The 57,671-nt window shown below is 44.7% G+C and carries 37 protein-coding genes and 1 pseudogene (1 of these 38 running past the window's edge); 22 read left to right on the top strand and 16 right to left on the bottom strand.

The features are described 5' to 3' along the window. On the bottom strand, nt 1-906 hold the 5' portion of the coding sequence (locus H6F66_RS23040) for an NADP-dependent isocitrate dehydrogenase (protein ID WP_190426045.1). The gene continues 519 nt to the left of window position 1, outside the view; the window shows 906 of its 1,425 coding nt (coding positions 1-906); its start codon is at nt 904-906; its stop codon lies beyond the left edge, outside the window. Nucleotides 907-1,006: 100 nt separating this feature from the next. After that, entirely contained in the window at nt 1,007-1,744 is a 738-nt protein-coding gene (locus H6F66_RS23035; protein WP_190426042.1) for a PEP-CTERM sorting domain-containing protein, read from the bottom strand. A gap of 874 nt (nt 1,745-2,618) precedes the next feature. Here H6F66_RS23035 and H6F66_RS23030 point away from each other — a divergent pair. The 5 genes from H6F66_RS23030 (at nt 2,619) to H6F66_RS23010 (ending at nt 8,140) form a co-directional block, all read left to right on the top strand. After that, nucleotides 2,619-3,305: a response regulator transcription factor gene (locus tag H6F66_RS23030; RefSeq protein WP_190426039.1), complete on the top strand. Its 687-nt coding sequence runs from the start codon at nt 2,619-2,621 to the stop codon at nt 3,303-3,305. An 84-nt stretch (nt 3,306-3,389) separates the two neighbouring features. Continuing rightward, complete coding sequence (locus tag H6F66_RS23025) at nt 3,390-3,884, top strand: adenylyltransferase/cytidyltransferase family protein (RefSeq protein WP_190426036.1); 495 nt, start codon at nt 3,390-3,392, stop codon at nt 3,882-3,884. Between the two features lie 124 nt (nt 3,885-4,008). After that, complete coding sequence (locus H6F66_RS23020; RefSeq protein WP_190426033.1) at nt 4,009-4,749, top strand: GUN4 domain-containing protein; 741 nt, start codon at nt 4,009-4,011, stop codon at nt 4,747-4,749. A 270-nt stretch (nt 4,750-5,019) separates the two neighbouring features. Further along, nucleotides 5,020-6,624: a GAF domain-containing sensor histidine kinase gene (locus tag H6F66_RS23015; protein WP_190426112.1), complete on the top strand. Its 1,605-nt coding sequence runs from the start codon at nt 5,020-5,022 to the stop codon at nt 6,622-6,624. A 103-nt stretch (nt 6,625-6,727) separates the two neighbouring features. Further along, the gene (locus H6F66_RS23010; protein WP_190426030.1) at nt 6,728-8,140 is read left to right on the top strand and encodes an IctB family putative bicarbonate transporter; all 1,413 of its coding nucleotides are present in this window, start codon (nt 6,728-6,730) and stop codon (nt 8,138-8,140) included. 99 nt (nt 8,141-8,239) lie between these two features. Here the strand turns inward: H6F66_RS23010 and H6F66_RS23005 are convergent, their stop codons facing one another. From H6F66_RS23005 to H6F66_RS22990, 4 genes are all read right to left on the bottom strand, one after another. After that, nucleotides 8,240-8,545 (bottom strand): WGxxGxxG family protein, encoded by a 306-nt coding sequence (locus H6F66_RS23005; protein WP_190426026.1) that lies wholly within the window; start codon nt 8,543-8,545, stop codon nt 8,240-8,242. 151 nt (nt 8,546-8,696) lie between these two features. After that, on the bottom strand, nt 8,697-9,164 hold the full coding sequence (gene smpB / locus H6F66_RS23000) for an SsrA-binding protein SmpB (protein WP_190426023.1): 468 nt from the start codon (nt 9,162-9,164) through the stop codon (nt 8,697-8,699). Between the two features lie 165 nt (nt 9,165-9,329). Then, nucleotides 9,330-11,282 (bottom strand): serine/threonine-protein kinase, encoded by a 1,953-nt coding sequence (locus H6F66_RS22995; RefSeq protein ID WP_190426012.1) that lies wholly within the window; start codon nt 11,280-11,282, stop codon nt 9,330-9,332. Nucleotides 11,283-11,437: 155 nt separating this feature from the next. Continuing rightward, nucleotides 11,438-11,620: a hypothetical protein gene (locus H6F66_RS22990; protein ID WP_190426009.1), complete on the bottom strand. Its 183-nt coding sequence runs from the start codon at nt 11,618-11,620 to the stop codon at nt 11,438-11,440. Between the two features lie 104 nt (nt 11,621-11,724). Between H6F66_RS22990 and H6F66_RS22985 the strand changes: the two genes are divergently transcribed. The 5 genes from H6F66_RS22985 to H6F66_RS22965 all read left to right on the top strand — a co-directional run bounded on the left by H6F66_RS22985 (nt 11,725) and on the right by H6F66_RS22965 (nt 20,312). Continuing rightward, nucleotides 11,725-13,857: a serine/threonine-protein kinase gene (locus H6F66_RS22985; protein ID WP_190426006.1), complete on the top strand. Its 2,133-nt coding sequence runs from the start codon at nt 11,725-11,727 to the stop codon at nt 13,855-13,857. A gap of 138 nt (nt 13,858-13,995) precedes the next feature. Continuing rightward, nucleotides 13,996-15,447 (top strand): serine/threonine-protein kinase, encoded by a 1,452-nt coding sequence (locus tag H6F66_RS22980; protein ID WP_190425988.1) that lies wholly within the window; start codon nt 13,996-13,998, stop codon nt 15,445-15,447. A gap of 94 nt (nt 15,448-15,541) precedes the next feature. Beyond that, a complete protein-coding gene (locus H6F66_RS22975) occupies nt 15,542-16,111 on the top strand; it encodes a Uma2 family endonuclease (protein WP_190425965.1) in 570 nt (189 codons plus the stop codon). 109 nt (nt 16,112-16,220) lie between these two features. Next, complete coding sequence (gene uvrA, locus H6F66_RS22970) at nt 16,221-19,223, top strand: excinuclease ABC subunit UvrA (RefSeq protein ID WP_190425962.1); 3,003 nt, start codon at nt 16,221-16,223, stop codon at nt 19,221-19,223. A gap of 501 nt (nt 19,224-19,724) precedes the next feature. Beyond that, nucleotides 19,725-20,312, top strand: a complete 588-nt coding sequence (locus H6F66_RS22965) for a peptidoglycan-binding protein (protein WP_190425959.1) — start codon at nt 19,725-19,727, stop codon at nt 20,310-20,312. A gap of 377 nt (nt 20,313-20,689) precedes the next feature. Here the strand turns inward: H6F66_RS22965 and H6F66_RS22960 are convergent, their stop codons facing one another. Further along, nucleotides 20,690-21,520: a DUF2927 domain-containing protein gene (locus H6F66_RS22960; RefSeq protein ID WP_199295486.1), complete on the bottom strand. Its 831-nt coding sequence runs from the start codon at nt 21,518-21,520 to the stop codon at nt 20,690-20,692. Nucleotides 21,521-22,154: 634 nt separating this feature from the next. On the opposite strand from H6F66_RS22960, the gene H6F66_RS22955 reads away from it, so the two are divergent. Beyond that, nucleotides 22,155-23,477: a hypothetical protein gene (locus tag H6F66_RS22955; protein ID WP_190425954.1), complete on the top strand. Its 1,323-nt coding sequence runs from the start codon at nt 22,155-22,157 to the stop codon at nt 23,475-23,477. 83 nt (nt 23,478-23,560) lie between these two features. On the opposite strand, the gene H6F66_RS22950 is transcribed toward H6F66_RS22955, so the two are convergent. Beyond that, nucleotides 23,561-23,977 carry a DUF2358 domain-containing protein gene (locus tag H6F66_RS22950; protein WP_190425950.1) on the bottom strand — a complete coding sequence of 139 codons (417 nt, stop codon included), beginning with the start codon at nt 23,975-23,977 and terminating at the stop codon, nt 23,561-23,563. 388 nt (nt 23,978-24,365) lie between these two features. On the opposite strand from H6F66_RS22950, the gene H6F66_RS22940 reads away from it, so the two are divergent. From H6F66_RS22940 to H6F66_RS22930, 3 genes are all read left to right on the top strand, one after another. Next, complete coding sequence (locus H6F66_RS22940) at nt 24,366-27,179, top strand: EAL domain-containing protein (protein WP_199295485.1); 2,814 nt, start codon at nt 24,366-24,368, stop codon at nt 27,177-27,179. A gap of 141 nt (nt 27,180-27,320) precedes the next feature. Next, nucleotides 27,321-27,950, top strand: coding sequence for a cytochrome b N-terminal domain-containing protein (locus H6F66_RS22935; protein WP_190425948.1), 630 nt, complete (start codon nt 27,321-27,323; stop codon nt 27,948-27,950). Nucleotides 27,951-28,062: 112 nt separating this feature from the next. Then, nucleotides 28,063-28,932 (top strand): alpha/beta hydrolase, encoded by an 870-nt coding sequence (locus H6F66_RS22930; RefSeq protein WP_190425944.1) that lies wholly within the window; start codon nt 28,063-28,065, stop codon nt 28,930-28,932. Nucleotides 28,933-29,065: 133 nt separating this feature from the next. On the opposite strand, the gene H6F66_RS22925 is transcribed toward H6F66_RS22930, so the two are convergent. Then, nucleotides 29,066-29,731, bottom strand: coding sequence for a Uma2 family endonuclease (locus H6F66_RS22925; RefSeq protein ID WP_190425941.1), 666 nt, complete (start codon nt 29,729-29,731; stop codon nt 29,066-29,068). A gap of 231 nt (nt 29,732-29,962) precedes the next feature. Between H6F66_RS22925 and H6F66_RS27860 the strand changes: the two genes are divergently transcribed. The 3 genes from H6F66_RS27860 to H6F66_RS22900 all read left to right on the top strand — a co-directional run bounded on the left by H6F66_RS27860 (nt 29,963) and on the right by H6F66_RS22900 (nt 40,751). Then, the gene (locus H6F66_RS27860; protein ID WP_199295484.1) at nt 29,963-36,415 is read left to right on the top strand and encodes a CHAT domain-containing protein; all 6,453 of its coding nucleotides are present in this window, start codon (nt 29,963-29,965) and stop codon (nt 36,413-36,415) included. Nucleotides 36,416-36,840: 425 nt separating this feature from the next. Continuing rightward, nucleotides 36,841-37,824 (top strand): Hpt domain-containing protein, encoded by a 984-nt coding sequence (locus H6F66_RS22905; RefSeq protein ID WP_190425938.1) that lies wholly within the window; start codon nt 36,841-36,843, stop codon nt 37,822-37,824. 686 nt (nt 37,825-38,510) lie between these two features. Beyond that, the gene (locus tag H6F66_RS22900) at nt 38,511-40,751 is read left to right on the top strand and encodes a PAS domain S-box protein (protein WP_190425935.1); all 2,241 of its coding nucleotides are present in this window, start codon (nt 38,511-38,513) and stop codon (nt 40,749-40,751) included. Nucleotides 40,752-40,925: 174 nt separating this feature from the next. On the opposite strand, the gene hisA is transcribed toward H6F66_RS22900, so the two are convergent. The 3 genes from hisA to H6F66_RS22885 form a co-directional block, all read right to left on the bottom strand. After that, the gene (gene hisA, locus H6F66_RS22895; RefSeq protein ID WP_190425932.1) at nt 40,926-41,699 is read right to left on the bottom strand and encodes a 1-(5-phosphoribosyl)-5-[(5-phosphoribosylamino)methylideneamino]imidazole-4-carboxamide isomerase; all 774 of its coding nucleotides are present in this window, start codon (nt 41,697-41,699) and stop codon (nt 40,926-40,928) included. 79 nt (nt 41,700-41,778) lie between these two features. Then, a complete protein-coding gene (locus H6F66_RS22890) occupies nt 41,779-42,726 on the bottom strand; it encodes a hypothetical protein (protein ID WP_190425929.1) in 948 nt (315 codons plus the stop codon). A gap of 465 nt (nt 42,727-43,191) precedes the next feature. Then, complete coding sequence (locus H6F66_RS22885) at nt 43,192-44,886, bottom strand: transglutaminase domain-containing protein (RefSeq protein ID WP_190425927.1); 1,695 nt, start codon at nt 44,884-44,886, stop codon at nt 43,192-43,194. A gap of 381 nt (nt 44,887-45,267) precedes the next feature. On the opposite strand from H6F66_RS22885, the gene H6F66_RS22880 reads away from it, so the two are divergent. The 3 genes from H6F66_RS22880 to H6F66_RS22870 all read left to right on the top strand — a co-directional run bounded on the left by H6F66_RS22880 (nt 45,268) and on the right by H6F66_RS22870 (nt 50,162). Beyond that, nucleotides 45,268-46,422 carry a DUF928 domain-containing protein gene (locus H6F66_RS22880; protein WP_190425923.1) on the top strand — a complete coding sequence of 385 codons (1,155 nt, stop codon included), beginning with the start codon at nt 45,268-45,270 and terminating at the stop codon, nt 46,420-46,422. A 427-nt stretch (nt 46,423-46,849) separates the two neighbouring features. Continuing rightward, nucleotides 46,850-47,623, top strand: a complete 774-nt coding sequence (locus tag H6F66_RS22875; protein ID WP_190425920.1) for a DUF928 domain-containing protein — start codon at nt 46,850-46,852, stop codon at nt 47,621-47,623. Between the two features lie 610 nt (nt 47,624-48,233). Further along, on the top strand, nt 48,234-50,162 hold the full coding sequence (locus H6F66_RS22870) for a ShlB/FhaC/HecB family hemolysin secretion/activation protein (RefSeq protein WP_242019335.1): 1,929 nt from the start codon (nt 48,234-48,236) through the stop codon (nt 50,160-50,162). A 68-nt stretch (nt 50,163-50,230) separates the two neighbouring features. On the opposite strand, the gene tgt is transcribed toward H6F66_RS22870, so the two are convergent. Next, nucleotides 50,231-51,328, bottom strand: a complete 1,098-nt coding sequence (gene tgt / locus H6F66_RS22865; protein ID WP_190425917.1) for a tRNA guanosine(34) transglycosylase Tgt — start codon at nt 51,326-51,328, stop codon at nt 50,231-50,233. Between the two features lie 231 nt (nt 51,329-51,559). Next, a complete protein-coding gene (locus H6F66_RS22860; protein WP_190426097.1) occupies nt 51,560-52,009 on the bottom strand; it encodes a hypothetical protein in 450 nt (149 codons plus the stop codon). Nucleotides 52,010-52,211: 202 nt separating this feature from the next. Between H6F66_RS22860 and cobS the strand changes: the two genes are divergently transcribed. Continuing rightward, the gene (gene cobS, locus H6F66_RS22855; protein ID WP_347269421.1) at nt 52,212-52,991 is read left to right on the top strand and encodes an adenosylcobinamide-GDP ribazoletransferase; all 780 of its coding nucleotides are present in this window, start codon (nt 52,212-52,214) and stop codon (nt 52,989-52,991) included. A gap of 78 nt (nt 52,992-53,069) precedes the next feature. On the opposite strand, the gene H6F66_RS22850 is transcribed toward cobS, so the two are convergent. After that, entirely contained in the window at nt 53,070-53,513 is a 444-nt protein-coding gene (locus tag H6F66_RS22850) for a PPC domain-containing protein (protein ID WP_190425914.1), read from the bottom strand. 602 nt (nt 53,514-54,115) lie between these two features. Between H6F66_RS22850 and H6F66_RS22845 the strand changes: the two genes are divergently transcribed. Beyond that, complete coding sequence (locus H6F66_RS22845; RefSeq protein WP_190425909.1) at nt 54,116-57,403, top strand: CHAT domain-containing protein; 3,288 nt, start codon at nt 54,116-54,118, stop codon at nt 57,401-57,403. Nucleotides 57,404-57,566: 163 nt separating this feature from the next. Here the strand turns inward: H6F66_RS22845 and H6F66_RS29525 are convergent. Next, nucleotides 57,567-57,671: pseudogene (locus H6F66_RS29525) on the bottom strand (IS701 family transposase); the annotation flags it as partial.

Here is a 57,671-nt window from a genome sequence, read left to right as displayed (position 1 = left end):
TTTCTCCTCAGTAAGGGCATCGTACCCAGGATCGATCTGACGGGCGTTTTCTTCTAAACTAATATCTGGGTTACGCTCTTTGTTGCTCAGAATCCAAGATTCACGTTCAGTGACGCACTCGCCTCGAAACTCTGTAGTTACCAGTTCATAGCCCCAGTCGCGGAAAGCGCCCTCAGTGTACTTCATGATATTGCCCTTATGCACCAGCGTCACCTGCTGCTTGTTCTTGGGGAGTCTCAGGGCATTTTTCATGGCACGGCGCACCAAACGTTGGGAACCCGTTTTGCTAATTGGTTTGATGCCGATGCCAGAGTCGAGGGGAATTTGCTTTTTCCCGTGTTCGGGTGTCGCGGGAATTAACTCAGTATTGAGCAGTTTAATCAGTTTATCGCCAATTTCGCTGCCCTGTCGCCACTCAATTCCTAGATAGATATCTTCTGTGTTTTCTCGGTAGATGATGACATCTAGTTTTTCTGGAGTTTTGTGGGGAGAGGGCGTACCTGCGTAATACTTGCAGGGGCGAACGCAGGAGTAGAGGTCGAAAATTTGACGCAATGCCACATTCAGCGACCGAATGCCTCCTCCAATTGGCGTTGTCAATGGCCCTTTGATGGCAATCCCATACTCTTTAATCGCGTCGAGGGTGTCTTGGGGCAAATACTGGTAGGTGCCGTACTTTTCGCAGGCTTCATCACCTGCGTAGACTTTAAACCAGTTAATTTGCCGTTTACCGCCGTAGGCTTCTTTGACGGCGGCATCAAAGACTTTTTGAGATGCGGGCCAGAGGTCTATTCCCGTGCCGTCGCCGCGAATGAAGGGGATAATTGGGTTATCTGGGACAATGGGTTCCCCATTTTTAAAGGTAATCTTAGAGCCTGTTTCGGGAGGAGCGATCTTTTCGTACATATTACACACTTGTTGAGTCTAGTCTGAGCCAGACAATGCTTTTTTGAAGGCTACCAGATCATCAAAGCTTGCGATCGCTCAAGTCAAGCTTTTTTGAATTTTAAGCTTTTTGTTTGCTACGCCGCCCGCTCCTCATCCAGGCAATGCCACCGACAATCAAGGAAAATAGAGACATAGAGGCTGGCTCTGGAACTGACTCTGATTCTGACAATGGCCCCTCTACTGTCGTGCCAACTTTGATTTGATAGGCAAGCTGGGATTGAGAGGGGGTTGCTCCTAACCAACTCATAATTGATTGTCCAGTGAGGAGAAAATCTGTTTTATCAGATAGACCTCTAATTCGCAGATAGTCTAAGCTGTCTCCATTTGCATCCGCAACAGAAGAATTATTCAGGGCAAGTCCGTTTAGGAATAAATTGTCAACTTCAATTTTGGAGTTGGGCTTGGTAGCTCTGGTGCGGATTAAAATGTCTGTAAAGGGGCCGGTGGCGGTCGAGGTTAAGGTTTTACCTCCTACGGTGTAGCTGACATTTTGGGTAGCTGCTTGGTACGCAAGGGTAAAAGGTGTTGCTGTGCCATTTGACCAGACAAATTCATCCCGATCTAAAATGACAAAATTATTATTAACAATGTCATGGATATCGAGTTCGTAAGTCGTTCCACCGATTGAGTTAGACCCTATTCGACCTTCGGGAACAAAGGAAAGTTTATCGATCAGCGCATTATAGTCTGTATCTGTGTCCAAATGGCTGAGGCTGTAAGCACTAGCTGCATGAGGCGATGCCATTAGTCCCAGCGCGGCAAGGGACAGGGTGACAAATGTATGGCAGGTTTTCATATACTTTGTTAACTTGATTTTTTTGTAGTCTTTGCTACAAAAATTATGCCACTTTTTAGGCGCATTTTACAAGTGCATTTGGGCATTTTTCTCCCAAAAAATATGTTTTATTTATTTATTTTAACTATTTAGTAAATCAGAGTAGAAATCAGCTATGTGGCAAAGGGCAATAAAGTAAAACAAGGTTACTCTAAAAAAACTAAGTAATTCTGCGGAAGTTATAAATACTTAAAGTAAGTATTTATTGGGAAGTTCTAGGGCAAGCATATTCGAGCGAATTTGGAGAGGTAATCTAAGACATATTTGATAATTTCCGCCATTTTGGTGAAGTGGGGAAAGTTTAAATGTTAAAAAATATGGGGTTAATGCTGCAATATCAGCATTAGTTTTAGAGAAAAATTTGGTATTGGTTGCTTAAGCTACTGCGCTCTCAACCAATTGCTTAAGCAAAAATACTTAATAGTTTTCTGCGAGTATTTCAGCTAGAACATCGCGCCTGCTTCATTTTCATCAACTGAAAGCCAGGAAGCGCTGACATGACAAAGTTAGGAAAAATATTATAGCTCATAACAGCCATTTTTTGCTGTCAAATGGTTTTCGATGCAGCATTGAGCGCAGTCAGACATCAGCCATTATGCTGAAGTAGGGTAGATCGAGCGCGATCGCCCCCGTGCGATACCTCTTTATACCCCAGTTTCACTACCACTGGTTGAGACACTGCTAACGCTGCCGATTATTTACAAGCTGATATAAAAAAGATATATGCTGCACAACCAGCCTCTGTACTTTCCAATAACACAACTCACGATAAAGCGGGATAATCCAGTTTGCAGAGCATGACTGATATGGATGGTAAGGGCCCTCTAGAATAACGATGAAAAAAATATTAGTCGTTGATGATGACAGAACCCTGCGAACCGTCTTGACACGCTACCTGCAAACCCAAGGGTATCAGGTTCAGGATGTAAGTTCTGGTATGGAGGCATTAACTGTTTTTGAACAAGATGCACCGGATGTAGTGGTTAGTGATGTCATGATGCCAGAAATGGACGGTCTGGAATTTTGCCGCCGTCTGCGAGGAATACCTTCAGGACAGTTAGTGCCATTTATATTTTTATCAGGAAAAGGAGAATTAGAAGACCGAATTCAAGGACACACAATAGGAGCAGATGATTATCTGACAAAACCTTTCGATCCACGGGAATTAGTTGCAAAAATTGAGGCACAGCTAGAGCGATCGCGCCGCATCAATGCAGAAATGGTACGGTTAATGCAGCAGCTGGCTACCGGCGCTGCCCCTGCTGAAGAGAAATCACAACACTCAGATGTTCCCCCAGTAATGTCACTGCCCTTAACCCCAGCAGAGCAAAGAGTTTTTTGGGAGGTAATTCAAGGTTTTACCAACAAACAAATTAGCGATCGCTTGTTCATCAGTCCCCGCACAGTTCAAACCCATCTGAGTAACATCCTCGGTAAGCTGGAGCTAGACAATCGCTCTCAACTGGTTCGCTTTGCCTTTGAACGCGGATACCGCCGTCCCAGCAATGAGGAGCAATTATAGAGGAAATGCTAGTTGCTTGTTCATTGCTAATTGTTAAAAGCCATGAGCCATTACCCATTAGCTATTAGCCATTAACTATTAGGCATGATTACCAGCGTCTACACATTGAGTGAAATAAGTCAAGCGATCGCGAACGATCAGTCGCAATGGAGACCGTTAGTATTTACTAACGGGTGCTTTGATATACTCCATGCAGGTCATGTGAGATATTTACAAATAGCAAAGTCCTTCGGGCGATCGCTTGTGGTGGGGTTAAATAGCGATCGCTCAGTCAGTGCCATCAAACCGCACAAACAGGGATTGCCTCCTCGACCTATAGTTCCCCAACAGCAGCGCGCAGAAGTTCTCGCCGCCCTAAAGTCCGTCGATGGGGTAGTGATTTTCGACACCTTAACCGCCACTAGCTTAATTGAAGCACTCAAACCTGATATTTATGTCAAAGGAGGCGACTACAGCACACAAACCCTGCCAGAAGCACCAGCTGTTTTGGCATACGGGGGGCGGATAGAATTAGTCAAAGTGGAAATTCCTACCTCGACCACAGCACTTATTGACCGCATCCTGCACTCAAGTCAATAGTTATAAGTCATTGAAACTTTGAAACGTTGGGTAGGGATTCTCGTTCTCACAACGCCTCCAGCGTCTCCAATCTTCAAACGTTCAAACGCTTACGGAAAAAAGACAACAGACTGAAACTTGCTTCATGATTGACCCAAAGACTGCCGATCTACCAGACACCACCTCTAACGACATCGCCGCCCTCCGCTTCAAGTTTGAGTCGGGTTCTCCAGCAGGGCAACTACAACTCATTCCGGAACTCATACAAGCTGGAGAATCCGGTTTAGAGGTACTGATGGAATTTTTACTTCAAAGCAAGTCAAACCCTGCCACTTTGGTTGCTTTCAAAGCCTACCAGACCCTTGAGAGCGCCAACTCAAAAGTCGCAGATGAATTTCTGCAAACCCATTTCCCTAACGGGATCGTACCGCTAAACTCAGAACGCGGCATCGACTACACACCCCTGCAACAGCTGCTCAAAAAACAGGACTTTCTTTCAGCTGACCGGATGACCCTGCAAAAAATGTGTGAATTAGCAGGCGTTGATGCCGTGCAGAGAAAATGGTTGTACTTTACTGAAGTAGAAAACTTCCCCATTAAGGATTTGCAAACCATCAATAACCTGTGGTTCGTCTACTCAGAAGGGAAATTTGGCTTTGGAGTGCAGCACGAAATTTGGTTGGGTGTCGGCAAAAACTTCTTAAAATTCTGGCCGAAAATCGGCTGGAAGAACGGAAACAACTGGACTCGATACCCCAACGGGTTTACCTGGGATCTGTCCGCTCCTAAAGGTCATCTGCCTCTGTCCAATCAGCTGCGAGGTGTCCGGGTAATTGCCTCATTGCTATCTCATCCCGCCTGGTCGAATAAAAGTCCTGAATCTTGAGTGTTAAAGAGCGATCGCATTGGGTCAGCGTTAACGCTATTATGTGGTTCGCGTCAACCGATAGCAGCGCTCTCGAAGACCGACTAAGTTAGCAATGTTGCGATCGCTCTTTAACCTAACGCATCCTACCTATCTTCATCCTTGCTTGTTCAGCTTTTTAGGCAATCTTTCCTGAACGTGTTGATTATTGGCTTGATTCGGGAACGCTAAATATAGCTGGAAATTATTAATGATGTCATACAAGCAACGTGTATGGGGGTAGGGATAGTAATGGTAGGCCCAGAAAGTAGACTTTTTTGCCGTTTGGATGGTTTGACACCACAAGTTAGAGAACAACAAAGACTCAAGGCTTTGCGAGAGTTGGGGCTACTGGAAACAGAAATAATTCCCGTTTTTGAGGAAGCTACACAAACAGCAGCCCGCTTTTTGGAAGCGCCAATCTGCTTTTTGGGTTTAATAGCACAAGAAACCCAGTGGCTCAAGTCAGCTGTGGGTTTATCGCGAGTGGGACTGATGAACGAGCTAGCGACTTCGCGGCAAATCCCACGCAATGAAACCTTCTGCGCTTATGTAGTAGATAGTCATCAGGTATTGGCAATTTACGATACTAATGACAAGCTTTGCCAGCCAATATTTGCTGAGAGTTTGCTGGTGCAGCACTACGGCATCCGTTCCTACTTAGGCACCCCCCTGTTGACATCTGATGGAATTTGTCTGGGTACGCTGGCAGTAATGGATTTAGTGCCTCGTAGTTTTACCAGCAAAGATATTGAATTTTTGGCACTCATGGCACGCTGGAGCCTCAGCGAATATGAGCGAAACCTTCTGCTTCTGGGAACACGGCAAGTGGATTCGCCACAGCGTATCAGCTCCAGCAGTCAATGGTTTGCTAAATCGTCGCTACACGCGCCACCAGACTCTTACGAGCACTTAGGACACAACGCCGCTACTCCCCTGAATTCGAGCGATTTGCTTTCCCTGACCCGTTCAGCCCCCAACCCATCTGCAACTACCTCTGTTAAAGCTAAACTGCTATCTCAGCTGTCGCAGGAACTGCGAACCCCACTAACTTCGGTGATGGGGATGGCGAGTGTTTTGGGTCGCGAAGTTTACGGGCCATTAACAACTAAGCAGAAGGAGTATCTGGAAATTATCCACCACAGTGGACGCCACTTAGTTTCGCTAGTGGATGAAATTTTGTCTTTGGGAGGGCTAGATGAAGGTAGCCAAAAACTCGATTTTACGTCTGTAGACATTGAAATGCTCTGTCAACAGGCAATTAATAGCTTGGAACAGTTTGCGTCTGGGCGGCAGCAACAGATTCGTTTATCAATAGAACCTGGTAAGCGCATCTGGTTGCTGGATAAGGAGAAGGTGCGGCAAATTCTCTACTACCTGATTTTTAATTTAATTAACTCAGGCAGTGCGGGTGGTGTGGTTCGCATTCATGTCTCTCGCAAAGGCGAAAGGCTGAACATTTCTGTCTGGGTTTCTCACCCTTGGTTAGGAGATGGTCTGCCTCAGATTGAGTTTTACTCGCATTCAGAAGTTTCGACGCTCTCGGAGCGATCAGAAGTGGCGCTGCAAGCCAGCATCACCCACACTCAGCAATCGCAATCATCTATGTCGTGCCTCCAAGCAGCTAATCCAATGCTGCTGAATGGTTCTGCTACCGCTAATCCTCCCAGTCCGGAACCAGTATCTGGGCAGCAACAGAGCAATAGCAACTCTCGCGAAAATCTTGGACTTTTACTCAGCTGTCTGTTGGCGGAAATTCATGGCGGACAAATTTCTGTTCAAGGCTCTCCAGACGCAGGTTATCGCTATGTTGTCAGCTTGCCGCCAATGGAGAGTGAAGAAACATTTGACGATTGACTGACAATGGGCTATAGACTATGTACTTGGGAATAGGTAATGGCTAATTGCTAACGGCTAATGGCTAATGGCAATTAGCACTTGAACAATTAGCAATTAGCAAATGACCAATTACATAACTCTTTGGCAACGATTTACCATGTCCAATTTGCCGCTGTATCAGTGGCAAAGCACCAGCTATTTACATCGGTTGGTTGGTATCCTGCGATCTTGGCGGCAAAGTAGCTGGCTGATGCAGTGGGAGCAAGCGATAGGAGCTGTGTTGGTAGCTTTAGTGTTTGTTTTAGCTCCTTTCGTGTCAAATGTCCTGATCGGCGTGTTAATGGCTGCTGGCGCTGGTTTTTGGGCGCTGCTGACACTCTCGGATGATCGGGGGTACGTCCAAGGCTCCCCAAAGGTGACACCTATTCACTGGCTGGTTTTGCTGTACTGGGGTATTGCTACGATAGCAACGGCTTTGTCTCCGGAGAAGGAAGCAGCTTTTAAGGGATGGTCGAAGCTAACGCTATATTTGCTGTTTTTTGCGCTGATGGCGCGGGTGTTGCGATCGCCTCGTCTGCGCTCAATACTTATTACCGTCTACTTGCACGTGGCGTTGATTGTCAGTGTATATGGGTTGCGGCAGTGGTTTTTTGGGGCAGAAGCTTTGGCAACTTGGACAGATCCCACGTCTCCCATGTCTAAAACTACGCGAGTTTACAGTTACCTGGGTAATCCTAATTTACTGGCAGCTTATCTGTTGCCTGCGATCGCTTTATCTTTGGCAGCTGTTTTCGTTTGGCGCGGTTGGGTTCCCAAAGCCTTAGCGTTGACGATGTTTGTGGTAAATTCTGCCTGTCTGGTTTTAACTTTTAGCCGCGGCGGTTGGATCGCCTTGATATTTTTGCTGGGCGCGTTTGCGATGATGCTGGTTTTCTGGTGGAGTATCCAGATGCCTCCTTTCTGGCGAACTTGGTCGCTACCGTTGTTATTGGGAAGTTCGGCGGTTGTACTATTGTTAGCTTTACTATTTGTGGAACCATTACGCGATCGCGTTTTAAGTATGTTTAGTGGTCGCAAAGATAGCAGCAATAATTTTCGGATCAATGTCTGGATTGCGGTGAGAGAAATGATCCGCGATCGCCCGATTCTGGGTATTGGCCCTGGTAATGTTGTTTTCAATAAAATCTATCCGGTGTATCAGCTTCCTCGTTATAACGCTTTGAGTGCCTATTCTATCTTTCTGGAATTGCTTGTAGAAACTGGTTTTATCGGGTTTACCAGTTTTATGTGGCTGCTAATTGTCACCTTTAACCAGGGATGGTTACAACTCACTCGGTTGCGGAAAGTACAAAGACGCGACGGGTTTTGGCTGATGGCGGCGATTGCGGCTATGTTGGGTTTGCTGGGACACGGGTTGGTAGATACAGTCTGGTACCGACCGGAAGTTAATACTCTCTGGTGGATGATGGTGGCGTTGATTGCTAGTTATTACATTGTCTCCCCTGCAAGTGATCGCACTTTGCCCACGAGCTAGAGATATAGCGATCGTGGTTGATAATTTTCTCCTTCTCTTATGAAAAAAAAGCAGAAAGATTTTTTCGTCTTTCTGCTTTTTTTTTAAATTTTAGTCTTTTTACTCTCTATATCCAGTACTACCAGTACGACTTGCTGGATCGGGGTCGCGGTATGCTGTCGGCTCATTGTTCTTGCGGCCAGCCAGCCCAGCTAAACCAGCCAGACCAAGCAAGCCCAGCCAGCCCCAATCGAAACCATCATCTTCGTTCTCAACAACAACATCTTGGCCTGAAGTAGCGGGGTCTACAGTAGTTGTATTATCGGGATTTGTTTGAGCAGAGGCGGGCATAGTTAAGGGGAGAAGTGCCATACTCACGGTGAGAACGCCAGCTCCAACAACTTTCGACAAATTAGAACGCTTCATAAGTTAAATTAAGTAAAGTGCTTTGTGAGTTCCTAACTTATAAAGGTAGACTTCTTCCCCAAAAATAGAATCAATCTGTGGCTATAAAGTTAGCTGGTTGTTCCCTCTAACTATAGAGATAGAAGATGCACTTTTTCCCCACTTTCTGAGTTTAGTAATTTTTCATGGCTCGTTCCATATCGCGTTTATCTTCACGTTTCTTGATGTCTTCGCGCTTATCGTGCAGCTTTTTCCCTTTGCCAAGCCCAATTGTTAGCTTCACCCAACCCCGCTTTAAATACATTTTCAAAGGCACTAAAGTTAAGCCCTGCTGTTCCACCTTGCCAATCAGTTTGCGGATTTCCTGTCGGTGCAGCAGCAGTTTGCGCGTGCGCCTGGGGTCGTGGTTGAAAAATTCGCCGATACCCTTGTACGGCGAAATGTGGACGTTTATCAGCCATACTTCACTATTGCGAATCAAAGCATAGCCATCTCGCAGATTAACCTGACCTTGGCGAATCGATTTAACTTCCGTACCAGTTAACTCAATTCCAGCCTCATAGGTTTCCAAAATTTCATAGAGGAAACGGGCTTGTCGGTTATCGCTAATAATTTTAATACCTTCGTTCTTTTCACTCATCGCAACCCAGCTGTGGAAAACCTTGTCTTAACGTAGCCTTAAAATGCAAGCGATCGCAACAACCCAGAAGAGGGAGACAGGCAAATTCTCCTCATTATTTTGGGCCTCAGTCTATAACTAGGAACGAGAATAATTTCCCCAGTCGCCAGCCCCTGCTTTGGATAACTATCGGGAACGGACTTTAATAGTAACTTCTTGGAGGCGGCTACCAGGGTTAATATCTTGATACTTCGCCTCGGTGTTGCTGCTGGATGACACTTTGTTGGCTGAAGAAGACTTGGCGGTTGACATTGCAGCCTTTTGAGCCTCAGTCTGGATGTGCTGCTTTTTGGTGTACTCAGCAATTTTGGCTTGAGCTTGAGCGTAGGTGGGAGTGTCTTGAGGAATCTGTTGGAGATAGTTTAAGGCACCAGCAAAATTTGTTTGAGCTGCTCTCTCGTATGCTTGTTGTAACAAATATTCAGATTTAATCCGCTCTTTCTCAGTATATTCTACCAGTTTTTGTTGAATTGTTACATCTACCGTATCTTTAGGAATTAATTTCAGATAGTTAACAGCGCTGGTAAAGTCTTTTTCTGAAGCTTTTTCATAGGCTTTTTGAATTAATTGTTTTGCTTCTGCTTCTATTTTGGGTTGTGCTTTTTGGAGGATTGGCTCGGCTTTCTTTTCCCAAAAAGGAACATCAGGAATCTTACGAGCGGCAACTACGACATCTAACCATCGGCTTTCCTTAAATGCTTGTTCAGCCGCTTTAAATTGAGTAGCGGCGGTATGCCAATCTTTGCTCCACTCTTGGATGGCGGCTTGAGCTTCTGGATAGACGGTACTTTTTGAAGGAATGGACTTAGCCAGCGCGATCGCGCCTTTGAAATCTCCATTTTGATATTTTTCCTGCGCCGTTACCAAAATTCCTGATGTTGATTCTGAGGGAAACGCTTGCAGCAGAGAATATATCCCACCCGCAATTACTAAACTATTAGCTGCAATACCTATGGTAACTCCAGTAAGAATAGGAGAAGTAGGAACTTTATAGGAGCGATTTTCTACACTTGGGTTAAATGAACTTTGCCTAATAATTCCTTCAGAGTTCTCTACAGGCGTGTTTATTAACACTTCTTGTATACTCGCCGTTTCCCCACCCCATACTTTCGAGAAGGGTAAGAGGCGGCGTAAACCCGCTTCTACAATTACGGCTCGGCTCAACACTTCTTGCCTACCAGCCGACATTCGGATACAGTCCGCCTCTAGGACTTCTGGCTCCGAAATCTCTACGGTTAACGGTTGCAGCGCCTGTAATGTTTCAAATGCTGATTGGTAGCGGGTGCGAAAGTGATAGCGTACCATTTTTTTTAGCACCGAAATTAACTCATTTAGAGGTGATTCATACATCGCTTCTAGCGGCAAATGATGCTCCCAAATCACCTCCCCCGTAACCGGATCTTCTGTTAGTTGGGCTGGTTCCACACCTATCAGTGCTTGGATGGCAATCATTCCCAGAGCATAAATATCGCTATTTGGGTGGGGATGTCCTATCAGTTGCTCGGCGGGAATATACCCCAACCCACTAATAGCCAGGGTAGTGTTACTCTGGGCTTTATCTATAGTAAAATGCTGCGATTGAACTGCGCTAAAATCGGTTAGAAATAACTTGCCATCTCCGGAGCGTCTAATGATATTGTTCGGTTTAATATCGCAATAAATGATACCTTGAGAGTGAACAAAGTCAAGAATGCACAAGATATCTTGCAGCATTTGTACAACTTGACTTTGAGTCCACCGTTTGACACAGCCTTTGCTGATTGGCAGTTCCGCACTCAGCGGATGGCCTTGAATGAATTCTTGCACTAAGAAAAATTCTTGGTTTTCTTCAAAGTAGTCTAATAGTTGGGGAATATGCTCGTTATCTTTTAGTTTCTTTAAAGTTTCGGTTTCACAGATAAACCTACGCTTTGTAATTGAAGAGAGGTTGGGGGCTGGAGAGGCAAAATTGAAGTGTTTGAGAACACATCTGGGGTTGCCTGTTTGGTGAAGGTCTTCAGCAATATAGGTTTGCCCAAAAACCCCAGAGATCAGGAGCTGGACAATTTGGTAACGACTTTTTACTATTTTGCCGATCATTGGGTGGATTGCCAGCTCCTTATACAGTGGCTTTTAAACGCACATCTAGATATATATATATTTTTTCGGGAATCTCCCTGTCTTTCCGGATCTTGTGGAAAGCGATCGCTTGCAGGTTGCATACCCTGAACCCTAGCAACGGCAAGGAAATCGCCCTAAACGCCGTACAATGCCCTCATAAGCTGGGATAGTATTTTTTCCGGAAGACGCGATCGCTTGCGTAAACCTTCTCTCACGTCCTCCCACTCAGCACTTTTTTCCAATAAGCTGTAACATCCAATAATTAGGGCGGATGAAAGCGCAAAGCTTACTTGCGGTGTCTGATTAATTGTTTTCACCCGTGTAGGTGGAGTTAGGCGCGTTGTTCTGTGCCAAAATCGTTTTCAGCCGTTGCGCGATTTTTTGCAAGACCCTTCCCTAACGCCAACTGTCACGAAACTGCATGAACTTAACTTTAGGACAAATACTAGGAGGACACTACCAAATCATCAACTCCTTGGGAGGAGGTGGGTTTGGTAAAACTTACCTTGCTAAAGATATGTATCTCCCTGGCAATCCTCCGTGCGTTGTTAAGCAACTTAAGCCTCAGTCAACCAATCCGCAGACTTTAGAAATAGCAAGGCGTTTATTCGATACTGAAGCTAAAGTTTTGTATCAATTAGGAAATCACGCTCAAATTCCCCGCCTTTTTGCTTACTTTGAGGAAAATCAAGAGTTTTATCTGATTCAAGAATTTATTGAAGGCTATAACCTCAGCGAGGAACTCACTCCCGGTAAACAGTTGAGTGAAGATGAAGTTGTTTCCCTTTTACAAGATATTTTAGAAATTTTAGAATTTGTCCATCAACAAAATGTAATTCACCGTGATATTAATCCCCGTAACTTAATCCGTCGTCAGGAAGACAATAAGTTAGTTTTAATTGATTTTGGTGCAGTAAAACAAATCAGCACTCAGATAATTAATGGTATACAGAGTAACTTGACTGTAGCTATTGGTACGCAAGGGTATCTACCCAGCGAACAAGCTAACGGACACCCTAAATTAACTAGCGATATTTACGCTGTGGGCATGATTGGGATTCAAGCTCTCACTGGGATATTTCCTAATCAGTTAAAAACCGACCTCGATACTGGGGAAATCATCTGGCGTAATCATTCATCAGTTAGCAATGGTCTGGGGAATGTTTTAGACAAGATGGTGCGTTATGATTTTCGGCAGCGCTACCAATCAGCATCTGAAGGATTGCAAGCACTTAAAGATTTGAAGATTCCTACGGGTGTCACGATGATGGTTTCGCCAGTTGCTAAAACCCCAGTTCGTCCAACAACTCACAAGAAAGCTAAAAAATCAGTCTCGATTTGGAGAAATGTTTTAATATTAACTGTTCTGTTTGGATTAGGGACAGTGGGCGGACTTTATTTGGTAAATTTTGTTAATTCTTCTAATGCAACTGATTTATATAATCGAGGCAAGACGCTATCTGAGTTAAACCGGAATGAGGAAGCGATCGCGCTTTACAACAAAGCTCTTAAAATTAGTCCAGATTACTTTGAGGCTTGGAATGGCTGCGGTAAATCTCTGTTAGATTTAAAGAAGTACAAAGAGGCACTTGATGCCTATGATAAAGCAATTCAACTGAATCCAGTTTCTTTTGAAGCTTGGGCTGGTAGAGGTTATGTCTTGGATAACTTGCAGCGATACAAAGAAGCAATTTATTCTTTTGACAAGGCTTTGAAAGTCAAGCAGAACTCGCCTGAAGTCTGGAATGGTAAAGGAGAAGCACAGACTAATTTACAACAATACGAAGAAGCAATAGACTCTTTTGATAAAGCAGTTAAATTTAAGCAAGATTATTATCAAGCTTGGTATAGTAAGGGATGGGCAGAGCATAATTTGCAGAAGTATGAGGATGCGATCACCTCTTACAACAAAGCGATTGATTTCAAATCCGACTACGCGCAAGCTTGGCACAATCGCGGGAATTCGCTCATCAGCTTGCAACGTTACCAAGATGCTGTTGAGTCTTATGAGAAAGCTGTTAAATTTCAGCCGAATAATTATAATGCTTGGTACAGTCGTGGCAATGCTTTAGTTAATTTGCAGCAATATAAAGAAGCGATTGATTCATATAAACAAGTGAATAAAATTCAACCAAGCTACTACAAAGGCTGGTACGCGAGAGGTTGGGCGCTGCATCAATTGGAACGTTACGAAGAAGCATTAGGCTTTTATCAAAAAGCGCTTAGATTAAATAATAATGATTATATAATTTGGTACAATCTAGGGAATCTATTGTATAATTTGAAAAAATACGAGGATGCGATCGCGTCTTATAACCGAGCTGTTAGTATTAGATCAGAACACTACGAAAGCTGGTTCAGTCGCGGCAATGCGCTATTTAATTTACAAAAATACCAAGAAGCGTTGTCTTCCTATGAGAAGGCAATTCGATACAAGCCCGATTACCAGCAAGCAATAGAAGCTAAACAACAGGTGGAGAGTCAAATAAAGCCAGAAAAGTTGACTCCAAAAGCAGGTAAAAAGTCAGATAAATCCGGAAAAGCTGACTCTTGATAGGAAGCAATAGGGGAGCATCTCAAATAAATTTCCCACAGGCTCAAGCCTCGCGCGAGGTTACTTGTTAGGCGTTTTTACAAAATTGAGATGCACTCCATCAGTATTAATTTGCTGCGCCAAGATTGAGAGACAGCGATGAATCAAATGAGTAACTATCCAGACTTTTCCCAGCCAGGTTATCAAGTCATCAGAGAATTAGGGCGCAACCGGGAAGCAGGACGTATTACCTATCAAGCTACCGCCCTCAACTCGGATCAACAGGTAGTAATCAAAGAGTTTCGTTTTGCAGATGCAGCTGGTGACTGGTCGAGTTTTAAAGCTTATCAGCGCGAGATTGAAGTGCTGCAACAGATGCAGCATTCCCGCATTCCTCAATACCTAAATTCCTTTGAAACTCCAGCGGGTTTTTGCCTGGTGCAGGAATATAAAAACGCGCCATCTTTAGCAGAAAGATGCAGCTTTAATCCTGAAGAAATCAAACAAATTGCTCTCTCAGTATTAGAAATTTTGGCTTACCTACAAAGGCGAACCCCCCCAATTATTCATCGAGATATCAAACCTGAAAATATCTTGGTTGACGAGCAATTAAATGCTTACCTAGTTGATTTTGGGTTGGCGAGAATTCGGAGTGGGGAAGTGGCAATGAGCAGTGTGGCAGCAGGAACTCCAGGTTTTATGCCGCCGGAAGAACAGTTTGGGCGTCCCCTTACAAAGGCATCAGACCTCTATAGTTTAGGTGTAACCCTAATCTGCTTACTGACTGGCACCCGTTCGGTTGCTATCGGTAACTTAATTGATGACGACTATCGTTTTGATTTTAAGAAATTGGTTCCTCAGCTAAGTTCAAGCTTTGCGGAATGGCTAACAAAAATGGTGGAACCAAACCTGAAAAATCGCTTCGATGATGCTATTGTTGCGATGACCGCACTTAAGCCTATTGATGTTGTCGGCAGTAGCATAAAAAGTAGAAACAAAGCCGCTGTATTGGGGTTAGCCAGCATCGGTATTATCGCCGGGTTGGGGGCTATGATGATTTACCCAGCTTTGACAACTCCCCGGCAGGAAACTTTGGTTAAGCGGTTATTGGAAACTAAAGAATGTGAAAAGTGCGATCTCCACGGTGTCAATTTGAAGGGTGCAAACCTGGGGAATGCTAACTTGCGAGATGCCAACTTACAAGGTGCCAACTTAGAGTTTGCCAACCTGGGAAATGCTAACTTGCAGGAAGCTTATTTGGATAATGCCAAACTGGGAAGTGCCAACTTGGGAAGTGCCAACCTGGAGTTTGCCAAATTAGGAAGTGCTGACTTGGGAAGTGCCAATTTGGGTAGTGCCAACTTGCGCGGTGCGTTCTTGGCGAGTGGACACTTGCAGGGTGCCAACCTGGAGTTTGCTAACCTGCGGGGCGTCAACTTGGGAAGTGCCAACTTGGGAAGTGCCAACTTGGGAAGTGCTAACTTGAAAGATGCTTACCTGGAGGGTACTAACTTGGAGGGTGCTAACTTGAAGGGTGCCAAGTTAGATACCAAGCTACGGAATGCAAATTTCAAGGGTGCAATTATGCCTGATGGCACTAAACATAGATAAAATCTTTGCAGATGTGAAGGCGATCGCTTCTCCTTGCCAAGTAATTTTAAAAGCGATCGCTTAAAATAAAAGCATCATAAAGAACCTATAAAATATGACCTTTAATAAAAGCGATATCTACGTTTCCCCAGAATCTTATTTAGAAGGTGAGAAGATAAGTCCAATCAAACATGAGTATAAGCAAGGGAAAATTTATGCAATGGCAGGTGCAAGCGATGCCCATAATATAATTGCAAGCAATCTATTTGCGCTCCTTAGAAATTATGTTCGCGGTACTGGTTGCCGGGTCTACATGGGAGAGATGAAAGTCCGGATTGAACAAGCCAATATTTTTTATTATCCCGATGTGATGGTAACTTGTGATGAGCGGGATAGGAATCCTGATGATTTCAAGCGATACCCTTGCTTAATTATTGAAGTGCTGTCTCCAACAACACAAGCTTTTGATAGAAGTGATAAATTTGCCGACTATCGAACGTTGGAAACGCTCCAAGAATATGTGTTAATACATCAAGAAAAGGTAAGTGTAGATTCTTTCCGTCGCAATTCCGAAGGGCGTTGGGTTCTCTATCCCTACCGAAAAGACGAAGAAGTTGAATTGGCTAGTGTTAATTTTAGCTGTCGAATTGCCGCACTGTATGAGGATGTCTTAGAACTTAGCTGATGGCTTACTACTGACTTTCAGTTACCCATCATTTCAGGAATCGGATAAGTCATCAAAGTTTTGCAAAAGACAGCGTTAAGATCGTTAAGCACTGTTTCCCCCTGCCCTCATGTCTGACCGTGTAAATCTTTCAGATGCTCTACCAACCCATTCCCCAAATGGGCATCATCCCAAGGGCGTAAATCAGGAAAACCAAAATAAAATTCGCATTCGCGGCGCTAGGCAGCACAATCTGAAAAATATTGATTTGGAATTGCCGCGCGATCGCTTGATTGTCTTTACTGGTGTCTCCGGGAGTGGTAAGTCTTCCCTTGCCTTTGATACCATCTTTGCGGAAGGGCAGCGGCGTTACGTTGAGTCTCTAAGTGCCTATGCACGGCAATTTTTAGGGCAGTTAGATAAACCCGATGTAGATGCGATTGAAGGCTTAAGTCCGGCAATTTCCATTGACCAAAAATCGACTTCTCACAACCCACGTTCCACAGTTGGCACGGTGACGGAGATTTACGACTACCTGCGACTGTTGTTTGGACGCGCTGGTGAACCGCATTGTCCGATATGCGATCGCTCAATTGCACCGCAGACGATTGATGAGATATGCGATCGCATCATGGAACTGCCCGACGGCACCCGCTTCCAAATTCTAGCGCCCGTGGTGCGCGGTAAGAAAGGCACTCATCAAAAATTGCTCTCCAGTCTAGTTTCTGAAGGATTTGCTCGCGTCCGCGTCGATGGCGAGGTTTTTCAACTGTCCGATTCTATTGAACTTGATAAAAATTATACTCACACCATCGAGATTGTCATTGACAGGTTGATTAAAAAACCTGGTATTCAAGAGCGCTTAGTCGATTCTCTGGCAACCTGTCTGCGTCATGCCAGTGGAATTGCGGTCATCGACCTTCTAAATGATACATCGATACCCAAACAATCCGAGCAAACAAATACTTCTTATGCTGAAAATACCCCAAAAAGCGAAAATGTGCAAGATACTTCTACAAATGGGGAAAATTCCTATCAGCAACCAAGCAACGAATTAGTATTCTCAGAAAACTTTGCCTGTCCAGAACATGGTGCGGTGATGGATGAACTTTCCCCGCGATTGTTCTCATTTAACTCGCCTTACGGTGCTTGTCCTAAGTGTCACGGCTTGGGTAACTTGCGGACATTTTCACCAGAATTATTGGTACCAGATCCTAATTCGCCAGTGTATGCAGCTATTGCACCTTGGTCAGAAAAAGATAACTCTTACTATCTTTCGCTACTGTACAGCGTCGGACAAGCTTATGGTTTTGAAATCCAGGCACCTTGGAACAAGTTAACTTCAGAACAGCAACACATCATTTTGTACGGTTCTGATAAATCTATCAAGATAGAAGACCGTAACGAATATAGACGATACGCTGGAGTAATTCCGATGCTTCAGAGACAGTATGACGAAACCAATTCGGAACTGGTTAAACAAAAGCTGGAGCCATATTTAGTAGATCAGCTTTGCGAAGTATGTCAAGGAAAGCGATTGAAACCAGAAGCGCTTTCTGTGCGATTGGGACAATATAGAGTTACCGATTTAACGAGTGTTGATATTGGGCAATGTCGGGAACGAGTTGATAATTTAAAGTTAAGCGATCGCCAAACCCAAATCGCCGATTTAGTTTTAAAAGAAATTAGAGCTAGATTGCAATTTCTCCTTGATGTTGGTTTAGATTACCTCACCCTCGACCGTCCGGCCATGACACTTTCTGGGGGAGAAGCACAACGAATTCGTCTCGCTACTCAGATTGGTTCTGGACTCACGGGGGTACTCTACGTTTTGGATGAACCGAGTATCGGACTGCATCAAAGAGATAATGGAAGATTGCTGCAAACTTTGACCAAACTACGCGATTTGGGTAATACATTAATTGTGGTAGAGCATGATGAAGAAACTATACGTGCTGCTGACCATCTTGTTGATATTGGCCCCGGTGCAGGCGTTCATGGCGGAAGAGTTATTGCTCAAGGCGATTTGGAAACATTGTTAACAGCAGAGGAGTCTCTGACTGGTGCATATTTGTCAGGAAGACAGGTAATTGAAACGCCAGCACAGAGGAGAAATGGAAACGGGCGATCGCTTGTTCTCAAAAATGCCTACCGTAACAACTTAAGGAATATAGATGTCGAAATTCCGTTGGGTAAACTTGTCTGTGTCACTGGCGTTTCTGGTTCCGGGAAATCAACGGTAGTTAACGAATTACTTTACCCAGCATTACAACACCAACTCACCCGCAAAGTTCCTTTCCCGAAACACCTAGATACTATAAAAGGACTCAACTCGATTGATAAAGCGATTGTCATCGATCAATCTCCCATCGGACGAACTCCCCGTTCTAATTCTGCTACATATACGGGTGTTTTTGATGCGATTCGCGATGTCTTTGCCCAAACAATTGAAGCGAAAGCGAGAGGCTACAAACCAGGGCAGTTTTCTTTCAATGTTAAGGGTGGACGTTGCGAAGCTTGTGGCGGTCAGGGCGTGAACGTAATTGAGATGAACTTCCTGCCGGATGTCTATGTACAATGCGAAGTTTGCAAAGGCGATCGCTACAATCGGGAAACTCTACAAGTGAAATATAAAGGCAAGTCTATTTCCGATGTTCTCAACATGACAGTAGAAGAAAGTCTAGAGTTTTTTAAAAACATTCCGAAAGCAGCAACGCGGTTGCAAACTTTGCTTGATGTCGGGCTAGGTTACGTTCGCTTAGGACAACCCGCGCCCACATTATCCGGCGGTGAAGCGCAGCGGGTGAAGTTAGCATCAGAACTTTCTCGCCGCGCTACAGGAAAGACGCTGTATTTAATAGATGAACCGACGACAGGTTTATCTTTTTATGATGTCCACAAGTTGCTAGATGTGTTGCAACGTTTAGTAGACAAAGGTAATTCAATATTGGTGATTGAACACAACTTAGACGTAATTCGTTGCGCTGACTGGGTAATTGATTTGGGGCCAGAAGGTGGTAATAAAGGTGGAGAATTAATTGCCGTAGGTACGCCAGAGAAAGTAGCAGAGAATCCAAGGTCTTATACGGGACAATATATCAAGCAGGTGTTACAGCAGCATCCAGCAAAATGACAGTTTTTAACAAAAATAACCAGCTTTGAGGAAGCTATACCGATTCCCGCTTCGGTGCAATACAAATTTACCTTTCCCCAACCCGTCCTCTTGTAGAGGACGGGCTAATACCTCCTATAGAAGTATTGAAATGTAAGTTATCTCCAAAATTAGCGATCGCATTCCCTACACCCCCTAGCTCTAAACAAACCCACAGTTTACTAGATAAACTAATTCCAGAACGTCAAGAGAAAGTGGTACGTGAGTAACATTAATTTATAAACGTCATTTTTGCATTGTCTCTTTAGTTGCGATCGCTACTGCACTACCTGCCAGCTTAAATTATGCCGCCCGCCTGTCTAATATTATTTTTTAATTAAAAAATATAATCTAACCGAAAATTGCTTTATATCATTGTAGTTAATCTCAGTAGTTACACCCATGCGATAACGACTAACTGAGAAAAATGGCGGTGACAGCCTTTTGTCAGTTGCATTAAGCAATTTTTTGGAGAAGAAAACAATGGAAACACTTGCATACATCCATTTGTCTGTAGCCCATGAAGAAGTCACCCTCAATCCGGACGCATACGAGGTGACATTATTCAAAGGATTAAACTGGAAACCGCCAAGCTCAGCTTGGATTGGTTTATTATCTGCCATTATGGCGCTCTCAATTGTCAGCTTAGCCAATAGTGCTATGGCAGCCTATGTGAGAACCAATGGCAGTTCCCTGAGAGTCCGTTCCAGCCCTAATGGTGCGGTTGTCGGTAGCTTGCGAAATGGAACCGATATCTCCCTAAGCGGTCGCTATTCAGGAGGCTGGGCGCAGCTTTCTAATGGCAACTGGGTATCTGCCGCCTGGGTAGGGGGTAGCACCGGCGGTGGTACTACTGGTGGTGGTTCTCCATCAGGTCTGTTGCGATTTGGTATCAGTGGCCCCGGCGTGGTTAGCGTCCAGAATCGTCTGAGAGATTTAGGTTACTTTAGTGGAACCAGCACGGGATACTATGGTTCTGTAACAACGTCTTCAGTAAGAAGATTTCAGGCAGCAAACGGATTACGAGTAGACGGCGTTGTTGGACCACAAACTCGTGCGGCTTTGTATTAAGAAAGAGTCTAGGAAGTTGACAGCGTCCTAGCTAAGCGAAGGTGTCACGAGAAGTGATGGACTTCTATCACTTCTTGCAAAGCACAACAGCGATTGATCTGTAACTAACCTCCAGTATTGTCTTTAATTTTAGGGTGTCTACGGCGGTTTGGTAACGAAATACTATCTTGCCCAATCGCAGATCGGAGTATTGTTAAGAGTAAAGTTATAGCGATCACTCTTTTCGTGCTTTGCACCTTATTGCGCCCCATCGGCACAATATTGAGGTACTTTCAGCTTTTAGACAGCTTCCTATCGCTATCCGGGGAATCTCTCACTTAACTACTAAAGAAAGACCGTGCAGATTTCCGGCTTTCCTTAGTTAAAAGAGATTCCTCTTACTTAGTGCTACTATCACAAAACGATTCAACCGAAAAATCAAGAGCAGGATTGGCATCGGTTGGTCTGCAATCAGAATTAGGTGCGATTTCTTCTTGTATATCCATTGTTTTCAACACTTCCAGCACTTGTGCCTTACTCATTCCAGAACGGATTTCTGGTCGATAAAGCATTTTGATAAGAGCTTTGTCAATCTCAGCATACTCTGTTGAGTCAGTCCAACCTTGATAGAAGATACTATCTGCGTATCTGTCAGAATCCCTCATTAGTCCTAAAGATTGGGTGAGTTCTTCGCGGATCAGATGAGAGCGTTCTTTCTGGGTAATTCCAACCGTAGAAATCAAAACTCTCGACTTATAAATAGCATCATTATTCCAGCCAACCCAGCAAAAACCATAATTTAACGCCTTATAATTTGGCTCGTATTTCGCAAATTGTGAGACAGGAACAAAATAGATTTCTAGGTTGGGATTATTCGCATCGTATGACAAGTTAATATTACCTGAGGTAAGAATATTGATTTCATCAATTACTGCTTGCAAACTTGTGAGGTCTTCAGAAGTTGGCGAACCAATAACTTTAATCCTTATATCCCTATCCCATTTTTTGATTGTGGAACTTGAGCCTTCGTACTCAGTTCCCATAGCCACTTCCAGAAAATAATTAATTGCCAGAGGTGTGTATTTTCCGTTGATAGAGGTACGATTAACTGCCTTTTCACTCGTCCGGGTATCGAACGGCTTATTATTCCCATAGTTGGGTGGCTGATAAGCCAAAAGCATCAAACAGCTTACAATTAAACTACAAAGAGTTCGCTTGGTTACTGGCATATAAAATTTCAGCATGGTCAGAAGACGGCGGGTTAAATTGACGTTCTCCAATCAGAATAATGTTCCCTGGAATTGCTGCTTCTTAGTTGTTTAGTGTATTTTAACGCCGAGAAGTTAACTTTTAAGTGGCGATTGGGTACTAGGAAAGAGATATTTTTATCTCTTATTGCGAATATAGTTAATACTTGTTATTCTAATGTGAGGTGTATATTAAGTAGGTGTGCTGCGCTACGAGAAGCCGGAATTACCTCTAAACGGCGTGTAGTTAATCAGCAATTCGCTAGGAAGCGATCGCTACACCTCGGCTTCAGCTAGATACAGCTTACTACTGGTGCGTCCCAAACCTCTTCTCTACAGTAGAGGTTTTCGATTTCATTTTCCGCTATAGCTGTACAAAAAAAAAACCAGCGGAGAAAATTCCCACAAGCCTTAAAGGCGATCGCTTGCGTGACTGGCGTCACATTGCTATAGTATCCCTCCTCACCCATTCATGAGGTGGCTGTCATACGCTATCGCTGTTTTCCATCACAAAGTCTTGTGGAGAAACAGTCTACATTTAGAATAAAGAATCTTCGACAGCACCATGCAATCCCAGAGCGTTTTACCTCAACTCACAACCAAGCACTCAAGAGTTATGACGACTCCGAAAATCCGGGATGTTTTACCAAATTCTTATCAGCCTAAGCCATTGCCTAAATCAAACAAGTCGGGCAAAAATATTCTTCCTGAGCAAGAAATTATCTGCCGTTTTTTTCTCAGCATTGTTAAAAAATGGTCGCCAGACTTAGTTTTATATGAGTTCAACCAGTTATTTGTTGATCCGGCTAAGGCTGTTGCTTCTGAGCCTAGAAAAGCCCTACAAAAAATAATATTTGTTAATGCTGAAAAAGAATTTAGAAATACTTTAAAACGTTGTTTTTATATTTTAATTAATAATTGGATTGCCGCTAGGCAATCCAAATCAGCACAAGATTTAGTTCAACTGTTTTCTAATTTATCGCCTAGTAATAGCTTCTCGTCCCCAACTCGAAGAACCCTCAATGCGTGGCTATTAAATTTTGTCAATAGCCCAGATTACCAAGAACTCAAGTTATTTGTTTTTAAATATGAAGTTGTACAGAAAGACCATTGGAAATACCGTTATGCTTCTTATTTACTAGCACCTGAGTATGTAAATTCTAAAAACACCCTAGAACAGCGTCAAGCAGCTAAAGGACTAGCAAAGCAGCTAAAAGAACAATTCAAATTTGAACTGGCGATGTATACAGCTCGTTCTCAGCCTGTTACAGTTAATGATACAAGAACCCAAAACCCTACGGCTCTTGGTGATGACGCCCTGCGTTTAGTGAAGAAAGTTTTGGCAAAACGCGGCTGGTTCAACCATGCAAGTCTAGCTAATATTTTTCTCAAACAAACTCAACAGCTTAAGTACAAGTATTTTAAGCAAAGCCTACTTAAATATTTATTTTATTCTACAGATAACCAAGGTTTAGTAGAGACCCTACAAACAAAAGTAAGTAAAGCCCTAGAATCTTTCTATGAAGAATACTCAGAAAAAGAGTTAGATAGCTCTCTGCTACTCAAAACTTGTAATCGAGTTATTGAATGTTTAACGGTTAAGAGAAACGGGGAACCTTCTTCGCTGTTTATTTCCTTAGCTTCTCAAGGAAAATCCGTAACCTTAGCAATGCTTCTCCTCAAAATAATTCTAATTTCTCCCTATAGCCGTACTCATTTAGAAGTTTGTCTTGCGAAAATTATTCAGTATTATGAATGTTATCCGCAAGAAGAATGTTTTTGGGTAATCAATTTTTTGGAAGTGTCAAAAGTTACATTAGCAATTCATACGGAAAATGTTCAATACAATTTGGTGAATATGGAAGACGATGATTTAACCGAGCCTTGTAATGTAGACGAAAATGCTTATCGTGTTTTTTCTCACAAATGTGAACGCTAAAAAAGGCAAGAATCAAAAATTGAAAAGCGATTATAAGCACGTAGAGACAAATACGCAAGTCAATTTATTTTTTGCCTTTTTGCTTATTTGCGGATGAACTGCTTCAGAATTTCGCTTGGTTTACGATCCCAAGTATCGATGTGATTGTATATTAAACCATCTTTATTAAGCGTATAAGTAGAATAGCCATTAAAGAATATGCGAGCTTTCCAGGGAACTCGCAACACGCCTCGAACAGTCCAATTTGCCAAAATCGTATCCTGAGCTGTTTGAGATACATCATGCAAATCAAAATAAATTTGAGTAAAAAATAGCCTGGCGTGAAATCGCAAAGTCCAAAAGATAATGTGATAGTTGAATTTTCCTTTTAATTTGTTTACAGGATCTCGAAAGTAAATATCTTTCGCATAAATTTCGTAGGATATATCTTTTTCAAAAAGCGTCGGTAAATCTTTCTTCAAGGTTTCCATCGCCCGATTGACTTGCAATTGATATTCCATGCGTTAATATCATCCTCCGAGCTATTTTATTTTGATACGTAGCGCTTGTTCATTCTATCTGGAGGGTATATTACGGGTGCCACCCTAATGCACCTGCCTCTGGATGAACTCGCCCCAAAAGTAAAGATCAGCAACATTAATTTTAAACTTTATCTGTGATAATTATTAAAGGTTGATAAAGTAAAAGTTACAAAAACTTGATAGCAAGAGAACAAACAAGCCCTGGCGACCTACGAACATGTTATTTCAGGGCTTGCTTAAGGCATTTTGTGATAAAAGTACGGGATTTATGTGATTTAGATCCCTAGAGATGCTATCTGATTTGAGGTAAAACTAAATACCGCAGGACTAAATGTAGCTAACCTGGCAAAGGACAAACTAAATATATATGGCAAATCTGAGCCAGATAGGGATATTTGAAGCGAAAGCTAGTGCTAAAGAAGATGTCACCAACATCCAATCTGGAGAAACATCAAGAGTGAAAGCACCAATACCTAGCAATGAAGCTGCAAGGCTTCAAGCTCTCTGCCAGTATGAAGTTCTTGATACTCGTCCAGAAGGGGCTTTCGACGAGCTGACCTATTTGGCCGCACATATCTGCGAAACTCCGGTTGCGCTGGTGAGCCTAGTTGATGCGAATCGTCAATGGTTCAAGTCAAAAGTAGGCGTGGAGGTATCAGAAACACCGCGAGATATTGCGTTTTGCGCCCATGCCATCATGCAATCCGATTTGTTTGTCGTCCCAGACGCTTCAACCGACAATCGGTTTGCAACTAACCCTTTAGTGGCGTCCGACCCGAATATCCGATTTTATGCGGGTGCTCCTTTAATAACGCCCGCAGGTTATGCACTGGGAACGCTTTGTGTAATTGACTTTGTACCGCGTCAACTGAGTTTGGAGCAACAAGAGGCTCTCTTAGCGCTTAGTCGTCAAGTAGTCGCGCAACTCGAACTGCGACGTAATTATGCAAACCTGCTAGAAGCGACACTAGAACGCCAGCACACAGAAGCAGCGCTTCGTAAAGCCCACGATGAGCTAGAAATCCGGGTTCAGGAACGAACCGCCGAACTGGAAAAAGCGAATCAAAAATTGCAAGCTGAGATTAAAGAGCGTGAACTGGCACAACAGGCGCGGCGGATGTCAGAAGAAAGGTTTTTTAAAGCCTTTCGTTCCAGTCCGGATGCGATCGCTATCACCACCCTAGCAGAAGGACGCATTATTGAAGTTAATGATGGTTTTCTACACCACACTGGCTATAGCCGTGAAGAAATTATCGGTATTACTTCATTTGAGCTAAACCTTTGGGCAAATGCAGAGGATCGTACTCAGGTGATGCAGACTTTACAGCATCAAGGGACAGTTCGCAACCAGGAATTTAACTTTATTATTAAGTCAGGCGAAGTGCGTGTAGGGCTGGTATCAGCAGAAATTATTGACTTTGATAATGAATTGTGCGTCATCAGCGTTATTAGAGATATCACTGAGCGCAATCGAGCTGAGGAAGCATTGAGAGTACAACAAGAGTTTCTTCGCTATGTAATTGACGGAACTTCAAATCTAATTTTTGTCAAAGACTGCGATGGAAAATTCATCCTAGCTAACAAAGCAGTAGCAAACATTTATGGCACAACAGTCGAAAATCTGCTTGGCAAAACTGATGCAGATTTCAATTCAAATTCAGCGCAAATAGATCAGTTTCTTTGCGATGACGGAGAGGTGATAGCATCATCTTACGAAAAAACTATTCCAGAAGAAATCATTACAGATTCCACAGGTAAAGTACATTGGTTTCAAACAATCAAGAAATTGCTTGTATCGCCTGATGGAAAAACTAGACAAATTCTTGGTGTTTCTACAGATATTACCGATCGCAAACTTGCAGAAGAGCAATTAATACACGATGCCTTTTACGATAAGCTGACAGGCTTACCAAACCGTGCTTTGTTCATGGATCGACTAAAACACGCGAATGAGTTGAAAAAACGGCGTAACGATTACTTGTTTGCCGTTCTTTTTTTAGATTTAGATCGCTTTAAAGTCGTCAACGACAGCCTGGGACACATGAGTGGAGATCAACTGTTAGTAGAAATCGCTCGTAAGCTGGAAACGTGTGTGCGCCATGTAGATACAGTTGCTCGTTTGGGGGGTGACGAGTTCGCAATTCTCCTAGACGATATTACAAATATCAGCGATGCCACCCGCGTTGCCAACCAAATTCAAAATAAACTGGCTTTACCTTTCAATCTGGACGGGCAGAGAGTGTTTACCAGCGCCAGTATTGGTATCGCTTTGGGTACAACAGATTACGAAGAGCCAGAACACCTGTTACGCGATGCTGATATTGCCATGTATCGCGCTAAGGCATTGGGTAGAGAGCGTCATGAAGTTTTTAACATAGCTATGCACACCCGCGCCGTGGCACTTTTGCACTTAGAAACTGACCTGAGACAGGCTGTTAATCGCCAAGAGTTTCGGCTTCACTATCAGCCAATTGTTTCGCTCTCCACAGGTCAAATTACTGGGTTTGAGGCGCTAGTGCGCTGGCAGCATCCAGAACGGGGTTTGGTTTCTCCAGGGGAATTTATTCCGGTGGCGGAGGAAACAGGGCTAATTGTTCCTATCGGTTGGTGGGTATTACAGGAAGCTTGCCGTCAGATGCGCCAATGGCAAGGAAAATTCTTGGGCAACTCACCCTTAACTATTAGCGTGAATCTTTCTAGCAAACAGTTTACGCAACCCAATCTAGCTCTAGCAGTCCATCAGATTTTACAAGACACTGGTTTGGATGCTGGAAGTTTGAGGTTGGAAATCACTGAAAGCGCCGTGATGGAAAATGCTGAATCTGCAATTTCCACGCTCTTGCAGCTGAAAAAATTAGGGGTACAGTTATATATTGATGACTTTGGCACGGGTTATTCATCTTTAAGTTATCTGCACCGATTTCCAATTGATACTTTAAAAATTGACCGTTCCTTTGTCAGTAGGATGAGCGGCGATAGTGAAAATTTGGAAATTGTCAGCACCATTGTGACGCTGGCGCATAACTTGGGTCTAGATGTGATTGCAGAAGGGGTGGAAACATCTGAGCAACTTGCCCAACTCAGAGCGCTCAAATGCGAGTATGGTCAGGGATATTTTTTCTCCCGGCCCCTGGATGTTAAGGCGATAGAAGTATTGATGGCGCGAGAGTGTCAGTGGTGATGGGTGGTAGGAGAGTAGGAGAGTGGGAGAATTTCCAATTTAGGGAAAATGAGAAATTTAATATTTTATTGGCATTAACTTAAGAAAAATACATAAAATAAGTATAAATACATATTCAGCCGACAAAGGTTGGAATTAGCCATGAAAAACGTACAGTACCCTTTCGTACTTCAGAGACTGGCTACTATTTTGGCTGTAGTTATTTTGTCTTTAACCCTGATTGCAGCCATCACCGGAATTCTTCTGTCTTTCTACTACGAACCTACGGCGGGTGGAGCCTATAACTCCTTAAACGCAATTAAAGCCGAAATTCCTAATGGCTGGTTAGTTCAGCGTATCCATGACATTGCTGGTAATGGATTAATTGGTGTTTCTCTGATAGAAATTGTTGTGATGTTTTTGGGAGAGAAATTTCGCCCTAGTTGGCTAACAGCTTGGATCAGCGGAATTTTATTGACTTTAGTTGCGATCGCTCTCGGATGGACTGCTATGCTCCTCGACTGGACGCAGCTGGGATACTGGCGTTTCCAAATCGAGTTAGGCACAATAGAAACCATTCCCCTCATCGGTTCCGTACTCCGACAAATTCTTACAGGCGGTGGCGCAATCAACACTGTAACAGTCGCACACCTTTACACTTTGCACAGTTATGTTCTCTCCATCGGAGCGCTAATTCTTGCCATTATTCATCTAGCAGGATTACTGCTACAGGAAAAAGAAGAGAAACAGACGTTGATGGAATCAGATGCTCAGCTATCTTTGCCTGAGTAACGAATATCTTACTGTTTGTACCAGGATCAAATTGCGGCAGAGTTTCAATAATCTCGTTACCAGGCTCAACCTGGTAACGAGAGGAAATCCACAATCGTATGAGGTAATATCAATGTCAGTGCTAGAAGGTTCTTGGAAGCACGAATACATCACGAGTAACGGCATCAGGCTGCACTATGTCACGCAGGGAGAAGGGCCTTTGATGCTGATGCTGCACGGATTTCCTGAGTTTTGGTACTCATGGCGGCATCTAATACCCGAATTTGCCAAAGATTTTAAAGTCGTGGCTCTCGACTTGCGCGGCTACAATGAAAGCGACAAACCAAAAGAGCAATCAGCTTATGTAATGGCTGAATTTATCGAAGATGTGAAAGGGGTAATTCAAGGGTTAGGATACGATAAATGTGTTTTGGTTGGACATGATTGGGGAGGCGCGATCGCTTGGAATTTTGCCTACGCATACCCAGAAATGTTAGATAAGTTGATAGTGCTAAATATACCTCATCCTGCCAAGTTTGCCGAAGGTTTCCGCACTCCTCAACAGTTGCTACGTAGCTCTTACATCTTCTTCTTTCAAATACCGGGACTACCAGAATTACTCTTGCAAGCAGGAGACTACCAAGCAATTGAAACTGCTCTCAAGGGCATGGCAGTTAACAAGAATGCTTTCACTAATGAGGATATTGAGGCTTATAAAGATGCTGCCTCCAAACGTGGTGCATTAACAGCAACGCTGAACTATTACCGCAATGTAACTCAGCAGAGAGTTCTAAGTTTAGATTGGAGCGTTCTCCAAGTTCCCACGCTGATGATTTGGGGAGAGAAAGATACAGCACTGGGTAAAGAACTAACTTACGGAACTGAGGAGTACGTCAAGGACTTTACTATCAAGTACATCCCAACTTCTAGCCATTGGGTGCAGCAAGAGCAGCCACAGTTAGTAATTCAATATATGCGAGAGTTTTTGACAGCTAGAAATTAGCAAATATAAACTCTCACTCCCAATACAGTTCGGTTAACAGTAGCCGTCACCCTAAAGGGTGCGGCTACACAAACGCCCGTTATAGGCAGGCTTTTTGTGTGGAGGCTTAGTAGTTAATAATGTATTTTTAAAGCTATTCCGCCTCTGGCAATTCACCAAAGCGATCGCGATAACGCTCCACCAGCTCCTCTGGAGTAGGAAACCGATTTCCCCTTTGATCAAACCAGTACAACCACTCTCTTTGAAAGCCTAGATGATAGCCAATACCTCGTCCAATTCCTAAACCGATTTCTGGCATCCAAAACGGCTCTCCAATTTGACCTTGATAAACTCCATCAATTAAGCGATAAACTTCAAAAGGTTCCTGGCGATCGCGTCGCCAAAAATCCGGGTTATAAATAACGTAATACAACACCCCTAACCGAGCATAAATAGTCATTTTATCGTCGTACTCGCCTCCGGGGGTTTGAGAAACGACTTCCAGAACAAATCTGGGGACAACCCCGTTTTCTTCCCACGTTACGTAACTTTTACGTAAATTATTCCCCTTGACCCGTTCGACTCCTAAGCTGAGGAAAGCATCAGGAACAATGGGAACTCTAGGATTTAAACCTGTGGTATGGTAAACGCCCATATTGACACCAAAAAACCAATCAAAGCGATTAGCCCAGATAAAACCTAGAATTAAACTCAAGAAATTGGGGACGAGAGTTAGTAGTTCATTATCCACAGGAAGACCATCAGAATCAGGTAGTTCATCGCTTGAGGGTAAGCCCAGTTTTGGGTCAAATTGTACCATACAGATTTACTTTTAAAATATGTTTTTATATTAGCTTGTTTGTACAGTAGATAACACACGTTTTAGCACTGTCAAATACAAATTGGCATTTTCTAATTTAGCAAATTTGTATTTGCTAAATATTATTTAATTTTGCTTAGATATCTACTTAAAGGAGTATTTTAGAGCAGATAATTTGATTATATGTAGCACAACTTTCAGCAACGAAAGTTAACAATTCCGGAGTAGTCCATGCCTGTACCGATTTCCCTAGTTATTACTACCTACAACCGCGATCGCTATCTCGGTGCAGCTATTGAGAGTATTCTGACGCAGACTAGGCATGACTTTGAGCTAATTGTTTGGGATGACGGTTCTACAGATAAATCTGTGGAAATTGCCAGGGAGTATGCTAAACGCGATCGCCGTGTGCGGGTAATAGCGGCAGAGCATCAAGGCAGAATACCGTCATTGCAAAATGCGATCGCGCACGCAAAGGGAACTTACATCGGGTTTGTAGACAGCGACGACTTGCTGGCACCCACAGCACTCCTGGAAACAGCAGCTGTACTAGAGGCAAACCCAGAAGTAGGTTTAGTCTACACCGACTACCTGGATATTAACCAACGCGGCAAAATTCTCAGCTACGGGAAACGGTGCCAAATTCCCTACTCCAAAGAGCGGCTATTGCTCGATTTTATGACCTTTCACTTCCGCCTGATGCGGCGGGATGTCTTGGAGCAAGTGGGAGGTTTTGATGAGTCAATGGCATATGTAGAAGACTACGATTTATGCCTGAAACTCTCCGAAATTACCGAAGTGCGGCACGTCAAAAAGCCGTTGTATTACTATCGGTGCCATCTAGGGAGCGATTCTCAGCGATATACCAAACAGCAGGCGAAAAATTCAGCACAAGCGATCGCTAACGCGATCCAGCGCCGGGGAATGAGCGATCGCTTTGCTATACAATTGCAAATTCTAAATCATTTTCCCTTTCAATCAATAGTTAAATTAATTCCCAAAAATAAGTCACTTATAGATTTTTTTCCAATACCCCCACAGGTTGAAACCTGCGGCTACGCAAACGAAGCCAGCCTCGGCAGGCTCACACTAATTCAGGCGGTGGAGGCAGCCTTTGTTCGTGTAGCCGCACCCTTCAGGGTGACAGCTAAAAAAGTGGGAGTACCCCTTCTATCTCTCGCTTTTTGCCTTTTTCCAACGTTCGTCAAAGCACAAATCACCCCAGGAAACGACACCAACACCAACGTCACCACCACAGGCAATCAAATTGATATTAGCGGCGGCAAACTTTCAGCAGACAAAGCAAATTTATTCCACAGTTTCAGCGAATTTGGACTCGACTCAAACCAAATAGCTAACTTTCTTGCAAACCCATCGATTCAAAATATCCTCGGTCGTGTCAATGGTGGCAATCCCTCGATTATTAATGGTTTGCTTCAAGTTACAGGCGGCAACTCTAATTTATTTCTGATGAATCCCGCTGGCATAGTTTTTGGCAACAATGCCAGCTTAAATGTTCCAGCTTCCTTCACCGCCACCACCGCTACAAGCATCGGTTTTGGTAATAACTCGTTTAATGCTTATGGGTTGAATAACTACGCCAATTTGACAGGAATACCCAATACTTTTACGTTTAGCACACAACAGCCGGGGAGCATTGTCAACACAGGTAACTTAGCTGTCGGAACTGGATATAATCTCAATCTATTGGGTGGAACAGTCTTAAATACAGGAAGTTTGACAGCACCTGGAGGAAATATTACCATCGCCGCTGTACCTGGTGAAAGTTTGGTTCGCATCTCTCACGCGGGAAATGTACTAAGTTTAGAAGTCAGTCCGTTGGTAGGACAAACGTCTGGCCTGTCAGATGTCCCTGGTCAGTCTCCACAATCATTGCCGCAATTACTAACAGGTGGAAACGTAGTTAATGCTACTGGATTAATTGTCAATAGCGATCGCATCCAGATAACTGGTTCTGGGATTAGCGTACCAGTAGAATCGGGAAACGCGAGCAGCGCTAAGAGCGCATACGCTTACGCGATCGCATCCGGTAAACTAGACGCATCCAACACGCAACCAGGAGCAACAGGCGGTGCAGTAGCTGTACTAGGAAATAAAGTTGCGTTAGCCGGAGCCAACGTTAACGTCTCCGGCGATGCGGGTGGCGGTAGAGTATTGCTTGGCGGCGATTATTTGGGAAAAGGCGGTGTTCCCAATGCTGCTTATACTTATGTTGGCGAAGATGTACAAATCAATGCTGATGCTATTACTAATGGCAATGGCGGTAGAGTCATAGTTTGGGCAGATGAAGCCACCCGTACTCATGGCAATATTACCGCTCGTGGTGGCTCAGAAGGCGGTAACGGTGGCTTTATCGAAACTTCCGGCAAAAATTACTTGGAAGTTACTAAACCCGCTGATGCTAGCGCTCCTAAAGGTCTTCCCGGCACCTGGTTGTTAGATCCGCGTAATGTAATTATCCAGGCATCTCCTACCACTGGCGGTGCGTTCAGTGGCGGAAATCCTGATATTTTCACCCCAACTAATGATGATGCAATCGTTGACGTGGCAACGATTAATTCGGCCTTTGCTTACGGAACTGATGTCACCATCACGACGGGAAACACAGGTACTCAAGCGGGTGACATTACTCTAGCATCAGGAGCCATTATTTCCGGGGCGTCTTCTTTTCAAACTCTGACTTTGGAAGCAGCCAATAACATTATCCTGAATGGCTCAATTAATGCTATCGCTCCGGGACTGCGTGTAGTGCTTCGCGGTGCAGGTGGTGCGGGAACCCGAGCTAATAACATCACAATTACTGGGACAATTAACACTGGCGGTCGCCGTTTTGAGAGCAGTAGCGTCAACTTCAATAGTCAGCTTGGCACCATTATTACTCAAGGACTCTCTAGCTTGGGTTCAGTCAATCCACATATTGACATCAATGCCACTAACAGTATTAATGTTGGCACTCTTATTATTGAACCTGGAAATCGTGATAGTGGAATTATTCAGCTGACAATTGACCCAGCAAGCACATCGGCAATTATTATTAACAGCGATATACGTGCCATTGGCGGTGGTTATGGCGCTATCAATTTTACTGGCAACTCGGTACTCAGAAACAACGTTACATTGACCACGACAACAACTGGCACTGGTTATAGTCCTACGGGCGGTAACATTAACTTTATAGGGAAACTGGATGGAAATGGTGCAGGCGGTCAAAATCTGACACTGGAGGCAGGCCTAGGTAATGTCACTTTTGGCGCCGTAGGCGACACCACACCGATAGGCAACTTAACTGTCAATAGTAATAATGTCACTCTTGATGGCAATGTCAAAACAGCCCCAGGCAGCACTATTAATTTCAATAGTGAACTGACGTTGAATAATAGTAGGAATAATATAGCGCTGATAGCTGATGAGATTGACTTTAGGGGGACAGTTGTTGAGACTACCAACACAGGCACCCTAATCCTCGCACCCGCGACAGCTAACCGAAATATTCAGGTTGGTGGAGCATACAATTTACCAGATTCTCTGACCGTGACCGCCAGCGATCTTAACGTATTCACCTTTAGTAGACCGCTCGTCATCGGAAGCACTAATAGCAACGGCACTATCACAATTGATCCAGCGGGTGCCTTGTTCCCCACACCCGTAACGATTCAAACACAAGGCGCGATCGCAGTCAATGGCACAATTATAAACTTAGACGGCTTTGTCAACCTGATTGCACCGACTACAACCCTAAACGCAAACATCAACGGAGATAGCAGCATTTCTATTAATGGCAACGTGTTACTTGGTAACAATGTCGCACTCAGTTCCAGAGGAGACGGATCTACATTTACACCCATCAGCATCACCGGAACAGTGGATGGCACGGGTGCAGGCGGACAAAGCTTAACTTTGTCGGCAGACAATTCCATCACATTCGGTGGTGCTATTGGCGACACCACGCCCATAGGCGACTTCATTGTTGATTCCTTCGCCACCAACTTAACCAACTTAAACGGCAACATTACCACAACGAGTGGTAGCACCATCAGTTTCAACAGTAATATAACGTTAAATTCAGATGTAGCGCTGACAGCAGATGAGATTAATTTCCGACCAGTTCCGACAATCAGCGGCACGGGTAACTTAACTTTACAACCAGCAACCGCTAGCAGAAACATTGAGATTGGCAGAGCATACAATAACTCCAATGCTTTGAGCGTAACAGCAGGCGATATGGTCGTATTGAGTAGCTTTAGGAATGCTCTCACCATCGGAGGAGCAACAAGTAGCGGCAAGATAACACTTGCTGATGACACAAGCTTCTTGTCTCAAGTTACCTTGCAAGCAGGCTCAATTGATACCGCAGGTTTTGAAATTCTAGGGTCAGGCAGAGCGATCGCACTGCTGGCAAATCAAGATATTACCACAGGTAATATTACTAATCCGGCAGGAAATATTACTCTAACTAGCAGCAACGGCGCGATTGATACCACCGCAGGCAGAATAAACTCTAGTTATAGTTCTGGTTCTGGCTATGGTTATGGTTATAGTTCTGGGAATGGGGGCGCGATCGCATTCACCGCCCAAGGCAACATACTAGCAGGCGATATTATCTCTAATTCCATCAATGGTAGTGGCGGCAATATCAGCCTCACCAGTCAGACAGCAGCCGTAGAAAGTCGAGATTTAACCGCCACAGGCACCACAAATGGCGGAGACATCACCATCTCTGCCATCACTCGCATCACCGCCGGAAAAATCAACTCCAGTGCCAGTACCGGAAATGGTGGTAATGTCATCCTCGACCCTGAAAATGACATCTCTGTTAGTTTCATTAACGCCCAAGGCGGATCTAGAGGCACAGGCGGCATTGTTGACATTACCACAGGTAGATTTTTCCGCGCTACCGACACCTTCACAGACACAAATGGTCAACAAGCAAGCATTTCCAACGCCGGAGGTGCGGGAGGTAATGCAATCACAATTCGCCACGGAGGCAACAACATTACTCCTTTTATTGTGGGAGATGCTGGGACTAATGGAACTCGCGGCGTAATTACAACTGGTTCCGACAATAGCATTATCCCTACCCAATCTTTCTTAGATAGCTACTCCCAAGGCACTGCACCGAGTGAGATAAAAATAATTACCGCGTCACCACCACCATCCCCACAGCCATCCCCACAGCCATCCCCACAGCCATCCCCACAACCCTCAACAGCACCAAATTCAGTGCCTGATGAGGCAACGCCGCCAGAGGAAAATGAATCTCCACAACTTTCCCTATTTACTACCATTCCTCCAGCGGAACTTGACACACTCTTTGTTGACTTAGACGAGTCATTCACGCGCTCATTTGAGCAATATATTGGTGAAAGTGCCGATACTCCTGTAAAAACTCTAACCGAAGCTCGCGATATTCTTCTCTCAATTGAGAAAGCAACTGGAATTAAACCGGCCCTAATCTATATCAATTTTGTTCCCGCCACGGGGACACCAAAAGCAGCAGCAGGCAAGACTATTTCGCTACCAATATCGCCAGAATCCGATGTTATATGGCAATTTAATGCCCAAGGACTAGCACTCAATCAGGTTTCCCAGCAACAGGTTACTACCCCTCCAGCTAATCGTCCCGCCCAAAACAACGACCAACTGGAACTTGTAGTCGTTACTGCCAAGGGATCGGCGATTCGGAAACGGGTAGAAGGGGCAACACGCGAACAAGTCATGAAAGTGGCTAAAACATTTCGCGGCGAAATAACCAATGTCAGAAATGCCCGTGGCTACCTGGCACCATCCCAGCAACTTTATCAGTGGATGGTGGCACCCCTAGAAGCCGAATTACAAGCTAGAGGGATGCAGAATCTAGTATTTATGATGGATGCGGGTTTGCGAAGTCTACCAATGCCTGCCCTCCATGATGGTGACAAATTCCTGATAGAAAAGTACAGCATCGGCACCATGCCCAGTCTCAGTCTCACTGATACCCGCTACGTAGATATCAAAAACACCCAAGTTCTAGCGATGGGTATGTCAAAATTTGCTGAACTCAATCCTTTACCAGGCGTGCCTGTAGAATTGTCGATTATCACCCAGAAACTATGGAAGGGAAAATCTTTTCTAAATGAGAAATTTACCCTGGATAATCTCAAAGCACAGCGTCGCCTAGTGCCATATGGAATCGTTCACCTGGCAACTCATGGAGAATTTAAGTCTGGATCAGTGGAAAACTCTTACATCCAGTTATGGGACACCAAACTGCGGCTAAACCAGCTGCGTCAACTCGGATGGAACGATCCGCCCGTAGAATTGTTGGTACTGAGTGCCTGTCGCACGGCACTCGGAGATGAACAGGCAGAGTTAGGGTTTGCTGGCTTAGCTGTGCTGGCAGGGGCAAAATCAGCTGTTGCCAGTTTATGGTCTGTGTCAGATGAAGGAACTCAAGGATTGATGGCGGATTTCTATGCACAATTGAAAAAAGCCCCCATCAAAGCTGAGGCATTGCGACAGGCGCAAGTGGCCATGCTTAAGGGACAAGTGCGTCTGGAAGGAGGTCAACTATTCTTGCCCACAGGGAACCTACCTCTGTCGCCAGAACTCGCTGACTTGGGAAACAAAGAACTCACCCATCCATACTACTGGGCAGCTTTCACGATGATTGGCAACCCGTGGTAAAAAGCCACTCATGCAACAAGGCTCTCATACAAAAAAGAAAAAATCCGTAGAGCAGACAAGATACCTGCAACAGTAAGAAAATTTAGGAAAAGTCACAGATGGTGTTGTTGTATGTTTTATAGGCTTTCGTCCGCCTTTTTTATCCCGATAGACAAACTCACTTGACACAAGTGCAAAAATATCACTTACAAAGTTAGGTATTGCCACTAAGCACTAAATTTTCGGTTTCGGGTATTTTAAGAACAGTCCTAAGCGTATTCACAGCTTTGTAGAGACGCGAGATTAGATCCCGCCTCTACAAGCCAAAGGAAAGGGGTGCCGCGATGAACCGGGGTAAACAGTGTCAAGTGCAAGAATCATTGCCTGGAACGACTCCCCCAATGAACAGGTGAGTACAGAAAATCGTTGTTTTGAGGAATACTGCCGTGGAGTCGGGAAAAATTTTAGGTTTTTTTATCGAGGAGGCAAAAGAACACCTGGAAACCCTGGAAAAAGGGCTAATGGATCTGCAAAGCGTCATAGCAGATCAGGAAAGGGTTAATGAAATGTTTCGCGCTGCCCATTCCGTTAAGGGAGGGGCGGCGATGCTAGGCTTTAACAGTATTCAAAAAGTTTCCCACCGATTTGAGGATTGTTTTAAGATTCTCAAAGAGCATCCTGTCACCATTGACCACCAGCTGGAGTCAATGTTTTTAAAAGGATACGACACGCTTAAGGAATTAATTGACCGCCTGCAAGGGCCATTTGGGCTGAGGGAAGATGAAGGTGAGAAACTTGTGCAAGCGGCAGAGCCTAATTTTGCACAATTGCAGGCATATCTGGATCGCTTGGTAGGTGGGGGAGTAGGAGCAATTGATGAATTACCCCTACAGGCAGAACCAGCGAAACCCGTGGCGAAAATGCCGCCGCCAAATTTCTCGGTTCAGGTGACGGCGGTTCTAAAACAGATGTTGCTGCTGTTTAAGGGAGCAGAAACGCCTTCAAGTCGCCAACAACTTCAAACTTTGTGCCAACGGCTAGCGCAGCTGGGAGGTGGGATAGGAACTTGGACGATGCTGGTAAAAACGGTACATCGAGCGATCGCTAATCCCAAAAATCCTTATTCTACTCTGGCACCCATTGCCATCAAGGAACTCAAGCAATCTAGCGACTTGTTGCAAGCTGGGAAAGGTAACGCGATCGCTCCTAGTGCCAGTCTACGGCTGCTGGCAGCTTCTCCAGAATCAACCCCTGCCCCTACTACGTCGGTGGCAAAAACACCCGTACAGGCACCAACACCCAGCCCTTCCTCCCCCAAGGAAATTACTGTTCCACTAGAACCCAGAGGAGCAGCAAAGGCTTTGGCTCAAGTTTTTAATAAAGAGCAACTGTTGATGCTAGCTAAGTTACTCCACCAGGCTAGCCGCTGACCATCCTTAGCTAAATCCCTGTAGGGCAGGTAGGTATTTTGCCTGCTTTATAGCAATTCTAGGGTCGGGTGCGATACATCTGTAGAGATATGGCAATACCATGTCTCTACCAAGGTGGCCCGAACATTAGATTAGAACCCCGATATATTCCACTCAACTGAGAAACGCTATACTACTGATGATTTTTTATATCAAATTACACATCGCATTAAGATTTGTTCTATTTTCCGTAGCCGCTAGTGTAAAAACTTACTAAAAATTCATAGTTACTTAACTCTAATTTGCTTCTATATAAGCCTTGTCTAATTTATACGATTAAGAAAAGTAAGTTTTTATTTAAGTATATAAATTATTATGCTTGGGATAAATACTTATAAAAAGTTAATAGAGAAAAAATGTATTTATTAAGCTGTTAAAGCCTCTATTAATAAAAACTTGTTAAGATAGAAGTTATAAAAAACCAACACCAAAGCCAAAAACGTATCCATACAGATTAGAATTGTCCCTTAAGGAAAAATCTGCATCTATCTATTTGAAGAAAAGTGTAAAACTAGTTTCTTCAGAGAATAATAAATTCGTGAAATAATTACTACTCAGGGTGTATCCAGTTTAACGGTATAACGAGTTATACCAGAATAGACATAACAAATACTCCAGGTACTCACTTAGTACCTTGGCTGGAAGATATGCCCCCTTTACACACTAATCAGCAAAGCAGTGCCTTAGCGCCCCGGATTGATAACCTTCCCCCAGCGCTCCTCAAAGAATTACCAGTGGGTGTATTAGTAATGGGAGTTAGCGGGGAAATCCGCATGATGAATCAAGCGGCCTTGAACTTGCTGGGGCTAACCGAAAGCCAGCTGTTAAATCAAGAGCCTCTTGACTCAGATTGGCACGTTATTCAAGAAAATGGAACACCATTTCAGCTGAAACTCCATACGGCACCAGTCAGAGCAAAGCAAGCATTGCTGCTACTTTCGACGCGCCAAGCGCTGCGAAATTTAGTTTTAGGGGTGTATCGACCAACGAATAGCGATCGCGTCTGGCTATCCGTGAATACCGAACCGCAGTTAAATACAGATGGTACTGTCGAACAAGTCATCTGCACGTTAAGCGACATCACCAACCAAAAGGCAGGCGAACAACTCTCAAAAATTAATGAGTGCTTTTCCAGCCTTAAGTCTGACCCGGATGATAACATTAACCGTCTCACAGCACTGGCAGGAGATTTACTCGGCGGAGCTTGGGCAGTTTACAATCGACTGCATGAAGGGTTGCTATGGGCATGGGGACAGTCGCAAACGCCGCCAGACTTCTCCAACGTCAGAGAACCAGAAGGCAACATTTGCTATGACGTTATCCAGCAACGCAGCGACCAAACTTTTGTAGTTCAAGATTTGCCAAATACTCCTTACGCCGAAAGCGACAATTGGGTAATTCCCTACCAATTGCAAACCTATATTGGGCAAGCTGTCAAATGCGCTGGTGAATACATCGGCTCAGTATGCGTAGCATATCAAAATCAATTTATTCCCTGTGAAGCTGACAAAAAGCTGATGGGGATTATTGCCTCTGCTATTAGCGTTGAAGAAGAACGCAAGCGGGAAGCTGTGGTTTGGGGGCAGAACGAAGCCAAATGGCGAAGTCTTCTGCAAAATAGCTCCAACCTGATCACCATTTTGGAAGGGGACGGCACCATTAAATATGCCAGTCCTGCCATCGAACGGATTTTGGGATATAAGCCAAAAGAATTAATTGGCAAAAATACATTTGACTTTGTTCACACAGATGACATCCCCTTTTTAGAAAAAGACTTTCAAGAAGTTCTGCAAAATCCCACAACCGCTTTAACAATTGAATTTCGGTTTCGGCATAAAGATGGCTCATGGCGTTATATAGAATCAACCCATAGCAATCTCCTAATGGATGCACCGGGAGTCCGCATGGTGGTCAACTCTCGCGACATCACAGATCGAAAGCTAGCCGAGGCAGCATTAATAAAATCGGAAGCGCAACTGAGAGAAAAAGCAACTCAGCTGGAACAAGCTTTGTATGAACTGCAACAAACTCAAACCCAACTTGTTCAAACCGAAAAAATGTCCAGTTTGGGGCAGTTAGTGGCTGGCGTGGCACATGAAATTAACAACCCTGTTTCCTTCATCTACGGCAATCTTCCCTACGCCACTGAATACACTCAAGAGTTGCTCCACCTTATTCGCCTCTACCAGCAGCAATATCCCAACGCAACACCAGTAATTAAAGAAGCCCTAGAAGAAATTGACTTAGATTTCCTCAGCGAAGACCTGCCAAAACTGATGAACTCAATGTTGGTAGGAGCAGAGCGTATTCGTCAAATTGTTCTGTCACTGCGTAATTTCTCCCGTGTAGATAAAGCAGCAAGAGAGCCTTTTGATTTACACAATGGAATTGACAATACCCTACTTTTGTTACAGCATCGCCTGAAACCTAAAGCAGGACGACCACATATCCAGATAATCAAAGATTATAGCAATCTACCAATCGTGGAGTGCTATGCTGGGCAACTCAATCAGGTATTTATGAATATCTTGAGTAATGCTGTTGATGCCCTGGAAGAGTCAATGGATGGAGAAACAACCGACAGCTTACAACTTACAACTAACGCTCCTATCATTCAGATTCGCACAGAAATGGTAGATGACCATAAAGTGGTAATCAGAATTGCTGACAATGGGCCTGGGATACCCCCTCATGTGCAGCAAAATATATTTGACCCCTTCTTTACTACGAAACCAGTAGGACAAGGTACGGGATTAGGTTTATCAATCAGCTATCAAATTGTTGTAGAAAAACACGGCGGTGTTCTAAGTTGCCAATCGAAACCGGGAGAAGGAACAGAATTCTATATTGAGCTTCCGGTGCAGCTACCACATGACGAAGCAGTATGAAAAAGTTAAGTAATTTGTAGTAATTCGTAGGTGGGGCTTACCGTCTGGAAACTCAATAACTCATGCTTGCTTACTAGATGTTGGGTGAGGTTCCAATGGCTCAATCTACGTTTTACTCAGAAGGGAGAGCCTCTAGATGAGCGTTCCCAGGCTGAGGCTGGGAACTAGAGTTAATTAAGCAAAGGTGGAAAAGCCTAAATCTGGGGGGACATCCTGAATACGTCCTTGTCCCACTGCCTGTATGGCTGATTTGAGCGAAACATCACCAGTGTAGATGGCTCTGCCAACGATAACGCCGCTTACCCCCAAAGGTTCAAGAGCTAGCAAACTCAAGAGGTCAGTAATGGAACTGACACCGCCAGAAGCAATGATGGGAATTGAGACAGCATTAGCGAGTTCTCTTAATGCTTCTAAGTTTGGCCCGGAAAGGGTGCCATCGCGATGAATATCGGTGTAGATAATCGCAGCTGTCCCCAGATGTTGCATCTGTTTAGCTAAGTCAATTGCCGTAACTTCAGAAGTTTCTAACCAGCCTCTAGTGGCAACTTTTCCATTACGGGCATCGATTCCCACAATAATTTGCCCAGGAAATTCTTGGCAAAGTTGTTCTACCATCTGGGGTTGTTCAACTGCAACGGTTCCCAAAATTACCCGTTCAACGCCCATGTCTAGCAGCTGACGAACTGCACTTTTGTCGCGCAAGCCACCCCCAACTTGTACTGGCACTTGCACCGCTTGTAATATCGCTTCAATTGCCTGCCGATTTACCAGAGAGCCAGTTTTAGCGCCGTCAAGGTCTACAATATGCAGCTGGGTTGCTCCTTGGTCTACCCAGAGTTTAGCTACATGAGCGGGGTTGTTGTCAAAAACTTGCGATCGCTCGTAGTCTCCCTGATACAATCGCACACACCGCCCTTCTAGCAGATCGATCGCTGGAATTACATTCATCTTCCGCTATTTAAATAATCAAGTCAGTAGAATAGCCAATGTCTACCCTACTCAATAAAGACTAACAGTTAATAGGCTATCAACTAGCAGCTAATCTCTCTTGTGGCGGTAAGCCAAACAACTTTACAAGATCCTCATCACTTAGAGTTTGGTTCCACCGACGCAGCTGCACCATCAATCGCGCAAATGTAAACACCAGTTCTAAAGCGTACAAGGCATATCCTAATTGCAATAGTTCCTTGGTGTGAGTGCGTTCGCCTTGGTGGTGTTGCAGAAGACTCATTAAATTTTTAGTAGTACCCCGCAAGCGAGTCAGATAAGAATCTCCAAAAGCCCAACGGCTGATCCCCCAGAATTTTGCCAGATGATTGATCTCGTCTTGTAGCGGTTGCGCGATCGCTTGTTGTAATGCCCCTGTTGAGTGCGCCATTAACCACAGATATACAGAAGTTGCGCCCCATTCGGTGGTAATTCTGCTGAGTGCGTGTTTATAGACATCTTCCCGAATATTGCCGCTAGATTCGTAACCTTGGACAGAGTTTGACTGCGGATTTAGTTTTTCCCCTGTCAATTCTTGATATATTTTGCTAAAAGCAGGTCGGTGCTGTCTTTCTTCTTTCTCCCATAATCCTACCTCTAGCACCGTTCCATCCGCCGCAAATGTGCCGCCTACAAATTTTGCCATTTGCGGATGGGTTGCCTGCAAATAATCCCAGCTTTCTTTGGCATAAGCCCGAATCGGCGTTTCTATTTCCACCGCATTAGCGATCGCGGCTGTAAATAGCGCAGGTTTAACACCTATAATTTGATGCGGATTAATTGCTTGCCAATCAATCGGTTGCCAAGGTCGCTGATGTGGTTTTTCAAACTGTCTGGGTAAATCTACTAGGCAATTCTGGAGAATGTCTATTGATAGATATCTTTCCACCAGCGAGTTAATACGCGATCGCGTTTGTAAATAATGCGGCTCTTGGTATTGATATCCTGCTAAATCAATCGTTTGCTTGGCAATTTTAGATTTTTTCATTTCCTCACCTTCCCTGTTTAATATATTTCTACTAACTTTTTCGCTGATATCTCACATATCCATGATTTGTCTTAATTACAATAGTTCTTATAACGCTCCAACTAATTTAACCTATTTAAAACTATAAATTTATTTAAAATAATTGCCTGTTGCTGTCGAAAGGCGCAAATTTAGTATTAAGTTATTATTTATGCAGATACTTGAATATCAGGAAAAGTTTGTGACAGTTTCAGTATTGACCTATGCGGGCAATATCAGGAAAATTTAAACTAAAAAAAGTAGATAAGTCACGCGGACTACCTACTTAAGTAATTTTATAAAGAAGGATAAATCAATTCATATCAAGTCCAGTTGATTACCTGTGATAAAAGAACCCAGCCCCACCATTGGCCGCTCTTGCTAGAGGGGTTCCGGGTTCCTCTTAGTTATAGGTAATTAATCGGACATGATATCACCCCTCATTCTTCATCCTTCCGCTCCGGGTTGTAATTCCTCCAGAATGGTGAATATTACATGATTCAGAGCTAAATCGCCAATAGAAACTTCCTGCTTATTAACTCTCTCTCCCCGGCTCATCAAACTTTCAAACGTGATACCTTTGCCAATCTCAGCGTGATACCAAGAAAGGCCCATAAAAAACCTCGATGGATAAGGACCTTTATCCACAACATCATCAGGATTTGATTCCATCGGCAACCAACCAAAACCAGGCAAATAAAACTCCATCCAAACATGATTAAAGTCCGGTTGCAACGGCACATTCTTTAATTCAGGATGGGGAGGACATTTGTAGCGTCCAACAGTGCGACAAGCAATCCCATTAAGTCGTGACAGCGCCAGTAAAACACCTAGATATTCGCCGCAGGAACCAATGCCCCTTTCTAAAGCAACATCTGGTGGATCAATGTGAGGTTTAATGCCGTAGGAGAGAGCATCGTAAGTAAAGTTGCGAATTTTGTAAATTTTCCGCAGTAGATTAGTTTCAGTGCCAATTGCATCCTTAGCAGCACTGCGGATAATATCTGTGTCCATTGCCAAGTCGTCATCATCCACCAGATATTTATCCTGCAATGGCGACAGATCCGGAAGCTTTTCGGCATCTCTGGGTGTGAGGCGATATTTGATGCTCCAGACTTCTAGCAAAGCTTTCCAACCGAATATATGACGATCGCCTGTTTTTAAACTGTCAAATTTGAACACAGCCACGCGCTGTCCGTCCTGAATTTCCTCAGTAAAAGGCAATCCCACCCATTCAATTGTCCTTACCTTCTGCCGATGAGTTTCCGAAGGCAAAGCAATTCGCCATTCGACATCTGTTAGCTCCACATTGTCGAGGGGGGAAAGTTCCTCAACATAGGACAACTCAATCAAATAGCCATTAGAGAGAGCATAGCCTTCAGCTTCGTTGTAGTGAAAATACAGCGGGTGGATAAACGTGCGATCGCGATATGCTAATTCAAAATTGGGGTCAGCGTTCGGATTATCGCGGATATACGGTTCCTCACCCGCATAAGCAACATAAAGAATATCTTGCCCAGTTTCCGGTTCAGTGTGAAAAGCCAACCCCGTCGGACGCTCAAAAGGAGTCAGTACACTGAATTTAATTTGCCCCGTAGCCCGATCTAAGCAGTAAACCGTCTGTTCAATATCATCGGAAACCCAAAGTTCCTCATCCTTAACCGTAATGTTTTCTACCCCAACCCCAGGTGCCGGAAACCGGGCAATCTGTTTACCTGTCTCCCGGCTAAAAACTAGAATATAGCCAGACTTCCGAGAAGTAATGTAAACCGTCGATTCTGCAACAGCAATACCATTGGCAGGGTAGGACAACGTAACAAATTGTTCCGGTGTCAAATCAGTTGTTGCGATCGCATTAAGTGCATCTGTACAAAAGAAAACACTATCGTCCTGTGTACACCAAAGAGTGTCTTCCCAAAGAGCCAAGCCAGTCACACCCAGAAAATCTGGCAGATGATTAGCATTTAAGATAGTTGTGTTGTCGCTCTTGGGGTCAATTTGTAGAAGATATCCGCTAAAAGCGTCAATAGCGATCAGCGCATCTTTCCGAAAAGCCATGCCATGCAAAGCGGAGGCTCCAATCGGTCTAACTGTCCGCCGCCAAGGATTCTGTTTGACTTGTAACGCTGAATTAGGAATCATCTTAAATCTCAGTGAAGATAATGTAGGAGTGGACACCAAGCCGAGTCTGAGCGATTTTGCCTCATCGGAGTTTATTTGCCTCCGATGATGGATTCAAGGCCAATCTAAAATTGGTTTGACCCTAAGAAAGCAGCCCAAGTTACCAAAATTGCAACCAAGACAATTCCTCTGTGCGAACCTGAGTAATATCTTATTGGTCTGTGTCAATTGGGAACTCAGGAGACCCTCAGGGCATCATACATAAATGATGACCCAGCTAATTTTGAGATGGCTTAATTGCGCCTAAATCCCTCCCAATAGGGATTCTTGCAACAAGCGTAAAGATTATAAGTCGATGTTTGAAAAGAAAAAGATATTTTCTTTAGATGGTTTGATATAATTATGGACACGCAATCAGACCGCCTTGCTGCTCCAAAGCAACATCAATCTAGCGATAGATTGTTAAACAGACCTTTCCAACGTCAGGGAGTGCAGGTTCAGCAGCCAAAACTGCCTGGAGTGCTAAACTCTTCAGGTATCAAAGTAGAGAGAGTTTTTGCATCGACACCGGACACTGCGCTAGAGAAAAAATTAGGGGATTATAACAATACGCCCCGACAGGGACATAAACCACGCAGGCAACTTGGAAACAGTTTCAATTTGTTAAACGGACTCGTTGAAGCGAACATCCCACGGCTAAAGCCTTGGAAAGTGTCAACAGAAAACAATTCTATTATGGCTCAGATTAAACGCTACTCAAGTATTACAACCTTAGTTGTTTCCTTCTCGCTGGGACTGGCTCTGAACGTTCCCGCACAGGCACAACTACAATCACAATCTTCCTCGCTCAGTCGCAGCCTTCCGGATAGTTGGGGATACACGCCGCCAGAGCGTGGCAACCCTGACGGCAGAGAACAGGGTGCAACACGCGGTAACGGAGGTTGCATGGTAAATAATAGTAATAATTTTGTCGGGAATAATAGCAAGCAACTCACCGCATTGATCCCCAAAAGATCAGGTGATGGGTCAGTGGGTGTGGGTCTGACATCAGCCGACTATCCAAGTTTCTTTTGGTATATGCCACCAACAACCGCCAAAGAGGTGGAGTTTGTGCTGAAAGAAAAAGACGAAGACGGCAAAGAGGTTTACAAAAACAGATTTGCCATCAAAGGCACTCCTGGCATTTTGAGCTTGCAATTGCCTGCTTCCGCCGATGTTCCACCCCTACGGCAGGACGAGCAATATTACTGGGAAGTGAACGTAATTTGTAATGCTAAAGACCGCGAACAAGATATAGCGGTCTGGGGGTGGATAAAGCGCGTCGCCGTAGACCCAGAGCTTAGCAATAAACTCCAGCAGGCAAGTTTACAGGAGCGCGTTGCTCTGTATGCAAAAGCTAACTTTTGGTATGAGACGCTGGAAACATTGATGGATCTACGTCGCTTGCGTCCCAACGATCGTAATTTGGAGTATGCTTGGGAAAAATTGCTGAAGTCAGCAGTCTTAGACCCGGTTGCTAAAGAGCCTCTGACTCAGGGCGCACCTAGTCCGAATTAACATAAAATCGCCTCTGTAAGAAAGTTATGAGTTATGGGTTAGGAGGCCAAAGGAGCTTTTAACTCTTAACTCCTAACTTTTTCCAACTCCCGAAAGCGATCGCCCTCAAACTGGAAAACTAACTACATAAAAGCTTCAACAATTTCAGAGTGCTACACTTGCCCTTGTTAACACACATCGGCTCTTCAATTGTCAAATAACTGCCTTTTACAGATAGTATTTTCTAGCCGCAAAAGACAGCGCCACAATAGAAAGCAATACCATATCGATTTGCTGAAGCTCCCTACAGGCTAGGGTTTCACAAGCCAAAATCCCAAATGGTATCAGGGGTTTACCCCTAAATATTCAAAACTCAAAATTATCACAGAACAATTCTGTTATGGCCTGGATGAAGTCCCCTCTTTTAAGAAAATCCATAGCCTTATCTATGGAACTGGTGCTACTGACGGGTTTCTCAACGCTGTTAGGCACACTGGAGCCAAAAAGCGCCCACGCAATCCCACAGCGCTTGTTAGTTGCTGATTACGAACCTCCAGTCAACATTAGCGCACCAGGACGACGGGAAGGAGGAGGAACGCGCGGCGGGAACTGTCCTATAGCAAAAAAGCCACTAACTGCGCTCATCCCCGCTAACAACATTGGGTTTACAGTCGCTCAAAATCCAGTTTTATTATTTTATCTGCCGGCAATGCCTCCCCAAGCCAAGCCCCTGCCAGTGGAGTTTGTGCTGAGGGATGGAAACGAGAAAGAGATTTATGCAACAACCTTTATGATGCCTGGAAAGTCAGGTATTGTCAGCGTGAGCGTCCCAGTGTCAGCTGATGTACCACCCCTAGAAGTTGGAAAGAATTATCATTGGTTCTTATCGATACTGTGCAATCCGCTAGAGCGATCGCCTAATATTTTTGTAGAAGGGTGGATTCGGCGTGTGCCACTCAACGCCACGCTGAATAATAATTTGAAGCAAGCCACACTCAAGGATCGCCCGGATATTTATGCAGAAGCGGGCATTTGGTTCGACGCTTTGAATACTCTAGCAGCTTTGCGCCAGTCAAACCCGAAAGATTCAGCCGTATCATCTGAATGGGCAAAACTCTTGAAGGCAGTTGGACTGGAACACATGGCAACTGAGCCTCTAGTTCCCATTAGCCCGATACCGAGTAACAACGCGACGCTTTCCCAGCCATCGCCGAAAAATTAGTAGCCCAAGGCATTGCCACTGATGACACCACCCAGGATATTCTAAATAGCGGGGCTGAAAAGAAAATTCAATTTTTTGATTCAGGATTAAACATCCCCCCAAACCCCTCTAAAAGTCAAAAGGTGCTCATGTAAAAGGCAAAATAATTCTTAACTTTTGCTTTTTCCCTTTTATGGAATTAGATCCCCCCAAACCCTTCGATGGAGAAGGGCAAGGGGGGATCTCTGCGTAACACATCATAAGGAAAATAGTATTAGCTGAGTAAAACTGGGTGAAGTTGTGGAATAGATTTGTGCGTGAAGCGTTAGCGATCGCTACTACATAGTACCGTCAGTTATATCTAAACACTTAACTGGTGGCACAGGCATCCAGCCTGACACAACTTATGCCATAAAATCTCTCTGGCAAAGGTGCTAAATAATACAATTCATTTATTTTTTGCTTAAACTACCATTGCTACTGCCATAAAGCTATCAGTACATTTGAGCAACGGAGTAAGAAGCAATGAAAAGACAATTGAAATTTAGCGAGGAAAATCCAGTTGAGATGACAAAAACATGGTATTTGTACAAGTTTTTAGCGGATTAAACGTGTGGGGAAGATAGTTGCCATGCAATCAAGGTTTAAAGTGTTTTGGTGTGGAGTGTTAATTGAGGACGCGATCGCCCTTAGTGTATGCGTATCAACGCTGTTGGGGTGTGTTGCTACCAGCAGTGCGAATGCTGCGACCATAGAAGCACCAGTGCTAGATGGATTAAATTTACAAAGCGAATGGGAGACGATGCAGACGATCCCAAGCGCCGAGATGGACAAAGACCAAGATCCCGATTCATTGTTGATCCCTGATTCTTCTTTAGAGGGTTCTCAACAGAGGCTGGTGCAAGCGCCGCAGATCCCACCATCTATTCAGCTTCCACCGCAGCCCGATCCTAATCGCGATCGCTTCCCGCAACCTGTACCCACCCCAGAACCGCTGCCCCAAGAGTCACCGCCGCCTGTACTGACGCCAACACCAACCCCGACACCCACTACAGCGCCCTCCTCAGACAGTCTTCAAGTTAACAAAATTCAAGTCATCGGCAGCACAATCTTTGATCAAGATGAACTGAACCCCATCACCCAAAAATTTGAGGGGCGCGTTGTCACCCTAGAAGAACTCAGAAACGTTGCCGATGCCATCACTCAGCTGTACCTAAACCAAGGCTACATTACCTCAAGAGCAATTCTTGTAGACCAAGCCGTTAGCGATGGTTTCGTCCAAATTCGCGTCATCGAAGGCACCCTAGAAGAAATTAGGGTAGAAGGAACGCGCCGCCTAAATCCAAATTACATCCGTTCCAGGGTGCGCCTGGGGGCTGGTAGACCTCTCAACACAGGCCAACTGGAAGACCAATTAAGGCTTTTGCGTATCGATCCCCTATTTAAAAACATAGAAGCCAGCCTCCGGGCTGGAAGTGGGGTTGGTCAAAGTATTCTCGTGGTGCGCGTCACCGAAGCTAACCCCTTAGAAGCCAGCTTAGGCGTTGACAACTACTCGCCTCCCAGTGTCGGTTCAGAACGATTGGGAGTCAACCTGCGTTATCGCAACGTAACTGGGCTTGGGGATGAAATCGCTGGCTCCTACTACCATACGACGACCAGTGGCGCTGATATTTTCGACTTCAGCTATCGAATACCACTCAACGCCATGAACGGCACCCTGCAACTGAGAGCAGCACCTAATCGCAACAAAGTTACCCAACGTCCCTTTGATGTGTTTGACATTCGGGGGGAGACGGAAGTTTACGAAATTAGTTATCGACAGCCGTTAATCCGCTCACCGCGAGAAGAGTTTGCCCTTTCTTTAGGCTTTACTTATCAGGATGGTCAGACGTTCACCTTTGCGGGGCCGACTCCTTTCGGATTTGGGCCAGACGAAAATGGTGTCAGCCGTACCAGCGTGGTTAAGTTTGGACAAGATTATCTACGTCGGGATGTCAGGGGTGCATGGGCGTTGCGATCGCTCTTTAGTCTGGGTACCGGATTATTCGATGCTACTGTGAATGAAGATCCGGTTCCCGATGGTCGTTTCTTGAGCTGGCTGGGTCAAATCCAGCGAGTACAAGTCCTGAACAACGATAATTTTTTAATTCTTCAGGCAGATGTCCAGCTATCGACCAGTGGTTTGTTACCCTCCCAACAATTTGTAATTGGCGGCGGTCAATCGCTGCGCGGCTACAGGCAAAATGTCCGTGCTGCTGACAATGGCGTGAGATTTTCTATTGAAGACCGGATAACCGTCCAGCGAGACGAAGCCGGAGCCGCTACCATGCAGGTTGCCCCTTTTATAGATTTGGGGTGGGTGTGGAATGTGGATGATAACCCCAACCCATTACCTGATGAAAGATTTTTAGCAGGTGTCGGTTTAGGGTTAATCTGGCAACCAATACCCAAGCTCAATATTAGGCTAGACTACGGCATTCCCTTAGTTAATATTGATGACCGAGGCGAAAATGCTCAAGATCAGGGTTTTTATTTCAGCGTTAACTATCAACTTTGACACACTTTCTCGTTCCCAGTTAGAGGCTGGGAACGAGAAAGTCAATGTTTAACTCCTCGGTTGGGGTGTCATAGCCATTGAGCAAATTCTTCGGTAAAGCGATCGCTTAAAATTGCTTCTCTTATCTTTTCGGTAAAGCGAATTAGTTCGGTGATGTTGTGAATTGAGAGTAAGGTGTAACCCAAGATTTCACGCGATCGCACTAAATGACACAAGTAAGCGCGGGTGAAGTTCTGACAAGTGTAGCAGGGACAACTGGCATCAAGGGGTGTAAAATCTTCTCGGTACTGAGCGTTTTTCAAATTCCAACGTTCGCCCCCTACCACAACAGTCCCGTGACGCGCCCAACGGGTGGGAATCACGCAGTCAAACAAATCTATACCGGATGCGATCGCTCTTGCCATTTCCCGATAAGTCCCCACACCCATTAGGTAACGCGGCTTTTCTGGTGGTAGCACTGGCGCAGTCACCTCTACAATCTGGTGGATCAGTTCCGCTGGTTCCCCCACACTCACGCCGCCAATTGCATATCCTGGCAAATCTAACGCTGCTAACGACTCAGCCGCACGGACACGCAAATCTAAATAGACACCACCCTGAACAATCCCAAACAAAGCTTGCTCATCTAGACGTTGGTGAGCCTTTATACAGCGCTCCAGCCAGCGGTAAGTCCGTTCTGTTGCTGCCTCCACATCTGAGCGTTCAGCGGGGTAAGGAGGACATTCATCAAATGCCATGATGACATCCGCTCCCAGAGCGTTCTGAATCTGGATCGAACGCTCCGGCGTTAGGTTAATCATCCGCCCATCCCGGGGAGAGCGAAATATTACACCCTCTTCAGTAATCTTACGTAACTGGCTCAAACTAAACACTTGGAAGCCGCCAGAATCTGTCAGCATTGGCTTCTTCCAGCCCATAAACCGATGCAGCCCCCCAGCACCCGCGACAATCGCTTCCCCTGGTTGCAGGTGGAGGTGATAGGTATTCGATAGCACCATTTGAGCACCTGTTGCTTCTAGCTGGGCTGCTGTTATACCTTTGACAGTCGCTAGAGTTCCCACAGGCATAAATTTAGGAGTTTCCACCAAACCATGAGGTGTGGAAAAAATTCCCGCCCGTGCTTTGGAATGGCTACAACGCGCCTGACATTTAAAAGAAAATCCCACTTACTTATACCAAATCGCGTTCTAACTTTTCACAATAATTTATCATTTGTCGGGCATTGGACAAATGACAAAAATGGTATCTCTGGAAAGCAAAATGGTATTAGCCAGTACCACTAGCAAAAGTTTTTAATCCTTAGTTTTTAGTTCATTGTTACGAACTAATGACTAACGACTGACAATCAAACTTAATAGTTATTAGATTTTTGCTAATAACTAATGGCTAACAACTACTTAGAATGAGCAATCATCGTCATCGAATTGGACATCCCACTTAGCAGACAGCACTTGCGTTACCATCGCTTCTAAGGCGGCGGCATTGATGCTAGGCGTGGCTTGCTCTTGGAGTGGGTTAGAAAGCGGTATCAAACGTAATTGACGATGGTCTTGAATCAAGTCAAAATAAGATTCCTGATCTGGGGACTGGTGCAGTTGCAGATAATCAAAACTGTATACATTAAGATAAATTGCCTGGTTGGCAATCATCGTAGACCGTTGATCGTCAGCAAATACATCCAGTACATACCCTTCTCCCTGGCTCTGAACGTTGCCATCAAGACTATGAATGTAGCGGACGCGGCCTAAATCAGCCAGCAGTCGCCGCATATCTTGCTTATTAACGACAATGCCGAAGTCAATTATACAGGGAGCTGGTAGCTGGGGCGGAGATTGGTCGTGACTCATCATGGGAAACAGCCTTTAGTTCAAACCAGCCCGATCTTGTCTGGTCGTAGTAGATGCTTTCCTACTTGGGGAAGCAGGTAGCTAAATAATCTAACGCCATAGGCGCTATGCGCGAGATCGAACTGCTACGAGACAATCTTAGCCCAACATTTATCGTCTGCTCCTACGCTAATCTACTGAATTTGTATTCGGAAAGTAAGAAGTGTCTTTTGTATCTTTTGTGATTCAAGTTTCTTTGTTTTGGCGATCGCTGCTAGGGGCGATCGCGTTCTATACTTGTATACCCCTTCCTGCGGGCTGGACATTGGAATTTCAGCGCATTGCCCGCCATGCACCGCTAGTAGGCTTATTAATTGGGGCGCTTCTGTCGCTTTGCGATGTCTGTTTGCAACAGCTGGGCGTACCCGTACTGACTCGTTCAGCCTTAGTGGTAATGATAGGGATTGCCATTACCGGAGGTTTACACTTAGATGGGGCAATGGATACCGCTGATGGGTTGGCGGTGCAAGATCCGTCACGGCGTTTAGAGGTGATGACGGATAGTGCGACTGGTGCCTTTGGCGCGATCGCAGCGATCGCACTGATACTTTTAAAAACAGCAGCCCTGACAGATATTGAGTCTAACCGCTGGCTAGCACTAATGGCAGCAGCGGGATGGGGTAGGTGGGGGCAAGTAGTAGCGATCGCTCGTTATCCCTATCTCAAACCTAGTGGCAAAGGTGCTTTTCATAAAGAGTTTATTCGCGCCCCCCAGGATATCTTGCTGGGATTGGTGTTACTAGTGCTTTTAAGCGGATTACAGCTAATTGTGTCACCCACTCGCCCTCTATTGGCGGTAATCATGGCAGTCGCAGGATGCCTTATCGCGCTTTTAACTGGTGCTTGGTTTCACCAGCAGCTGGGCGGACACACAGGAGATACCTACGGCGCAGTCGTAGAATGGACAGAAGCTTTGTTACTGTGCCTACTCACCACAATCTAACGATTTTAGATTTTAACTTGAAGGAGTTTGTAACTCATAAGCAACCCAAGCAATAAAAAATCCTGGCATCCAAAATCGTTAGATAGGCTTCAGGCGCGTTATCTTCAGCTTAAAAGACCCGCCGCCCGTTTCTCCAAAAGCCCGAACCCGAATAATGTAGGAACCAGTCTCGCTAATTCGGGAAAACAGCACAGAATTCGTGCTACCGTCTGGGCCGTCATCGTTTTCCGCTACAGTGGAACCATCAGCAGCCATCAGCGTAACAATCGAGTCAAAGTTATCTGAGGTCAAGTCAATAGCCACCTGATCTCCAGCATTCAACTTCACCAAGTAGTCACGGGCAAAGCCTCCCTCACCAGTAGGAATATCGTTTTCTGTAAGCGTGTCGGCAACTTCGTTGTTTGTCAGTACAGGAATCGGATTATATACTTTATTTTGCGCTCTGGCTGATACAGCGCCAAGACACAGAACAAGCAAAGTTACAGGAACAATTGGGGTGCGGTGCCATCTAATTGCTTTCATCGTTGGTCATAATGCTTCCCGCTAGACATCCATCCCTTTTCGGGGTTGGCAGGAAAGCGGGGCGGGGTGTACCGCTTCCCAAAAAAAGAATGTTTTTACGTTTTAATTTATACAGGACATCTGGAGAAAAGCTCTGTCGCTTACTTTATAAGTAGTTTGGTTCGAGGGTCAGCAACCAGAAACACTTGCATAAGCTATTACTTTGTGGGTTTTACCACAAGGCTAGGGTTTTTTCCAGAGTGGTGAGGTTTGCCCAACGAGAGCTAGTTAACCAGCTTATACCTTAAAGGGGATGGGTTATTGACCAAACTCCTGTTGACTAGGGTTAAGCCCGTCCATTATAAGAGGCGGCGGTGAAACTTACTCGTTTCCTATCCCCATTAATTTGCCTTTACGGGCAAAACGATACAGTAAACCGTTGCAGATTAAAAGTATCAATTTAGACTGGTAAACATTTTAAACGGCAGCTAGATAATATCTAAAACACTACTTATAGTGTAGTCATGGCACAATTGCATCAGGTGTGCAGATACTTCTTTGGAAGCTAGCGTAGAAAAATTAATAACTAGAGCAAGGGCGTGTTTCCTGTCAGAATCGGCACCATGAAATTAGCTAAAAAAAGAATTAAGTTGTGGCTGGTAGCACTAAAAGGAACTGGGGACTGGGGGCTGAAAGAAAAGTCTCGCCCTACGCCTACGCGCCAATCCCCAATTGGTGGTAAAAAAAGCTGGGAATTTCGGTTTTCCCTGTCTTCGCTAAATATTCAGGGAAGCAAAGCTAAAAGTTTGGCAGCTTTGTTTTTTGCCCTGATTCCGGCATCAGCAGCAGCACAGTCAATAGTTCCGGCAGTTGATGGTACCGGAACTATTGTGACACCTGAGGGGAACCGCTTCGATATCGATGGCGGCACTAGATCGAGCGATCGCGCCAATCTTTTCCACAGTTTTACCCAGTTTGGGCTTAGTCAGGACCAGATTGCCAACTTTCTCTCTAGCCCATCTATTGAGAATATTCTGGTGAGAGTAGTAGGAGGCGATCGCTCGGCAATCAACGGCTTAATTCAGGTTAGCGGCAATTCCAACCTCTTTTTAATGAACCCTGCTGGTATCATCTTTGGCGCAGGAGCCAGCTTGAATATAGCAGGAAGCTTCACCGCCACCACTGCGAATGCGATTGGTTTTCCAGACGCGATGAATCCCGCCTCTATAAGATGGTTTAATGCCACCGGATCTAATAACTATGCCGCTTTGGTAGGGACTCCCAGCACCTTTGCCTTCACGACTCCTCAGACACCCGGAGCCATTGTCAATTTGGCGCAGCTAGCTGTTCAACAAAATCTTAGCCTGGTTGGTGGCACTGTTGTCTCACTGGGTAGTCTGACGGCACCAGGCGATGATATCGCGATCGCATCTGTAGGAGGCGAGAGTATGGTTCGTATCTCTCAGCCGGGAAGTCCGCTAAGCTTGGAAGTTACTCCCCTCCCCGCCTCTGTTCCTCACTCCCCCTCTGCCTCCCTCCCCCTTTCCCTACCCCAGTTGCTAACTGGTGGGGGCATCGGTAATGCTACGGAACTAACTGTTAACAGCGCTGGAGAGGTGAAACTTGTTGGTTCTGACATCCGGGTGAATGCTGGTGATGTTGTGGTGCGGGATGTTGTGGGACAAGCAGTACAACCTGATTTTGTGCCGCCTTTAGTGAGTGGTTTTGTCAATTTGTCTGCAACTGGCAGCATTACAGTATTAGGAAAAATTGATACTTCTACCACTTTCGCTGATAATGCTGCTGGTTCGGTAACTATGTCCGCTTTTAGCGATATTAATATTCTGAATTCGCCTGGAGGCGGAATTTTTACTAATTCTGATTCGGGTGATGGTGGCGATGTTAATATTGTAAGTCAAGCAGGTTCAATTAATATTGCAGGAACGATAAACTCGTCCTCAAATCTTGGTGATGGCGGAGCAATTAGTCTGACGGCTCTTGACCAAAATAGTAATAATTTGCCTAATAGTAGGGCAGGAAGAATTAATATTACCGGAGCGATAAACTCATCCTCAAATTTGGGCGATGGGGGCGCGATCGCGATAAAAGCTCGCAACCAAATCAATGCTGATGTTATCAACTCTAGTTCGGCTTTTGGTAATGGTGGATCTGTGTTCCTCGATCCGTTTGGGGATATCCAAGTTACCTCTATCAATGCCCAAGGCGGAACTAACGGCACGGGGGGAAATGTTGATATTACGACAGATCAATTTTTCCGCGCTGGGGGTAGTTTTTTAGACCAAAATGGTGTATTGGCAAGTATTTCTAATGCCGGAGGTGTTGGGGGAGGTGCGATCGCTATCCGGCACGGCGGCGGTTCTAGGTTAGTTCCCTTTTTAGTGGGAAATCCCACAACTAACGGCACATTGGGGGCAGTTACTAATGGGCAATCCCCAATTACTACCTTTCAATCTTTTCCAGGTAGGGGTGGGCAAGGAAGTATTCAATTTGTTACCCCTACTCCAAATCAAATACTAAACCAAACAGAATTGGTTGATGACAACGATGAGGAGGAAAGATTACAACTACCGCAGAATGTTCCAAACATTGAAATTGATGCCGTAGTCACTGAAAGAGAAGACAACTATACTCGCGAATTTGCCGAATATTTGGGAATAAAAGATGTTCCTACTCGTGTCAATTCTCTACTAGATACCCGTCAAACTCTAGAGAGAGTTGAAAAAGAAACAGGCGTAAGGCCAGCGATTATTTATATTTCTTTTGCTACCCCAGATATTACACCTGAAGGGGAGATAGAGAAAGGGGAAGAAAAGGGGGATTTGCTCATCACCAATTCCCAATCATCAACACAAAATTCGAGTGATGAGCTTGAAGTGGTGCTGGTAACGGCACAGGGGACACCAATTCGCAAGCAGTTTTCTGGAATTAAGCGATCGCAAGTTATCAAAGCCGCCGATCAATTTCGCAGCGAAGTTATCAAAATCAAACGAACTCCCACCTACCTTTCCTCAGCCCAACAACTCTATAAATGGATAATCGGCCCTCTGCAAGCAGACTTGCAAGCTAGAGGCATTCAGAATATTGTCTTCGTGCCAGACACCGGGTTGCGATCTATTCCCTTGGCTGCCCTGCATGATGGTGAACAGTTTCTGGTGGAGCAATACAGCGTCAGCTTGATGCCCAGTCTCAGCCTCAGCAACACCGAACACCGCGACATAGTAAACGCGCAAGTCTTGGCAATGGGGGCATCGAAATTTACTGACCAAAAGCCACTTCCCGCTGTACCAGTAGAATTATTGGCCATTACGCCTCAGCTGTGGCCTGGTAAATCCTTCCTCAACAGCGGCTTCACTCTGAAAAATCTCAACACCCAGCGCCGCCTACAACCTTATAGAATCGTTCACTTAGCAACCCACGCGGAATTTCAGCCAGGTAATCCTAGCAACTCATACATCCAGCTGTGGGACAGTAAGCTGTCATTGAACCAGCTGCCACAGGTGGGCTGGAATGACCCCCCGGTAGATTTGCTGGTACTAAGTGCCTGCCGCACAGCGTTAGGTGATGAACAGGCAGAGATGGGCTTTGCTGGGTTGGCGGTGCAAGCTGGGGTGAAGTCGGCGCTAGCAAGTTTGTGGTATGTGTCAGATCAGGGAAGTTTGGGACTAATGGCCCAGTTTTACGAAGAATTGAGAAAAGCTCCCGTGAAGGCGGAGGCGCTAAGACAGGCGCAAATAGCAATGATCAAGGGGCAAATACGCATCCAAAATGGTAAATTGCTTACTCCTGATGGCGAGATACCGTTAACGCCGGAACTAGCCAAGTTGGGAAATCAAAGTTTGTCTGATCCTTATTATTGGGCAGCTTTCACAATGATTGGAAATCCTTGGTAAACAAAAAGGCAAAAAAATAAAAAATCGAATAATTTTTTATTTTTTAACACAAGAAATTGTTCTCAACTTATTATTCCTCCAATCAATAAAAAGTTAGGCACTATGCCACAGGTAATGGCAGCCAATTTTTTGGGAGAAGTTTATCAATTAAACCTTTCAGGAGTTACGCAGTTGGTGAGAGGGACAACCAAGGAGCAGCTAAGTAAGAGCGCACCGCCTCACGAACAATGCTGAGTTTAGACTCGTAGCAACTGATGCCCGTGTTGAA

Source organism: Trichocoleus sp. FACHB-6, assembly GCF_014695815.1.
Classification (GTDB): Bacteria; Cyanobacteriota; Cyanobacteriia; order Cyanobacteriales; family FACHB-T130; genus Funiculus; species Funiculus sociatus.
The sequence above is the reverse complement of the archived record's forward strand: the minus strand, read 5'-3'. Positions and strand labels throughout refer to the sequence as shown.

Bases quoted from the DNA above. Each gene is read 5' to 3' on its own strand.
- H6F66_RS22890 (WP_190425929.1), bottom strand. From the start codon at position 42,726: ATGAAAAAATCTAAAATTGCCAAGCAAACGATTGATTTAGCAGGATAT.
- H6F66_RS22980 (WP_190425988.1), top strand. From the start codon at position 13,996: ATGAATCAAATGAGTAACTATCCAGACTTTTCCCAGCCAGGTTATCAA.
- H6F66_RS22900 (WP_190425935.1), top strand. From the start codon at position 38,511: ATGCCCCCTTTACACACTAATCAGCAAAGCAGTGCCTTAGCGCCCCGG.
- H6F66_RS22860 (WP_190426097.1), bottom strand. From the start codon at position 52,009: ATGAGTCACGACCAATCTCCGCCCCAGCTACCAGCTCCCTGTATAATT.
- H6F66_RS22950 (WP_190425950.1), bottom strand. From the start codon at position 23,977: ATGGAATATCAATTGCAAGTCAATCGGGCGATGGAAACCTTGAAGAAA.
- H6F66_RS23020 (WP_190426033.1), top strand. From the start codon at position 4,009: ATGATTGACCCAAAGACTGCCGATCTACCAGACACCACCTCTAACGAC.
- H6F66_RS22870 (WP_242019335.1), top strand. From the start codon at position 48,234: ATGCAATCAAGGTTTAAAGTGTTTTGGTGTGGAGTGTTAATTGAGGAC.
- H6F66_RS22935 (WP_190425948.1), top strand. From the start codon at position 27,321: ATGAAAAACGTACAGTACCCTTTCGTACTTCAGAGACTGGCTACTATT.
- H6F66_RS23010 (WP_190426030.1), top strand. From the start codon at position 6,728: ATGACCAATTACATAACTCTTTGGCAACGATTTACCATGTCCAATTTG.
- H6F66_RS22885 (WP_190425927.1), bottom strand. From the start codon at position 44,886: ATGATTCCTAATTCAGCGTTACAAGTCAAACAGAATCCTTGGCGGCGG.
- H6F66_RS22960 (WP_199295486.1), bottom strand. From the start codon at position 21,520: ATGCCAGTAACCAAGCGAACTCTTTGTAGTTTAATTGTAAGCTGTTTG.
- H6F66_RS22930 (WP_190425944.1), top strand. From the start codon at position 28,063: ATGTCAGTGCTAGAAGGTTCTTGGAAGCACGAATACATCACGAGTAAC.
- uvrA (WP_190425962.1), top strand. From the start codon at position 16,221: ATGTCTGACCGTGTAAATCTTTCAGATGCTCTACCAACCCATTCCCCA.
- H6F66_RS22995 (WP_190426012.1), bottom strand. From the start codon at position 11,282: ATGATCGGCAAAATAGTAAAAAGTCGTTACCAAATTGTCCAGCTCCTG.
- H6F66_RS22955 (WP_190425954.1), top strand. From the start codon at position 22,155: ATGACGACTCCGAAAATCCGGGATGTTTTACCAAATTCTTATCAGCCT.
- H6F66_RS22845 (WP_190425909.1), top strand. From the start codon at position 54,116: ATGAAATTAGCTAAAAAAAGAATTAAGTTGTGGCTGGTAGCACTAAAA.
- H6F66_RS22965 (WP_190425959.1), top strand. From the start codon at position 19,725: ATGGAAACACTTGCATACATCCATTTGTCTGTAGCCCATGAAGAAGTC.
- hisA (WP_190425932.1), bottom strand. From the start codon at position 41,699: ATGAATGTAATTCCAGCGATCGATCTGCTAGAAGGGCGGTGTGTGCGA.
- H6F66_RS22880 (WP_190425923.1), top strand. From the start codon at position 45,268: ATGGACACGCAATCAGACCGCCTTGCTGCTCCAAAGCAACATCAATCT.
- H6F66_RS22925 (WP_190425941.1), bottom strand. From the start codon at position 29,731: ATGGTACAATTTGACCCAAAACTGGGCTTACCCTCAAGCGATGAACTA.
- smpB (WP_190426023.1), bottom strand. From the start codon at position 9,164: ATGAGTGAAAAGAACGAAGGTATTAAAATTATTAGCGATAACCGACAA.
- H6F66_RS23015 (WP_190426112.1), top strand. From the start codon at position 5,020: ATGGTAGGCCCAGAAAGTAGACTTTTTTGCCGTTTGGATGGTTTGACA.
- H6F66_RS22875 (WP_190425920.1), top strand. From the start codon at position 46,850: ATGGAACTGGTGCTACTGACGGGTTTCTCAACGCTGTTAGGCACACTG.
- H6F66_RS27860 (WP_199295484.1), top strand. From the start codon at position 29,963: ATGCCTGTACCGATTTCCCTAGTTATTACTACCTACAACCGCGATCGC.
- H6F66_RS23005 (WP_190426026.1), bottom strand. From the start codon at position 8,545: ATGAAGCGTTCTAATTTGTCGAAAGTTGTTGGAGCTGGCGTTCTCACC.
- H6F66_RS23025 (WP_190426036.1), top strand. From the start codon at position 3,390: ATGATTACCAGCGTCTACACATTGAGTGAAATAAGTCAAGCGATCGCG.
- H6F66_RS22850 (WP_190425914.1), bottom strand. From the start codon at position 53,513: ATGAAAGCAATTAGATGGCACCGCACCCCAATTGTTCCTGTAACTTTG.
- H6F66_RS22985 (WP_190426006.1), top strand. From the start codon at position 11,725: ATGAACTTAACTTTAGGACAAATACTAGGAGGACACTACCAAATCATC.
- H6F66_RS23035 (WP_190426042.1), bottom strand. From the start codon at position 1,744: ATGAAAACCTGCCATACATTTGTCACCCTGTCCCTTGCCGCGCTGGGA.
- H6F66_RS22940 (WP_199295485.1), top strand. From the start codon at position 24,366: ATGGCAAATCTGAGCCAGATAGGGATATTTGAAGCGAAAGCTAGTGCT.
- H6F66_RS23030 (WP_190426039.1), top strand. From the start codon at position 2,619: ATGAAAAAAATATTAGTCGTTGATGATGACAGAACCCTGCGAACCGTC.
- H6F66_RS22975 (WP_190425965.1), top strand. From the start codon at position 15,542: ATGACCTTTAATAAAAGCGATATCTACGTTTCCCCAGAATCTTATTTA.